Annotated in this window: 43 protein-coding genes (1 of these 43 running past the window's edge); 16 read left to right on the top strand and 27 right to left on the bottom strand. The window is 37.3% G+C overall.

Annotation, left to right across the window (positions count from 1 at the left end; all coding sequences use genetic code 11):
- The 4 genes from DRF60_RS03705 to DRF60_RS03690 form a co-directional block, all read right to left on the bottom strand.
- Positions 1-214 carry the beginning of a DEAD/DEAH box helicase gene (locus tag DRF60_RS03705; RefSeq protein WP_116010774.1) on the bottom strand. The gene continues 2,234 nt to the left of window position 1, outside the view, so 214 of the gene's 2,448 nt are visible here — the first part of the coding sequence; its start codon is at positions 212-214; the stop codon falls past the left edge of the window.
- Complete coding sequence (locus DRF60_RS03700; protein WP_116010773.1) at positions 207-977, bottom strand: hypothetical protein; 771 nt, start codon at positions 975-977, stop codon at positions 207-209. Before DRF60_RS03700 ends, DRF60_RS03705 begins: the two co-directional genes overlap by 8 nt.
- A 210-nt stretch (positions 978-1,187) precedes the next feature.
- Positions 1,188-2,036, bottom strand: coding sequence for a hypothetical protein (locus tag DRF60_RS03695; RefSeq protein WP_116010772.1), 849 nt, complete (start codon positions 2,034-2,036; stop codon positions 1,188-1,190).
- 152 nt (positions 2,037-2,188) lie between these two features.
- Positions 2,189-2,422, bottom strand: a complete 234-nt coding sequence (locus DRF60_RS03690) for a helix-turn-helix domain-containing protein (protein WP_047486272.1) — start codon at positions 2,420-2,422, stop codon at positions 2,189-2,191.
- Between the two features lie 458 nt (positions 2,423-2,880).
- On the opposite strand from DRF60_RS03690, the gene DRF60_RS03685 reads away from it, so the two are divergent.
- The 5 genes from DRF60_RS03685 (at position 2,881) to DRF60_RS03660 (ending at position 9,730) form a co-directional block, all read left to right on the top strand.
- Positions 2,881-3,414, top strand: coding sequence for a hypothetical protein (locus DRF60_RS03685; RefSeq protein WP_116010771.1), 534 nt, complete (start codon positions 2,881-2,883; stop codon positions 3,412-3,414).
- Between the two features lie 443 nt (positions 3,415-3,857).
- Positions 3,858-4,529, top strand: a complete 672-nt coding sequence (locus tag DRF60_RS03675) for a hypothetical protein (protein WP_116010769.1) — start codon at positions 3,858-3,860, stop codon at positions 4,527-4,529.
- 352 nt (positions 4,530-4,881) lie between these two features.
- Positions 4,882-7,389: a PIG-L family deacetylase gene (locus tag DRF60_RS03670; protein WP_116010768.1), complete on the top strand. Its 2,508-nt coding sequence runs from the start codon at positions 4,882-4,884 to the stop codon at positions 7,387-7,389.
- Positions 7,390-7,489: 100 nt separating this feature from the next.
- Positions 7,490-9,181 carry a sodium:solute symporter gene (locus tag DRF60_RS03665; RefSeq protein ID WP_116010767.1) on the top strand — a complete coding sequence of 564 codons (1,692 nt, stop codon included), beginning with the start codon at positions 7,490-7,492 and terminating at the stop codon, positions 9,179-9,181.
- 30 nt (positions 9,182-9,211) lie between these two features.
- On the top strand, positions 9,212-9,730 hold the full coding sequence (locus DRF60_RS03660; protein WP_116010766.1) for a DUF2911 domain-containing protein: 519 nt from the start codon (positions 9,212-9,214) through the stop codon (positions 9,728-9,730).
- 544 nt (positions 9,731-10,274) lie between these two features.
- On the opposite strand, the gene DRF60_RS03655 is transcribed toward DRF60_RS03660, so the two are convergent.
- The 6 genes from DRF60_RS03655 to DRF60_RS03630 all read right to left on the bottom strand — a co-directional run bounded on the left by DRF60_RS03655 (position 10,275) and on the right by DRF60_RS03630 (position 21,414).
- On the bottom strand, positions 10,275-10,610 hold the full coding sequence (locus DRF60_RS03655) for a helix-turn-helix domain-containing protein (RefSeq protein WP_116010765.1): 336 nt from the start codon (positions 10,608-10,610) through the stop codon (positions 10,275-10,277).
- Positions 10,611-10,850: 240 nt separating this feature from the next.
- On the bottom strand, positions 10,851-11,273 hold the full coding sequence (locus tag DRF60_RS03650) for a transposase (protein WP_116010764.1): 423 nt from the start codon (positions 11,271-11,273) through the stop codon (positions 10,851-10,853).
- A gap of 105 nt (positions 11,274-11,378) precedes the next feature.
- Positions 11,379-11,921, bottom strand: coding sequence for a hypothetical protein (locus DRF60_RS03645; protein ID WP_116010763.1), 543 nt, complete (start codon positions 11,919-11,921; stop codon positions 11,379-11,381).
- An 81-nt stretch (positions 11,922-12,002) separates the two neighbouring features.
- Positions 12,003-18,215, bottom strand: coding sequence for an RCC1 domain-containing protein (locus tag DRF60_RS03640; protein ID WP_123902624.1), 6,213 nt, complete (start codon positions 18,213-18,215; stop codon positions 12,003-12,005).
- A gap of 467 nt (positions 18,216-18,682) precedes the next feature.
- A complete protein-coding gene (locus DRF60_RS03635; RefSeq protein ID WP_116010761.1) occupies positions 18,683-19,294 on the bottom strand; it encodes a hypothetical protein in 612 nt (203 codons plus the stop codon).
- Between the two features lie 518 nt (positions 19,295-19,812).
- Positions 19,813-21,414, bottom strand: coding sequence for a helix-turn-helix domain-containing protein (locus tag DRF60_RS03630; RefSeq protein WP_116010760.1), 1,602 nt, complete (start codon positions 21,412-21,414; stop codon positions 19,813-19,815).
- A gap of 712 nt (positions 21,415-22,126) precedes the next feature.
- Here DRF60_RS03630 and DRF60_RS21850 point away from each other — a divergent pair.
- From DRF60_RS21850 to DRF60_RS03595, 7 genes are all read left to right on the top strand, one after another.
- Positions 22,127-22,237 carry an IS3 family transposase gene (locus tag DRF60_RS21850; RefSeq protein WP_116010759.1) on the top strand — a complete coding sequence of 37 codons (111 nt, stop codon included), beginning with the start codon at positions 22,127-22,129 and terminating at the stop codon, positions 22,235-22,237.
- Between the two features lie 131 nt (positions 22,238-22,368).
- Complete coding sequence (locus DRF60_RS03620) at positions 22,369-25,131, top strand: substrate-binding domain-containing protein (protein WP_238639997.1); 2,763 nt, start codon at positions 22,369-22,371, stop codon at positions 25,129-25,131.
- Between the two features lie 515 nt (positions 25,132-25,646).
- The gene (locus DRF60_RS03615) at positions 25,647-26,957 is read left to right on the top strand and encodes a sugar porter family MFS transporter (RefSeq protein ID WP_116010757.1); all 1,311 of its coding nucleotides are present in this window, start codon (positions 25,647-25,649) and stop codon (positions 26,955-26,957) included.
- A gap of 94 nt (positions 26,958-27,051) precedes the next feature.
- Positions 27,052-28,614, top strand: a complete 1,563-nt coding sequence (locus DRF60_RS03610) for a glycoside hydrolase family 32 protein (RefSeq protein WP_116010756.1) — start codon at positions 27,052-27,054, stop codon at positions 28,612-28,614.
- Between the two features lie 11 nt (positions 28,615-28,625).
- Positions 28,626-31,727, top strand: a complete 3,102-nt coding sequence (locus tag DRF60_RS03605) for a SusC/RagA family TonB-linked outer membrane protein (RefSeq protein WP_185144567.1) — start codon at positions 28,626-28,628, stop codon at positions 31,725-31,727.
- Positions 31,728-31,745: 18 nt separating this feature from the next.
- Positions 31,746-33,443, top strand: coding sequence for a RagB/SusD family nutrient uptake outer membrane protein (locus DRF60_RS03600; protein WP_116010754.1), 1,698 nt, complete (start codon positions 31,746-31,748; stop codon positions 33,441-33,443).
- Positions 33,444-33,596: 153 nt separating this feature from the next.
- Positions 33,597-34,508: a carbohydrate kinase family protein gene (locus DRF60_RS03595; protein WP_116010753.1), complete on the top strand. Its 912-nt coding sequence runs from the start codon at positions 33,597-33,599 to the stop codon at positions 34,506-34,508.
- A 580-nt stretch (positions 34,509-35,088) separates the two neighbouring features.
- Here the strand turns inward: DRF60_RS03595 and DRF60_RS03590 are convergent.
- From DRF60_RS03590 to DRF60_RS03505, 17 genes are all read right to left on the bottom strand, one after another.
- A complete protein-coding gene (locus DRF60_RS03590) occupies positions 35,089-35,616 on the bottom strand; it encodes a hypothetical protein (RefSeq protein ID WP_116010752.1) in 528 nt (175 codons plus the stop codon).
- Positions 35,617-35,686: 70 nt separating this feature from the next.
- Positions 35,687-39,166: a hypothetical protein gene (locus DRF60_RS03585; protein ID WP_116010751.1), complete on the bottom strand. Its 3,480-nt coding sequence runs from the start codon at positions 39,164-39,166 to the stop codon at positions 35,687-35,689.
- A 1,149-nt stretch (positions 39,167-40,315) separates the two neighbouring features.
- Entirely contained in the window at positions 40,316-40,897 is a 582-nt protein-coding gene (locus tag DRF60_RS03580; protein WP_116010750.1) for a YdeI/OmpD-associated family protein, read from the bottom strand.
- Positions 40,890-41,852, bottom strand: a complete 963-nt coding sequence (locus DRF60_RS03575) for an alpha/beta fold hydrolase (RefSeq protein WP_116010749.1) — start codon at positions 41,850-41,852, stop codon at positions 40,890-40,892. The genes DRF60_RS03580 and DRF60_RS03575 overlap by 8 nt, the downstream gene beginning before the upstream one ends.
- A 1,091-nt stretch (positions 41,853-42,943) precedes the next feature.
- Positions 42,944-43,765, bottom strand: coding sequence for an alpha/beta fold hydrolase (locus DRF60_RS03565; RefSeq protein WP_116010748.1), 822 nt, complete (start codon positions 43,763-43,765; stop codon positions 42,944-42,946).
- Positions 43,766-44,123: 358 nt separating this feature from the next.
- On the bottom strand, positions 44,124-44,642 hold the full coding sequence (locus DRF60_RS03560; protein ID WP_116010747.1) for a DsbA family protein: 519 nt from the start codon (positions 44,640-44,642) through the stop codon (positions 44,124-44,126).
- Positions 44,643-44,645: 3 nt separating this feature from the next.
- Positions 44,646-45,107: a redoxin domain-containing protein gene (locus DRF60_RS03555; protein ID WP_116010746.1), complete on the bottom strand. Its 462-nt coding sequence runs from the start codon at positions 45,105-45,107 to the stop codon at positions 44,646-44,648.
- A gap of 4 nt (positions 45,108-45,111) precedes the next feature.
- Complete coding sequence (locus DRF60_RS03550) at positions 45,112-45,813, bottom strand: YoaK family protein (protein WP_116010745.1); 702 nt, start codon at positions 45,811-45,813, stop codon at positions 45,112-45,114.
- A 25-nt stretch (positions 45,814-45,838) separates the two neighbouring features.
- Positions 45,839-46,885: a cupin domain-containing protein gene (locus tag DRF60_RS03545; RefSeq protein WP_116010744.1), complete on the bottom strand. Its 1,047-nt coding sequence runs from the start codon at positions 46,883-46,885 to the stop codon at positions 45,839-45,841.
- Positions 46,886-47,165: 280 nt separating this feature from the next.
- Complete coding sequence (locus DRF60_RS03540; RefSeq protein ID WP_116010743.1) at positions 47,166-47,843, bottom strand: YoaK family protein; 678 nt, start codon at positions 47,841-47,843, stop codon at positions 47,166-47,168.
- A gap of 22 nt (positions 47,844-47,865) precedes the next feature.
- Positions 47,866-48,834: an NAD(P)H-quinone oxidoreductase gene (locus DRF60_RS03535; protein ID WP_116010742.1), complete on the bottom strand. Its 969-nt coding sequence runs from the start codon at positions 48,832-48,834 to the stop codon at positions 47,866-47,868.
- A 28-nt stretch (positions 48,835-48,862) separates the two neighbouring features.
- Positions 48,863-49,306, bottom strand: a complete 444-nt coding sequence (locus DRF60_RS03530; protein WP_116010741.1) for a lipocalin-like domain-containing protein — start codon at positions 49,304-49,306, stop codon at positions 48,863-48,865.
- A 51-nt stretch (positions 49,307-49,357) separates the two neighbouring features.
- Positions 49,358-49,915: a hypothetical protein gene (locus DRF60_RS03525; RefSeq protein ID WP_116010740.1), complete on the bottom strand. Its 558-nt coding sequence runs from the start codon at positions 49,913-49,915 to the stop codon at positions 49,358-49,360.
- Between the two features lie 310 nt (positions 49,916-50,225).
- On the bottom strand, positions 50,226-50,774 hold the full coding sequence (locus DRF60_RS03520) for an antibiotic biosynthesis monooxygenase (RefSeq protein WP_167443698.1): 549 nt from the start codon (positions 50,772-50,774) through the stop codon (positions 50,226-50,228).
- Between the two features lie 22 nt (positions 50,775-50,796).
- A complete protein-coding gene (locus tag DRF60_RS03515) occupies positions 50,797-53,010 on the bottom strand; it encodes a hybrid sensor histidine kinase/response regulator (RefSeq protein ID WP_116010738.1) in 2,214 nt (737 codons plus the stop codon).
- Between the two features lie 258 nt (positions 53,011-53,268).
- Positions 53,269-53,964, bottom strand: a complete 696-nt coding sequence (locus DRF60_RS03510) for a LytR/AlgR family response regulator transcription factor (RefSeq protein ID WP_116010737.1) — start codon at positions 53,962-53,964, stop codon at positions 53,269-53,271.
- Between the two features lie 54 nt (positions 53,965-54,018).
- Positions 54,019-54,495, bottom strand: a complete 477-nt coding sequence (locus DRF60_RS03505) for a Dps family protein (protein ID WP_116010736.1) — start codon at positions 54,493-54,495, stop codon at positions 54,019-54,021.
- Between the two features lie 220 nt (positions 54,496-54,715).
- Between DRF60_RS03505 and DRF60_RS03500 the strand changes: the two genes are divergently transcribed.
- The 4 genes from DRF60_RS03500 to DRF60_RS03485 are packed head-to-tail and all read left to right on the top strand — an operon-like array spanning position 54,716 to position 57,632.
- Entirely contained in the window at positions 54,716-55,648 is a 933-nt protein-coding gene (locus DRF60_RS03500) for a ring-cleaving dioxygenase (RefSeq protein ID WP_116010735.1), read from the top strand.
- 56 nt (positions 55,649-55,704) lie between these two features.
- A complete protein-coding gene (locus DRF60_RS03495; protein ID WP_116010734.1) occupies positions 55,705-56,001 on the top strand; it encodes a GNAT family N-acetyltransferase in 297 nt (98 codons plus the stop codon).
- A 55-nt stretch (positions 56,002-56,056) separates the two neighbouring features.
- On the top strand, positions 56,057-57,010 hold the full coding sequence (locus DRF60_RS03490) for a VOC family protein (protein ID WP_116010733.1): 954 nt from the start codon (positions 56,057-56,059) through the stop codon (positions 57,008-57,010).
- 1 nt (position 57,011) lies between these two features.
- Positions 57,012-57,632 (top strand): alpha/beta hydrolase, encoded by a 621-nt coding sequence (locus DRF60_RS03485; protein WP_116010814.1) that lies wholly within the window; start codon positions 57,012-57,014, stop codon positions 57,630-57,632.
- The last annotated feature ends 39 nt before the right edge of the window (positions 57,633-57,671 follow it).

Raw genomic sequence — 57,671 nt, 5'->3', positions numbered from 1 at the left:
TTAAAACTATATAATAAGCTATATTGAAATATCCCTTTAACCTCTTGTCATTATTATAATATCTAAAGAATATTAGAGCAACAGTTAGTATATATTGAGCTTCCTCAAATGTTAATTTATTGTTGAAGATTAATTTTTTAAAACAACTAGTAAACTCAGCATTATTTTTTAGTGTAGTTAATTGCCTTTTCTCAACACTTGTAATTTTACTCATCTAAATAGTCTATAAAATTTTGAATAGTTTTTTTGTTTAAACAAAGTATATTTAAATGTTTGCAATTATAATTTTTTGTTAGATTAGCTATCTTAATAGGAAGATCATTTTTATCAATTTTATCATATCTATCACCTAAAAAAATTGTTGAACTCGGAATTATGTTATAAGTGTCAATTTTTCCAAATTTTTTGTCAACATATTCTTTTGATAACTTTTTTAAAGTTTTTGAAATGTTGTCGCTAAAATTTACAGCCCTAAGAGTAGAGTGATGATGGGCATTTTTCCAGGGGTTATTAGTTGTATTTGCGCCTTCAATTTTCTTTTTTAAATCATTATATGCTTCACTGATATTAGAATTATGAGTAGCGTCAAGAGTTGTTTCTAAAGATGATTTACTTTCATAAATATAGAATTCATTATTAATACCATATAAACCATCAAAACCTTTTTTCATTCCTTTTTCTTCTAAATTACTAAAAAGGAAATGCTGATTAAATTTATTTGCGCGCAAATACAAATGACAAATGAATTCAGATACAATACCATTTTTTTGCAAATCAGTCTTTTTCTCTAATAAATTTTTGAGTTCGGTCTTTGTAAGTTTAATATCGTTATGACTTTCAATAATTTCATTATCTCCATTCCAGATTTGGTGAATGCATTTTTCAATATAATTCTTTAATCTTGGAGAATATGACTCAATATTTATTAAGTGAAGTGTAATCTTTTCCGATAGCTTAATTTTATATCTTCCAAACATTTATATTTTTTGTAGTTTACAATATGATTTTTTAAATATACAAAACAGTAAATATTATTACCTTACGGATTTCCGTAAACACCAAAAATAAAAACCCTCTTAAAATTTTCAATCAGTATTTTTACCAGATTTTATTGATTATATAAAATCTTTACATTCTCAACTTATATTAATAGGGTTTCAACCAAAATTTTTATAATGTTTACAGTATCATTCTAAATTTAATATTTCAAAATTATATCTGTCCAATGAAAGTTGCATTTCATTTCTAATTTGAATAAGATCTTCTTTATGACATTGATTTTGAAATTGTATTTCATTGAATAACTCTGATGCTTCTTTTATATCCTCAATCAAATCAGTTATATTTGGATTTGATATTTGATTACGTAACCCTTCTTCTAAAAATCGTCTTAAATAAATATAATTGTGTTCAATAGAGTTTACCATATTTATATGGTAATCCACCAAAATTTGGCCAATATATTCTAGTTCTTCTTCGCTTATTCTATCAACAGTTATTATAGTTAATCTTGCAATTGTATTTATAGCCTTTTTACTAATTTCATTAAATGTTTTTTTTCTTTCGTAATCATGATTTTGGGCCCTTTCAACCATTTTCCATAAACTTTCAATTTGTAAATTAAAATAGTCAATTATTAGGGAAATCCGATTAAAATTGTCCACCTTATCTTTACCATAATTCTTAATAAAAGCTTGAAAATAGTTTTCATTTTTTAAATTCTGATCTAATCTTTCAAATGATTTATTAGGTGAAAATCGTAGTAGCTGAAATGAGATTAAATCATTTTCATATCTATTTATCATTTGTGATAAGTTCGAAATTGTATTTTCAGCATGATCTTTTGAGGAAACTAACAAATTCTTAAAGTTTCGTATTCTATTCTTTATTTCAGCCTTTTTTCGTTTCTTCTCCTTCCCTTTATCTTTTTTGAGGGTTAGATAAAAAACTAGTAATGCTGTTCCTGTAGCAATCAACGGACCTAATATACTCAGTAAAAATTGTTTGTTAAATATAAAATTAAATATATGACACATTATTGTAGATTTATGCTAATATCCAAATATACAAAACTATACGTATACCTTCTTAGGACTTATCTACAATGGCAAAGATAAAATCACTTTTTACATTTTATAATGCTTCATCTATCATTTATAACAACGAAAAATCCCAACTCTCGTCAGGATTATTCATTTATAAGTTTAAAGAAATCAGATAAACTAATTTTTCTTGCTTCACATATTTTAAAAAGTGTTTCAACGGGTATTCTGTAAGTTTCTTCACTTTTAATTTTTCTGATGGTACTTTCTTCTACACCATGATTTTTGGCAAAAGAATTTTGTGACTTGCCTTCTTGAAGCCAAGGTATCAACCATTTTTTTGTAATGTATAAACAAATTTTTTCGTTTATATCTGTCATAGAACAAATGAAATAATTAAATAATAAAAAATTACGGTCGATCGACCGTAATTAGATTTCTTTTCTTACATTTATAAAAAAATACAAACTCATGAAAAAATAAACCATTAAGAAAAATGAAGGTTTTAAGTAAAAAACTTGTTTAAACTTAACCACAAACGGAGGTTCGACGTAGTCAAAAGAAGCAAAAGCTATTTGCATAGATGTTATGAAATAATAAAAGCTCTCAAAAGAATAAAAATCAAAGATTTTTAAAGGCTTATGTGAACTTCTATGCGCAAAGTATTTAAACTTAAAAATCACTAAAGTGTTTAAAATAAAGCTTTTGTGACTTTTGTGGTTTAAAAAATAGCTTCAGCTATGTCCTTAATAATTCTTAACCCCTTAAAAGATCTTAATGGTTCAGAGAAAATGTCAATCAATAATTAGTTTTTGAACCCCATAAAAAAATACAAACAATGAAAAAGATACAAACAGATTTTGATACCCGGTTTCGGGCAGGCAAGAAGCGCTCCGGGTTGCAGCTAATGGAAACTTTCTTTCAGTTCAATGAGCTGGATGTTTCCAAGGAAAAACTAAGCAACATTATGAATTATGCAGTAAAGAGGAATAGCTGGATCAATGAAGATCCGGCGGTCATCTTTCAGTTTCATCAGTCGATGAGGTCGTTGATCCGGGCAGGCTATCTCATCATGCTGAAGGAAAAGAAATGGACGGTCGATACCCGGCCGGAAAAGATTTCCCCGTGGGTTCTTGGACTGCTTTCGGAGAAGGAATACCGGAATCCTCTGCTGGTTTTCAAAAAAGCATTCAGAGAATACACCCTCAAAGAATTTGATTATTTTATGTCCGGAATCGTCTATTTCTCAATGGGCGTCTATGAAAATATGCCGGAAAGGAATATCGTTATGCCTTACATTCACACGGTGAAAATGCTGGATGCTGCACACCTTATTCTTCAAAGAAGGAGGGAAAAGAAGACGGCTGATTGATCAAAGTGAGCAAAGCACTGCAGCTTCATTGGTGGCTAAACGTACTGCCAAAACGTCCGCTTCATCGAATCAACAAAGTTGGTTCTGTTCTTTGCCCTCCGAAATCAGCAGTATCAAAATAAAAGCCTTTGCGTGAATTAAAAATAATGCCCAGCAAATTTCTTGTATTATTGGTTCCCACAGATCTTGTGGATATTTTCTCTCGCGGATTGTGCAGATGACGCGGATTTTTTTAAACCTAACAGGTCTCAAAAGACCTGTTAGGTTTTCTCTTCTCATTCATAATAAAAGCTTTACGTTCGTCTTTTTAATCAAAAAATAATTTCAAATATGATCTATTGAGCAATGAGAGTAGAATTAACATTTTTATAAATACAATCAGGCACATCCGGGTATAGCATGCCATAATTTTTTCTATATTTAGAAGAAGTATATTAAAGACAATGCCAATAAACCAAATACCTCCGGACGGAGGCATGTTATATAAAGAAACAGATATGACTCAGTTTTTCCCTGAGCCATTTAATGCAGTAACTGCTCTGTTATTTTTAGCCTTAGCCATTTTTTGGACCATTAAAATGAAGGGTAACTTTAAAGAATATCCTTTTTTAACTTACTGCTTAGTTTTATTATATATTGGTGCCATAGGGGGAACTGTTTACCATTCATTCAGACAATGGCCGGTATTTATCATGATGGATTGGATGCCCATTATGTTGCTCTGTTTATCTGCCGGATTTTATTTTGTAGCTCAGAGCACCAGATGGTACTATGCTGTTGTAATGGTTCTTGTATACCTAATGCTCATGTTGGCTTTAAGAAATTGGATTTTGGCAGATAATACTTCTCTCTTTATCAACATAAATTATGCAATCATGGCTTCATTTGTCCTTTTCTCGGTAGTACGTTATTTGATTTATACCCAATGGAAAGCCGGCAAATGGGTAGGCTTTGCTTTATTGTCGTTTGCGCTCGCACTTACTTTCCGCATCATTGATAAACGGGAATGGTTGAGTTTCGGAACGCACTTTTTATGGCATACTTTCGGGGCGGCAGCCACATTTTGTATGTTTAATTATATTTATCTTACACGGAATACCATTAGAAAAACATAAGTAGTTTTTGTTTTCTTTGAAACTCTAATTTATAGATAAAGTCTGTTTAAACTTAACCACAAAAGTCACAAAAGATTTTTAAACACTTAAGCTATTTAAGTTATATACTTTGTGAATAAGAAGTACACTAAAGTTTTTTGAAAATCAAAGATTTTCATCTTATGTGAACTTAATTATGCGGTATTCCTTTAAACTTTCTAAAATGTACTAAAGTGTTTAAAAAATAAAATCTTTTGTGCCTTTTATGGTTTAATAAAAAATTAAACAGTTTTTTTGTGAAATTCACAGTCTCATTCTTTTAAGGTTGAAAGAAAGATGATTTACTTATATTTGTCCTGCAAAGCAAATTCAAATGTTCAAAAAAGTAAGCACTGTATTTATTCTTGGCTTTTATACGGTTTTTTGTTCGGCCCAGCAGGTTCGGCCCTCAAAATCATCTGAAATTTACCGTGAACTCAAAACACTTAAACACCTGCCTAAAGTTTTATACCTTGCGGCTCATCCCGATGATGAAAACACCGGATTACTCTCCTGGTTAATCAACGACCAAAATGTAGAAACGGGCTATTTGTCTTTAACCAGAGGTGATGGTGGGCAGAATTTATTAGGCACTGAGCAGGGGGCCGCATTGGGTTTAATCAGAACACATGAGCTTTTAGAAGCAAGAAAATTAGACGGCGCCCAACAGTTTTTTACCCGTGCGATTGATTTCGGGTTCTCTAAAAATACGACTGATACCTTTAAACAATGGGATGCAGATAGCATTACAGCGGATGTAGTTTGGGTCATCCGTAAATTCCGTCCTGATATTATCATTTGTCGTTTTCCTCCTACTGCTGCGGCAGGTCACGGACAACATGCGGCTTCGGCCGTGGTGGCGGAAAAAGCTTTTAAGCTGGCGGGCGATAAAACTGCTTTCCCAGATCAACTAAAATATGTTAATGTATGGCAACCAAAACGTGTATTATGGAATACTTTCCGGTTTGGCGGAGTCAATACAACAGCTGAAAATCAACTGAAAGTTACCGTTGGGCAATATGATGCGCAACTGGGAATGGGCTATGGTGAACTGGCAGGATTAAGCAGAAGTTTACATAAAAGCCAGGGTGCGGGAACACAGTCTGTAGCCGGCATCAGAACTGAATATTTTGCCCATGTTATTGGTGAGCCTGCAAAAACAACACTTTTCGATGGCGTATTTAAAACCTGGACTTCACAAGGAAGTGCTGATATTGACCAGTCATTGGATAAAATTATTTCTGCTTTCAATTTCAATAATCCGGACCTTAGCTTGCCTGCTTTGCTTGCTTTGCGAAAAAAGGTAATGGCACTCAAAGATGGAGACCTGAAAAAGGATAAACTTAAATCTCTTGATCATATCATTTTAAGCTGTGCCGGTTTTATGGGTGAGGTGGTTACCAATCAGGCTGAAGCTGTTGCCGGGGATCATTACAATTTCAGGTTAAATTTAATTTCAAGAACTGTAAATCCTGTCGTTTTAGAAAACGTTAAATGGTTAAGTCAATCAGAAAGCTTCAACAGAAAACTGTCAAAAGATTCTTTAATTACCATTCAGCATGATATTCAGATTCCTGCTGATGCAGCGCTCACAGAACCTTACTGGTTGGCAAAACCAGCCAAGGACGCAGCCACTTTTTCTGTTCCGAATGATACTTTAACCGGTTTGCCTGAGGCAGAATCACCACTGAATGTTTTGCTTGGTTTAAAAATAGGTTCGGAAAAGTTTAAGGTTAAGCTTCCTTTATCTTTCAAGAAATTAGACCCTGTGCGTGGTGATGTGGTTGAAGCCTTGCGCATTGTTCCTGCATTGGAACTGAAATTCACCCAACCGCTTTATGTGGTCAAGGAAAATGAAGATTTACATTTGAGTTTAAATGTTAAGGTTAATTCCAACAAACAGTTCAAAAATAAGGGTGTCTTAAACCTGATGTATAACGGGGAACGATTAGGGGGCGCTGATTTAAGTTCGCTCAATGGGAATGATTTTACTGTCGACTACGTTATTCCAAAAACTAAGCTTGCCACAATACATTCGGCTCGTTTGCAATTGGATGCCAATTTTGTTGCAGACGGAGTCACTTATAATAAAAAACAGGTATTAATTCAATATCCGCATTTACCTTCCTTACAATATTTTACGCCTGCATCTGTAACCGTAATGAAAGGCGATATTCAGGTGAAGGTTAAAAAAGTAGGTTACATAGAAGGCGCGGGCGATTTCATTCCTGAGTTCCTACGCATTGCAGGTATTCAGGTGGATGTTTTGAAAGACGAAGATTTTTATGGCAACTTAAATGAATCTGCTGGAAACGGCAGTCAAAACAAGCTGTCGCAATATGATGCCATTGTATTGGGTGTTCGTGCCAATAACACGGAGAAAAAGCTGGGTCGCTGGATGCCTTTTCTATGGTCTTATGTAAAAGCCGGCGGTAATCTGGTGATGCAGTATAACACCAACCAGGATACAACCGTTGACCAATTGGGAATGTACAGTTTCAGTATTGCCAATAAGCGTGTTACTGAAGAAAATGCTGCGGTTACCTTTTTAAATCCCAATCATAAATTACTTAACTTTCCGAACAAAATTACTGCGGATGATTTTAAAGACTGGGTACAGGAGCGCGGTGCCTATTTCCCTGCTCAATGGGATGCAGCGTATGAACCGCTTTTTGAAATGCACGATACAGGTGAGGAGCCTCTGCAGGGATCAACTTTATGTGCCAAATATGGGAAGGGTAATTTTATTTACACACCGTTGGCATTTTTCAGACAGCTGCCTGCAGGAAATGTCGGGGCGGCACGTTTATTTTTAAACTTTTTATCTGCACAGAAAAACTAATGAACAAACCACTCAAAAACTGGACTACCTGGTACATATTACTAGCAGCTGCATTAGTATTGCAGATCGTATTTTATTATTTGTTTACTAAATTCTGGGCATGAGTACTATAGACTGGACTGTTCTCATTTTTACACTTGTTGCAGTGGTTGTTTACGGCGTATTTATCGGCCGTGGCCAAAAAAGCAACGAATCCTACCTGAAAGCAGATAATAAAATGCCCTGGTACATTGTGCTGATAGGGATTATGGCTACACAGGCAAGTGCCATTACTTTTCTTTCGGCACCGGGACAGGCTTATACAGACGGTATGCGTTTCGTTCAGTATTACTTTGGTTTGCCTTTGGCGATGATTGTTATCTGTATCACTTTCATCCCGATTTTTCAGCGCTTAAATGTGTACACCGCCTATGAATATCTGGAAAACCGTTTTGATAAAAAAACAAGGGTACTCACTTCTCTGCTTTTTCTTTTTTCCAGAGGCTTATCCACAGGAATCAGTATTTATGCTCCGAGTATCATCTTATCAAGCGTTTTAAACTGGAATATTTATTTGACTAATGTTTTAACGGGGGGCATTCTGTTGATTTATACCTATGTTGGCGGAGCAAAAGCGATCGCTCATACCCAAAAATTACAGTTTCTCATTATTCTGGGAACCATGGCTTTTGCCGGGTATCTGCTTATTCAGAATATGCCGAATGGAATTGGTTTTAACGATGCACTGTATCTGGCAGGGAAATCCGGAAAGCTCAATGTAATCACTACAGAATTCGATTGGAAAGATAAATACAATATCTGGAGCGGGCTGATCGGCGGTTTTTTTCTGGCGCTTTCTTACTTCGGTACAGACCAGAGTCAGGTCGGGAGGTATATTACTGCGAAAGACAATACCAATGCAAAAATGGGCCTGCTGTTGAACGGATTGGTTAAAATTCCTATGCAGTTTGCTATTCTTTTGATCGGTGCTTTGCTTTTTGCATTCTTTTCTCTAAAACCGGCTCCGATTTATTTTAACGAACGCTCGTATCAGCATTTAAAGGAAATAAAACCTGAACAGGCTGCGGTTTTTGAAAAAGAGCATCAGGATTTACAACTCAAATTTAATGCAGAATCGAAAGAAATTCTAAAGCTGAAAGAAACTCATTCTCCCCAACTTAAAGAAAGAATAGAGGATTTTAAAAATACACAAACTCAGGTAAAAGAACTTCACGGCAGGGTAGAAGAGGCAATCAATCATTCAAACTACAATGCGGAGAAAACGGATACCAATTACATTTTCCTGTATTTCGTGAAAAATACCTTGCCTGTAGGAATGATCGGTTTACTGTTTGCCGTTATTTTTCTGGCCAGCTGGGGGTCAATTTCCGCAGCGCTGAATTCCCTTGCTGCCTGCTCATTAAAAGATGTTCATTTGATATTCAGCAAAGAAATTCCTGATGAAAAAACCGAATTGAAGTACAGTCGCCTGCACACCTTAGCGTGGGGTATTTTCTCAATCGGTGTTGCCATGTTTGCCACCCAGATGGGCTCCCTTATTGAAGCGGTTAATGTATTGGGTTCTCTTTTCTACGGCCCGATCTTGGGAATTTTTCTTGTCGCATTTTATTATAAAAAAGTTAACGGGGCGATTGTATTTATTTCTGCAATTTTATCAGAAATTACGGTTATTGCCGTTTATCAGTTCGATATCATTTCCTTCCTTTGGCTTAATGTTATTGGGGCAGCAGCAGTTATTATATTTTCTGCAATCGGATTACTGTTTTATAAGCCGAAAGCAGTAAATTCGTAAGCAAATAAACAATCAAACAAAAATATTATTATGAAAGCAATGATCAAAACTGCTACCGTACTTGTAGCTGCAATGACAATTTCAGTGAATGCCTTTGCGCAGGAAGCTAAAAAACCAGCAAGTCCTCCGGCTACTGCTACAGGAAAAATTAAAGATGCTACCATTACCATAGCCTATAGCAGTCCTTCTGTTAAAGGGCGTACCATCTGGGGTGGTCTGGAAGCTTATGATAAAGTCTGGCGTGCAGGTGCCAATGAAGCAACTACTTTCGAAACGGATAAAGACATTACCGTTCAGGGTAAAAAGCTTCCTGCAGGTAAATACAGCTTTTTCTTAATCCCTAAACAAAGTGGAACCTGGACTGCGATTTTTAACAAAGAGCCAAAACAATGGGGCGCTTATAAGTACGAAGAAGGAAAAGATGCTTTACGTGTTGATGTAAAAACCAAGGCTTTATCAGCAACACAGGAAACTTTAGTGTATAAAATAAACAATAACGGATTCACAATGGATTGGGATAAAATCTCAGTTCCTGTAGAGATCAAATAAATTTGAATATCAGAAATTAAAATCCCGGTTAACCCGGGATTTAGATAAAAGTTTTAATAGGCTGTATATGAGCTTGCTAATATTCGAATCATCCTCTTTAAATAGTATAGAACGTCTATTTTAATCATCTACAATTTACTGCCATGATTCAGGTTAAGTTATATTTCAAGAAATCTGAATCATAACTGTTAATGTAGCTTTTTGCCGTTTTGGCTTATTTTATGATCTGTATAATAATTGCCATTACCAAAAAAATCTTTTTAAGGTAACGTGAATGATATTGGCTGTTGAATCCTTTTCATTTAATTATTTTTTTAGAAGATATATTGTTGTTATTTAGATAGTAGGTGATTTGGTTCGAATCTTTTGACTATGAGCATTAGCTTTTAGTAACTTAGAAAAAGTTACAATTTGAATATAATAGAGTTGGCAATTTGCCAACTCTATTTTGTTTTATCCAAAATTTTGGATGATATTTTAAGATATTTATCCATAGATTTTTGACTGTTAAAGTAACCCTGGTGCCCACAAGTTAAATAGTTCGTCACACTAAAAATATTTTTTTCCATTTAGAAACTGAGTTTCTGCTTAGGTTGAAATGTATTGCTACTTGTTTATTGTTGAGCTTCTTTTTTTTCTGATAATCTAAGATTTGCAAAATATCCGATTTGCTATAGGAGCGGTATTTCTGATTTATTTTCTTAGAATCTGCGTTAAGTTGACCAAAGATTTTCTGATTAAGTGCAAGGATATCTATGGCAGCCAAATGCTTTTTCTCGATGAGTGGCAGGCATTCCTCCATTTTATGCGGAAATTTCTGATGCAGAATGTCTCTGTAGATAGCTTTGTAGTCTGGTTTGGTATTCGTATTTTGATTCATTTTAATATAAGATTAGTTGCTATTAAAGTTTGTCCGGCAGCTGTTAGAGTAAATTCAGAGTTCTAGTATTTCATATATTTTTATGAAACCTTATCTATAAGTATATAGCCTTGCTATTGTGGAAAAACAGATAAGGCTATCCGGTCACTATCTACTAGTGTATCCATTATTCTTGAGTTACCATATCGGGTTTTCTATCAAAGTACAATTTTATATGTAGTTCTTTTCCCAGCAGCTTTATCAGCTTCTATATTTGCTTATCCATTTGTGTAAAGTGGTTTTAGGGATTCTGTATTTTATCACAACCTCATCCTTTGTCATTTTGTTTGATTCTATCTGTTCTATCATAAAATCTATAACTTCTTTAGTATAAATATTTTTCCGGAATTTTGGGAGTGAAGACTTCTTAACTTTTATCTTATCATCTGCTGTTGTCTGTGGCGCATAGAAGATCAGATGTTGGGAATATAATCTGAAAAAATCATACTTCAGAAGCTTGCTCCACTTTAGCAGAATTTCAGAGTCAAGACTTTTAGCCTTATACATTTCTTCTGTTTCTTCTACGCTGCATTTCAAAAAATTGCAGATACGGGATGTTTCTACCCCGCTTTCTGCAACCCTCTCTATTAGTTTTTGTCCTATGTGAATATTTTTGAAGTTCATTTTTAAATTTTTTGCTTTGACACCTTTCTAGGTGCTCAAATTGACATTTAAAGTAAATCTATAATATAACTGCACAGACCAGTTTTCTGTACTGTTTGTAAATTATTAAGGCTTCCAGAAACTCCATACAGTACCATTATATATAGCAAGCTGTTTTTTCACAGTATCGTACGCCATCATTCCTGATGCCGGGTTGATGATATTTATATGAGGACTTGCAACCTGAGGCAGAATCATTGCTTTGTCTGCGTCAGTTAATACCAGAATACCATCTGTTGTATCAGTTGCCCCATTAACCCCGATAGCTGTTTTTGCCGTCGCTTTTTCTGTTTTATCCAATCCTTGTATAGACAGATCTGCTGCTCCGATAGTAGCTGCCGTGCTGTCGTCTTCGCTAAGGTTAACCCATACTCCTGAGCTTTTCAGGTATTTTACCTTATGATCTGTTGTGTCATAGATGATGCTTCCTTCTACCGTAATACCGGTTTTGTCGGTTATGTAGGGAAGGATAAAGCCTCTGTTTTCGGTATTGCCGAATTCTAAAGAAACCGAAGTATTAGCCACGCTCTGTTTTCCGATTGCGACTTGTGATTTTGCTGTTATACCAGCTAACATCAATGTAAATGTTGTTATTATGACTGCTTTCATTTTTGTAATGTTTTGTTTAATAGTTAGCAAACCGGCAATAGCTAATGTGAAATACTGCCGGTTGCCAACTAAAGATTAATTTTAATCCGGACAGGTCTGGGTGGAGATACAATGCCAGGCTTTAGAAGTATCACCCTCTTTCTGAGTATATATCTTCATACATTTATTGACAGTGTCATAAACCATCATACCTTCTACAAAGTTGGCAACCGGAATTCCGATAGGATTTCCTGATGCATTAAATGCTACTCTGTTTGGTACAAAACCTTTGGTTTTAGCTTCTAGTGCTAACCATCCACCTTTACGGGTCATAGGCCAATTATCACTGTCTGTCGCTCCAGCTCTGTTAAGAGCAGTGACACCTACTTTTGTATCTAATGAAGTACCAGCAGTTATTCCGGGCTTGTAGCAATGTCCCTGTAGTACCGGTGCTCCACAAAGGCTTATCTCTGGGGTGTCTGCAAAGTTATATTTATTCTCAATAGCATTTGTGCTTGTACCATCACCCATACTTCCATTAATCCTATGTCCCACATAGCCATATTTATTGCTGTTGTCCTTAAGGGTCATAGAGGTATGCCCGCCGGTTTCTACAGCAGTCACTTTGTCTGTCCAGTTCAGTTTTCCGATGTCGTAAGGAGCGGTGGCAAGAATACTGCCCGGCATCTCAGTAGGATGGATTGCAGCACCTGTTACTCCAAGCATATAACTATCATCAATTCCCCAAGCCCATAGTCTGCCGTCTGCCGTCAGCACATTGATAGAACCAAAACCATAATAGTCGTGTTCATTTGGACTTATCCAAACCACATTGGTCAGGTAATCTCCCGCCGATGCTGATTTCTGTACCTGTACCCAGACGTTGCTATTGGTCGTGTTAGTAAGATTACCGAGTTGTCTATTGCTATTTGTCCCTGTACTATAAACATTGCTATTAGTACCTAATATATAATAGGTAGTATTAGTACTACCGGTTGCCCCTATCATTTTTGGGGTCACACCCGCTGGTAAAGTCATTTGTGTTGCGAATGTTCTAGCTGCTTGAGGACTGCCATTCCCCAACCATGTGATATTCCCCCAGGTATATACCTCGCCAGTGGCAGTTAATGCCATTAACGTCTGAGAACCAGTTCCCCGTATAGTTACTACATTGTCGAGTGTAGTAGTAGCGTTAATATGTACCCGGTGCCATAGCTGTTGGTTTGCAGTGGTGCTTGGTGTACCATCAGCGTAAAGCAATGAACTTTGAGCCAATACCCAGGCTTCTCCGGAACAGGTGGTCAATGCCAATGTTTTGTAAGTACCAAACAACATTTTGACATCCCCCGGAGCCACCCCGTCAGGTAAACCGTCTGCCTTTGGTGCACCGCCATTTACTCCGTAAGTTCCTATACTTATCTTTTGAAAGGTGGTACTGCTTGTAAGGCCTGTCGAAATCAAAGTCCCTTGTTGTCCCCAAGCAAACAGACCGTCAGTGGTTAAAACGACACTTTGAGCAGTAGCCTGACTCGTGCTTCCGCTGGTAAATTTGAGGATATCGCCGGTAAGAGCCGGATAGTTGGTGCTGTTGACCTCAGTAGGAGTCAATACGTTAGCTGTACCATTGTTTGCCATTCTTTCACCCCATACCATCAGTGCTCCGGTAGATGCGTTGTGCATCATGGTGCTGTGGAAGGTGCTTACCATATTGTCATACTCAATAGTATTGGGGTTTGAAGTGTTTAAAAAGGTATTTGGATTACAATCGCCGGTAAAGCAATAATTGCCTAAAAGTCCTGCGAAGGTAAAATATTCTCCATCACTCAACGTGACGGTAGCGGTGTTGTAGTCTGTACCGTTGACGGTAACTGTACCAGTCATCGGGGTAAACGTGTCTCCGGTGTCGAAGGTTTCATTGGCAGATTGTACCAAATACAGATTGTCGATTCCTATAGGCCAAGCGACAGTAACATTATCTACCCCATTGGTATTTTGTACTTTCCAGATAGACTCAAAACGGTGGCTAACCTCACCATTAGAACCTGCTGTGTAAGCCAATGGTATTTTAAGCTTTTGCTCAAGACCATTATCTCCCGTCATCAGGTATTGCAGGTCAGTAGCTAAGCCTGTGCTGTTGGCTGCATTACTATCAGCAAAGCCTGTTGTAGAAATCACAAGCTTTTGTAGATTATTTACACTTCCTGCCTGCTTTTGGTGCAATGTTGTAAACTCGTCTTTTGCAATACCGAAGATATTGTTGTTATAGCCGGTATTAATGGTTCTGTCCCATACTACACTGCTGTTGGTCGCAAGGTAATTTTCATTTAATGTAACACCATTCTTTACAGCAAGATAAGAGTTTACTCTAGATTGCTCATTAGCTGTTAATGTACGGTTGTACCAAGCAATTTCCATAATATCACCAGGGAAAGGACCTGCAGAATCGTATGTGCCATGTCCTAATCTTAGGTTAGTACCATAAATCTGGAATTTATTCGCTGCGGCAAAACCTGAAAAAGATTCATAAGAACCATTTAGTCCTAATCTTTTTTCTCCTCCTGCTATCGTTGAAGTTCCTCCGTTTGCAGTGTTATTATTAGTTATTGCCGAATATACATTCGAAATCCCATTGTTGAAGGTCGTTGAAAAATCTGATGACGTTGTTGTCTGCCAGAATTCAAACTGTCTAGGTCTTCCTGCTGCGGTAATAGAAACCCCAGGTTCAGCACCATTGGAAGCATCGTTGTCAATTCCAATAATACGTCCTGCAGTAACAGAAGTAGGTCTTACGGCTGAGAAAATAGAAGTATTTGTATTAGGCAACTCTACATTCCCCAGCGGATTCATTGCTGAAGTATTATTATGGAAATACTTCGTGGCAGTATATCCTGTAGTGTACGGATAGAAGTTGTGGTTTCTATCTGCTGTAGACAGGGTAATTCCTCCTACATTCGGAATATTATCTGCATTAGGAGAATTATCTTTCCAAGCAGTAGAAATAGTTCCCGCATCATCTGATTTTACCCAGAAATCAGGACCTAAAACACCTCCCGGAGCCTGTGCAAAACCAGCAAACGTGAAGAATTGTCCGTTTGTTAAGGTTACATTTGCTGTGTTATACACTACACCATTTACAGTAACTTCTGTAAACATCGGTGTAAAAGTATCGGTTTCATCAAAAATAGCATCCGGTGATTGTACAAGGTATAAGTTTGTCACGCCTTTTGGCCATGCAACAGTTACAGTGCTTACACTGTTTGTATTTTGTACTTTCCAGATTGATTCGAAACGGTAGTTAGCTGTTCCGTTAGAACCGGTAGTGTAGCTCAATGGTGTTGTAAGACTTTGCTTCAAACCGTTATCTCCTGTCATTAGGAATTGTAAATCACTGGCTAAACCTGTAGTATTTGCAATATTGCTATCAGTAAATCCGGTAGTAGAAATTACAAGCTTCTGCCCGTTATTTGTACTTCCAGACTGTTTCTGGTGCAATGCTGTAATATTGTCTCTTGCAATACCAAAGATATTATTATTATAACCGGCATTATCTGTTCTGTCCCAAACTACACTGCTGGCTGTAGAAAGGTAATTTTCGTTTAATGTAGTACCATTCTTTACAGCAAGGTAAGAGTTTAGTCTTGATTGCTCGTTAGTTGTAAGTGCTCTTTTGAACCACACGACTTCCATAATGTCACCGGGAAAAGCACCTGGAGAATCCCAACCAGCATGACCTATTCTTAAGTGTTTTCCAAGAACATTAAAGGTATTTGTTGTGCTACCCAAATTAAAGACTTCATAGGTTCCGTCTAACCCAAGTCTTCTTTCTCCTCTTCCCGAATTAAGTGCTTGATCCTGAATTGCAGAGAATACTGAACTTTTATTTGCAGTAAACGCATTAGTGGCACTCATTGTGTTACTATTGGCTTGAGCTGAGCCATTTCCAAAATATTTGTATATATGAGGTCTTCCTGAATTAATAGAAATACCTGGTTCAGATGCATTCGTATCGTCATCGATTCCTGTAATACGACCTGTTCCATTCGCAGATGTTGGTCTTACTGCCGAGAAAACAGATACCGAGCTTCTCATTGACAGGTCCAAATAATTATTAGTCGTATTTAGTTCACTATTTGTATTATAAAAGAATTTTGAAGCAGAATATCCCGTCGTATAAGGATGGAAGTTGTGTGCTCTGTCTGCAGGAGCCAGTGTTATTCCTCCTACATTGGGGATATTGTCTGCATTGGCAGAATGGTCTTTCCATGCTGTGGCAATAGTTCCCGAATCATCCGATTTTACCCAGAAATCTGCTCCGGAAACTCCTCCTGCAATTGCATTTATAACATTTACCGTTAAGTCGCTTGTGTTGGTACAGGTACCCGTAGTCACTGTCCATCTGAAGATATAGGTCCCCGGAGAATTGAATCCTGTAACATTGGTATTGTATGCCGATGGTGTTGCAATAACCGGATCGGTAGCTCCCACAGGTTTTGACAATAGTGTCCATTCACCTGTAGCCACACCCGGATTGTTACCATTAAAATTTGTTTGGGAGGTTCCGATCAATGTTTGGGAAGACCCCGCATTAGCGCCTACCTGTGCTGATACGAATACTGAGAATTCACTTTCCAATTCAGCATTTGAGCAAGCATATTCTTTATCTAAGAATGCTCCTACACTTCCGGTATATGTGTCTGCTTTTATTTTAAATACATACTCACCCGGCATGTTAAGGTTGGAAATTGTTGTTGTTGCATTGGTAAATAATGTATTGTTATAAGGTTCCAATACAGGGTCTGCGGCTCCAGTAGGTTTTGATACCAATGTTATTCTGTAGCGGCCATCAAAATCCTGGAAATAGCTGCTGTTCACAATACCTTTGTACACATCAGGAAGCGGAACTGTCGCTGTTACGACACCTGATCCGGGGTAACATACTGTAGTGTTTGGTACTGTTACATCAGCACGGTTGCCATCAGATATGTGGATGTAATAAGATTGTGTAGCTGTGCATCCTCCATTACTTCTGCTTACAGTGAACCTGTATGTTCCCACTCTCCATCCACCGGAAGGTGGTGTTATGGTTGCACTTCGGGTAGCAGTTCCTGCACCTCCGTTTACTATGGAAGTAGCTCCCCCCGGTGGTAAAGTACCGATTGTAGATACATTTGTAGTTATTGTTGCAGGATTATCCGCAGGATCAATAGTATAATAAAATGTAATAGGTGTAGACAGCCCTGCGTAACCGCAATGAACTTCACCTCCTGAACCGCCACCGTCATAAATCATCATTTGCTCAGGTCTTGAAGGTGTCAGAAAACTTACCAGATTAGCCTGTGTTCCATTGAAAGTATAGGTGATTTCCGGTGTTGTGTAAGTCCCACTGGCATTCGTAACAGTCAAAGTAAATTTGTAAACTCCAACAACATTGACGCCGGTAAAATTTATATTATCATCATAAATATACAGATAATCAATATTTCCCCCTGCCGGTTGGCTGATAACGTTCATGGTAATGCTCGTGCCGAAGTTCCCCGAAGAGCCCGGCGTGAAAGAATACCCATGAGAGAACTTAGGTGATGTACTCTGAAGTGAAATAAAATGCCTTCCACCGCTGGAAACACATTTGGAAGTTGACACATTTGGAAGTATCTGTGGGTTGGGGATAAAACGTACAATAGCGGTATCTTCATACCAACAATTAGGATTGTTGACTGAAGTAATTCTTAAGGTTACCACATATGCGGGATCAATCTCGTGATTTGCTTTGTTAATAAGGCTAAAAGTTGTTGTAGCTGATGTTGTTGAGCTAAACTGAGAATTCTGATTAGTCTTTACGTTGCTTCGTTCCCATCTGTAGATATTGTAAGCACTCCATGATGCCGTATATCCATCAGGTACAACCCCGTTTAATGTAACGGTACCTGTTGTAGCATTCACATTGGTAATATCCGGTCCTGCAGTGAAAGATGAAACTTCACCGGGAGCCAAAATACTTACCTGCGATGTTACCGAACCACCCGGACTACAGTTTTGCTCTACCTGAAATACATAATTTCCAGGATATGTCATCCCTGTAACATTAGGTGTCAGGGAATTAACATTACTTATTGTGGGGTTAGGTGCACCAACCGGCTTGGAAACAAGTGTCCAAACCGGTGTTCCGTTCGTACTGCCAGATGAGCTTCCCTGCAAGGTATAGGACGTACCGCATATCGCGGTGTTCCCTCCTGCATTGACGTTGCACTGGGCGTAAATTATCATATTACCAAGAAAAAGTAATAAGAATAAAAAGAGATTTTTTGTGAGTTTCATAATTATTTTTTGCTTCTTTTTTCTCATCATACATTAGTTTTTAATTTTTGAAATGCCATCTTATATTGATTGTTTTGCCACTGGTCATTCTATGGAAAGCAAGACTCAATAATCAGTTTTTGCTCCCGAGGGACCACCCATGTGAGATATGATTACATTTTTTCATCATTTTTAATTTTTTTATTGTTATAAGATATTTCATAAACCATGATTATGGTAAATGATTCTACAGAAGCATAGTCGTTTTGGCTGTAGAATAAGAATGAACAGGGTGTTCTATCTGATTTTCGTTATTTAGAGTATAAGTGCAGTAATGGCATTATCATAATCTGAATTATTTCCTGCAAGACAGTGATATCGTTCAGTTGTTACCACGTAGTATTTTGCTATTGTAAACCAATTTTCTTAGAAATTGGTCTCATAGTAATGTACTTTTCTAATGCAACAGGTAATGCTCTAAAATTGAATTAAGCAAAAGGAGGAGGCCGAGTAAAAAATGCAGAATTGGCCAAGCCCCCTTTAAGAAAAAAAGAAATTGTATATAGGGAATTTGTGTTTAGTGAAAATACAGTCTGATAATAAGCTGTATAGCTTAGAATTGCAATTTTTAAAAGCATGTTGGTAAGGGTTGCTACTCTAAATTGTCTTTTAGACGATTTAAAACTATTTTCAGAATGATGGGAAGTCAGTTGAGCATTCACTTCAGGCAGCTTTATGTTTTGCTCAGTCTTTACTTTTTTCAGAATCTTATCAGCAACTGCTCGTTTTGTAATTTTCGTTGATACCTTTTGCTGTATATGCTCTTTATCTTCAGCATCAATTGGTTGAACATACAGAGAAATAGTTTCCATTCCATAAACAACAGTACCTTCATTTATATGAATTACTGGTACAGTTGGCGGCTCTTTCTCTTCCTGACTAATCAGTTCGGGATCTGTAGTATTTACTAAGGGGGAATTTTCAGAAGCGAAAACATTTGCGTAAAACAACAACAGTAATAATGAAATAAGAGATCCTAATTTACACATGATACAACGAGGTATCATGTTTTCCAAAATAAGGAATTTGTTTTTGATCATTATCAATGGTTTTTGTTTTTTTTTACTAAAAAAGATTGAGGATAAATCTTTTATATAGACTGGGGCAATATTACACTGACATTATTTATGAACAAAAAGAATGCTATCCGCATTTCTGTAATTTTGATAAAATTTATTATTTTACAATTTAAAATATATGAATATCAGGCAATTAGACTCAGTTAGTGAAATCACAAAATAGTGAGAAACTTACTGGTGTCTCTTAAATTAAGGGTGTAAATAATGCCAATCTATATCTTATTAAAATGAAAAGGCAATATAAAATTGTTGGTAAAATTTAAAATAGCTAAACCCATCGAATAAGGATGGGTTTAGCTATTTTAAATTTACAGCGGATATGCAAATAAATATTCCAAAGAAAAATGGTCTGCAAACTGTAAAAAATTAAGAAGGGGTTTAAGTATAAAAAACTGTTTTACTTTGATAAATTATCAATCAAATAATTCTAATCATTATTTTAATATCTATTCTATTTTTATAATTGAAAGAGGCAAAAACTAAATAGCAACTTTTTCATTCAGTTTTTGAATAAAATAAGCAGGCGTCACCTCATTTATTTTCTTAAAAGCTACAAAAAAAGCCTGTGGTGAGGCATAGCCGCAGATTTCTGCCAGATGACTGATTTTGTAATCACGATATTTCGGCTCATTATACAGCTTATGAACAATATAGTTGATCTTCAAATAATTGATATAACTGCTAAAGTTATGAGATTTCTTATTCTTTATAATTTCAGAAAGGTATTTAGAATTTGTATTCAGCTGGCTGGAGAGCAGACCAATTGTAAGATCTTTTCTAAGGAATTCTTCAGAATTTTCAAAAATCTCCAACTGATTGATAATTCTTTCTTCCGTTTCATTTGAAATCTCACCTCTTTTTGTAACATTAGTTTGTTTTTTTTGTGCAGTCGGCTCTTTTTTTAATTTTTCTATTATATGTTCATACTTTTTGAGAAGAGCTTTATTTCTTCTTTTCCATACTATTAGGGTACATCCTCCAGCAATGAGAGCTAAAACACCGGTCATTATCCATTGTTTCTTTGAGTTTTCTTTATGTTCACTATCTGTTTCAGCTACCAATTTTTTCATCGTAATATTTGCATTTGTCTTATCCGCAAGTGAAAGACTATCTTTAAGAAAGGTATATTGCTCCATATAGAATTTTGATTTCTCTTTCTCATTCACTTCTCTATAGCAATCGGCAAGAAATTCAAAGGATTCTACTCTGTGATATGGCTCTCTGAAGCGTTTTTCAAGCTCTAATGCCTGCTTTGCGTACTCTATCGATTTTTCATACTCTTTTTTCTCCATATACAACCAGCTTACCTGATTCAGCATCATCATCTTATTAACGATAGGCATATTGTATTTTTTGTCCTGATAAATTTTCAATCCGTCCATAAGGTATTTTTCAGCCAGTTCCAGACTTTCTTTGATATAATTGCTCTCATTCAGATAGAACATCCCCAAACGCATTTCTATAAAGGCAATCTGATCGTATTTCAAATCTTTCCTTACTCTCTTACTGTCATCATTGATCTGCTTTGCTAATTCAAGACTTTTTTTATAAGTATATAACAATGAGTCTCTTATGTTTTTATCCTCAAATTGCTTGAGATTGTAATGTAACCCCATGTTCAGATAACACGTCGACAACTGGTATACCCTTGTATTTCTGTCTTTGATGTCCTTTGCATAACTGAGTGCTTTTTTTAAATCTTTTAAGCATGCTTCATTCAGACCCAAATAACCTAACGCAAGTGCATTCATTCGATAGATATCTGCTATATAACCGTGGGTATCTTTTTTACCTTTCGCTACTTTTTTTAGCTGTTCCCCCAATGCAAGTCCCTCTTGATGTCTGTTACTTTCACCATATAATATCATTAAATAATCACCACTGATCAGAATGCCTAAATCATACCCCAGTTTTTCAGATTCCGCTTTTAATTGAAGTAGGCTGGCTTCCTTTTGTTTTTGGTCAATATTAGGTTTTGTCAAATCTCTTAGTTTATTCGAAATGATGGTCTCTTCTGGAGAAGTCTGAGCAATGGCTATATAATAGAAAAGGATAAAAAAGAAATAAAATGTTTTTCTCATGGGAAGTATGGTTAGTTTTTAGAGCAGGTATAATTAGTTTATATTAGGTATCGATACAGATTGAAGTAGACGGGTACAATTTGGAAAGCAATTACCATTGGATCACCGATGCCCTTTCATAAAGAGCTAATGATATATAATGTAAGGTCCTCCTTATTCCGGAACACTATGAAATCGGTTTTTCAAAATAGTTTGGACTATTATCTGTCCAAATTTAAAATATTTTTCTTTAATACAATTGCTTTCTATCACATCTATTCCAATAAATATTATAATTTAATTTGGTAAATAATAAATATACAACCAAAAGCTCGCTATAGAAATCCTTGGAGCATTTGTAAGCAGTAACAAAACTTACAGCAGTTCGCAGATTACTCGAGAACTCGGTAAAAAGAATATCAAAATATCCAGGGTGAGGTTGCCAGACTGATGAAAAAAGGCAAACTTGAGAAGTATTGTCAAAATAAAATTTAAGGTGACCACAGATTCCATCCATAAATTTTCAGTACCGGAAAATGTATTGAACCGTGATTTTTAACCGGGAACATTTGATGCAGCATTGCGTATCGGATGGACTTTAAGTGAGACCATGAATGTGGCGCACACAGTGTTTTCTTCTATTCTGACCTTGGAGTGCAGTATGTCTGTCATGAGTTCAGATCTATGCTGAAAAAAAAACATTCATCACAAGAAGGATGAGTAGAAGAGGGAATTGCTGGATAATGTAGTTGCTGAGAGTTTCTTCAAAACACTGAAGGCTGAATGTGTAAATCAGCACAAATTCGCTCACAGGGATCAGGATTCATTAGTTGTCTTTGAATAAATCGAGACCTGGCCAGTCTTCAATTGGGCTTATTTGTCTTTCATTACATATAATTAATACAGTAGATTTCATATAAAATACTATCACCAAAAATTGCCTGTCTGCAACATCTTCATTAATATTGTGTTAATATGTTAACAATACAATTTTTGAAAGTTTTCGGTTTTCCTAAGGCTTATAGAATGTTATTTCTTCTGTTTTTCCTTGTTTTTTTTTCTTGTAAAGAATCGCGGAAAACTTCAGACAAAATTACTATCGGATTTTCGCAGGGCTTGGGAAATCATCCCTGGAGATTGGCAATGAATCATTCTATGGAGATACAGGCATCACTTCATTCCGAAGTAGAGCTCAATATCCATAAAGCAGAAAGTTCTGTTAATAAGCAGGTTCAGGATATACAAAAAATGATTGATAATAAGGTGGATGTGATTATCATCTCACCCATTGATTCCGAATCCCTGGTTCCTGTGGTAGAAAAAGCGGCTGCCAAAAATATTCCCGTTATTTTGCTCGACAGGAAGATCAATTCAGAAAAATATACGACCTATATCGGCGCCGATAACTTGGAAATTGGCAAAGAAGCGGCCAATTACATTCTTTCAGATTCCAAAATTGATAAAAGAATAATCGAAATAAAAGGCGATGACCAATCTTCCCCAACCATAGAAAGAAGTCTCGGCTTTCAGGAAATCATCAGAAACAATCCCAACACAAATCTGATAAAAACGTTTAGAGGTCTCCCCGCAGAACCTTTCAGGAAAACGCTGGATTCCTTGGGAAATCAAAGTCTGTATGTTTTTGCCTTTAATGATGAGCTTGCTGCCAATGCATGGCAGGTTGCACGAAATAAAGGTTTAGAAAATCAAATCAAATTTATAGGCGTTGACGGACTGAATACAAAAGACGGCGGAATCCAGATGGTTCTGGACGGAAAACTGAACGCCACTTTATTGTATCCAACTGGCGGAGCAGAAGCCATCGAGACTGCGATTAAAATTTATAACGGTGTTGCTGTTCCCAAACGCATTAAACTCAGTACAACGATCATCGACAGAATGAATGCGGAAATTATGCGCAATCAATTTGATAAAATCATCGAACAGCAAGGTGTTATAGAAAATCAGGTACAGGCGGTTAAAAAACAGATCGAACTTTATTCTTCACAAAAAGAATTGTTCCGATGGTCTGTCATATTGTTGATATTGATGTTTTGCCTGGTTGCTTATTCTATATACCTTATTTATGCGATCAAGATAAAAAATAAACAGCTTATACTTACCAATGAGAGAATTACTATTCAAAGAAACCAGATTGAAACCATTGCCAATGAGTTGAAAGACAGCAATGAAGCAAGGGTTAATTTTTTTACGGGATTGTCTCACGAATTTAAAACACCCATTACGCTTATTCTCAGTTCATTGGAATCTATGATGGATTCCGGCAAAACCAAAGGTGTAAAACCATCCTATGAGTTGGAGCTGATCAATAAAAACTCCAACAGATTATTGCGATTGGTGGATAATCTGCTGGATTTTAGAAAAATAGAAAATCAAACTTTTAATCTGAGAGTTTCCAAGACGAATATTTACGATTTTACCTACGCAATTTTTCGTGATTTTGAAAATGAAGCTAAAAAAAGAAATATCAAATTCGAAATTCATTCACATAATAAAAACCTTGAGCTCTACATCGACAGAAACCTGATGGACAAAGTCTATTTCAACCTGTTGTCCAACGCTTTCAAATTTACGCCTGATAATGGAAAGATTGAAATCACGATTCAGGAAAAAGGAAATCAGGCGGTCATCAGCTTCAAAGATAACGGGATCGGAATCCCCGAAAAAGAAATCAGCAATGTCTTTGAAGCTTATTTCAAAGGCTCAAACAACCGAAAAAACAGTTCAGGAATCGGGTTGCATCTTAGCAAACAGTTCATTGAGCTTCATCTTGGGAAAATAGAAGTGAGTTCTTTTCAGGGAACGGAGTTTATCATCAGTCTTTATAAAGGAAACAAGCATTTCAACGAAGACCAAATGGTGAAAGAACCTAGTCTCGCAGATGCCGAAAGTCTTGTAACAGAAGTTGTTTTTACGGAAGACGAGACGATTACCCAAAATCAGGAATCTCAGGGCGAACGTTACTCGCTTCTTTTGGTGGAGGATAATTCGGATTTGTCGTTCTTTTTAAGCAAAAAGCTTCAGAATGAGTTTGAGGTGATGGCTTCTGACGGTACGGATGCGATTGATAAGGCTTTGAGTGAAATTCCGGATATTATCGTTTGTGACGTCAATCTTCCGGACAAAAATGGTTTTGAGATTTGTGAAATCCTAAAAAACGACCTTCGTACATCCCACATTCCGGTTATTCTTCTGACAGCTTTGGACAATAAAGAATCGTACCTGCAGGGACTGAAATCCGGTGTTGACCTTTATCTCACAAAACCTTTCAGTTACCCGATTCTGATCCAGTCATTGCGTGCACTGCTTTACAACCGTGAAAAACTACGTTATTACTATACAAACAATATCAGCAGGATTGTGGACAGCAAGTCGTTTGGAAGCATAGAGCAAACCTTTGTGAACAATCTGAATCACTTGATCAAAACCAATATCGACAATGCCGATTTTTCAGTAGAAAATCTTGCAGACCTGCTCAATATTTCCAGAATTCAGCTTTACAGAAAGATAAAAGCGATGTTTGATGTGAACGTGAGCGATTATATCAACAATTTCCGCCTCGAACAGGCCAAATCGATGCTGCAAAATCCCGAACTGACGATTTCAGAGATTGCATATAAAACAGGTTTTTCTTCCCCGAATTATTTCTCCACTGTTTTTAAAAATAAGTTTGGCATATCCCCGAATGCCTTTCGAAAATCTGCAGAGAAGGAATGATAAAAATACAAAATCAACTGATTATATATTTAAATACAATAGCATTGTGACAGACTCTGAAGCTTTAATTAATATTTAAAATCAATTTTCACATCTAATATTTTGCAATATTCAGCAGCAGCAGATCAAACTGCTGCTTTTTTTATTATACTTTCTCAACAATGCATCTTCATTCGGAAAAATAAACGGCTTTTCATAGAAATTGTAATTCTTAAAAGTTCTTGACCCAAAAGCGATACACCTTGACCCTTTTTTCGGTTAAAATCTTCATTACATTAATTGTTTTTAAACCTTAAAAACACTAAAATACACGTAACATTTTTATAAAACAATGTTACATTTTTGAAACCTGATGAAACTTTAATAAAATTATTTTAAATTAAATTATTGGTTTTCAGTTGATTGCAATTAATTAACAAATAATTAACCTTGCTGAAATATTTAGTTACATAATTAAACCCTCGGATTGCCGCCTCGGGATATATTAGCCACAAACAAATAAAAAATTTTAACAGATGAATAAAATTCTTATGTGGTCTATTACGGCTGCTTTGGCAGGATTTCTTTTCGGGTTTGATGTAGTAGTGATTTCCGGCGCAGACAAAAAATTGCAGACACTCTGGGGTAGCTCAGATGCATTTCACGGAGCAGTTGTAATGGGAATGGCATTATGGGGTACGGTGATAGGTGCCATTTTCGGCGGAATCCCGACCAATACATTAGGAAGGAAAAAAACGCTCTTCATCATTGGTGTTCTTTATGCGCTTTCTGCAATAGGAACTGCGCTTTCCAATGATCCTTATCTGTTTGCATTTTTCAGGTTTATGGGTGGTTTGGGTGTTGGTGCTTCTACAATTGCTGCACCCGCTTATATTTCAGAGATTGCGCCTGCAAAAGACCGTGGCAGAATGGTCTCCCTGTATCAGTTTAATATTGTTCTTGGGATTCTGATTGCATTTTTATCAAATTATTTACTAAGCGGTATCGGCGACAACGACTGGCGTTGGATGCTTGGTGTGCAGGCAATTCCCGCAGCTATTTATACATTGTGTGTATTCACCATTCCGGAAAGTCCGAGATGGCTGGTTTCCCATTCCAGAATAGAAGACGCGAAAAAAGTGATGAAAATCCTAAGCCCTGATCAGGATTCTGAAACTTTGATCATGCAGATGGAAGATGACCACGCAGAATCGCCAAAGGAAAATATCTTTATGAAAAAATACCGTTTTCCGCTGATGCTGGCTTTTCTAGTAGCCTTTTTTAATCAGATGTCGGGAATCAACGCATTCCTTTACTACGCACCAAGGATTTTTGGCGAAGCAGGTTTGGGTGAGAAAACAGCACTGCTAAGCAGTATCGGGATTGGTGTTGTGAATATGGTTTTCACTCTGGTTGGGGTCAACCTTATTGATAAAGTAGGGAGAAGAACACTGATGTATTTGGGTTCCGTAGGGTATATCATTTCTTTAGGATTGGTTTCTATGGCGTTTTATTTCCATTGGTCGGGATTGGCGATTCCAATTTTCCTGTTCCTCTTCATTGCTTCTCACGCTATTGGTCAGGGAACGGTGATTTGGGTATTCATTTCAGAAATTTTCCCGAATCATCTTCGCGCATCAGGACAGGCTTTCGGCAGTTCCACACACTGGCTTCTGGCAGCGATCATTCCATCCTTGATTCCTACGTTATTTTCCACTATCGGAGCCGGAACCGTGTTTTTAGTCTTTACCGTTGCAATGGTATTCCAATTATTATTCGTGATGTTTATGATGCCGGAAACAAAAGGTATATCGCTGGAAAAATTAAGCAAAACACTGACGAAATAGATGTACAAATCAATCTAATCATCAGAAAGAACACCTATATAAATTGATTAATGTGTCTTTAAAATAATTCAAAATCTCCTATTAAATAATCATAATGAAGAAAATCATATCAACTTTAATCATCGCTGCAACGTTTTATTCGGGGCTCAATGCACAGTCAGGCTCGAAAACGTCTGAAGAGCAGCTTTACAGACCCAATTATCACTTCACGCCTCAAAAGGGCTGGATGAATGATCCAAACGGTCTGTTTTATCTCAACGGAACTTATCACTTATTTTTCCAGTATACGCCGTTTCAGAGCGTGCCGGATTTTGGTAAGATGCATTGGGGACACGCAATCAGCAAAGATCTTATAAAATGGGAAGAACTGGCTCCTGCAATTGCTTATGATGAAAAAGGTGCCATATTCTCAGGAAGTGCAGTTGTGGACAAGGATAATACATCAGGTTTTGGCGATGGGAAAAATGTTCCCGTGGTAGCAATTTTTACCTATCACGATATGAAGAAAGAGCAAGCCGGAGAAATTGACGCACAGTCTCAGGCGATCGCTTATTCTTTGGATAATGGAAAAACCTGGACCAAATACAGTAATAATCCTGTATTGAAAAATCCCGGAATAAAAGATTTTCGTGATCCGAAAGTTTTCTGGGATGCCAAAAGAAAGCAATGGGTAATGGGATTGGCGGTACAGGACAGGCAGCATTTTTATGCCTCAAAAAACCTGAAAGACTGGACTTTTCTTTCAGAATTTGGTAAAGATTTCGGCGGACACGGCGGCGTTTGGGAATGTCCGGATCTTTTTCCGATAAAAGTAGAAGGAACCAATGAGGAAAAATGGGTTCTTATCGTCAACATCAATCCGGGTGGCCCGAACGGTGGTTCTGCTGCCCAGTATTTTGTAGGTGATTTTGACGGAAAAACCTTCAAAATGGATGATGTTTTTACAAAGCAGCTCGAAAAAGAAAAAGTAGTCTGGCTGGATTGGGGACGCGATAATTATGCGAGCGTTTCTTTTGATAATGTTCCGGATAACAAAAGAGTGATTATCGGATGGATGTCAAACTGGGATTATTCACCGGATGTGCCTACGGAAAAATGGAGAGGAAGTTCTACTATTCCCCGTGAAGTAACTTTAAAACGGGCCAAAGAAGGTTACATTTTGAAAAATAATCCTGTTTCCCAGCTCAAAAATTATGAAGGAAAAACAGTTAAAAAAGAAATTAGCCTTGTTTCTGATAAAAAGCTTATCAGCAAAGGAGAAATAGATCTTTCCAAAGCAGTTATCGATGTTAACCTTAAGAAAATGACCAAAGGAGTTTACACTTTTGCTTTGAAAAATTCATTGGGAGAACGTGTGATTTTTGGAATTGATAATAACAAGAAAGAACTTTTTATTGACCGTACCCAATCCGGGAAAACCGATTTTAAGAACAATTTTGCAGACAGGATTTCAAAAGCGCCATTATCAAAAAGCTACCAAAATGCAACACTCAAAATTGTATTGGATAAAACTTCCATCGAAATTTTCTTCAATGGTGGTGAAAAGGTAATGACCGAAATCTTCTTCCCTAATGAAATCTTCTCGGAACTAAGCTTATCCACAGATACCAAAGGAAGTACGCTCAACATCAATGCTCATCAGATTAATACCAAATAAAAAACTATAGTATGAAGAAATACAAAATAGCCATCGCCTTTTGCCTTCTGCCTTTTTCGCATGTATTTGCGCAGGAAGTCATTAAAGGTAAGGTAGTTTCCTCCAATCAGAAACCGTTGAGCGGGGTTATCGTAACCGTTTCGGAAACAGGAGCCAATACCACCACAGACAATAGCGGTACATTTCAGATCAATGACCTGCAAAAAGGAAACACTTTAATTTTCACGTATCCGGATTATTCCACCCGTGAAGTTGTGGTGGATGAAAAGACGGTTCTTAACATCGTTTTAGCTGCGGAGAAAATAAAAAGCATAGATGAGGTGATCGTAACCGGATATACCAAGCAGAAAAAAGCAGACATTACCGGTGCGGTTTCCGTGGTGGATATGAAAGATCTGAACAAGCAGACCGAACCCAATCCGATCAAATCTTTACAGGGAAGAGTAGCCGGTGTTAATATCACAGCCGACGGATCTCCTTCCGGCAGCAACACAAAAGTGCTGATTCGTGGTGTGGGAACGTTAAATAATACAGATCCACTTTATGTGATTGACGGTGTTCCCACAAAAGCCGGAATGAACGAACTCAACCCAAGCGATATCGAAACGATGCAGGTGCTGAAAGATGCATCTTCAGCAAGTATCTACGGTTCCAGGGCTGCCAATGGTGTTATCATTATCACTACCAAAAAAGGAAAAAAAGGGAAGATGAGAATCGACCTCAATTATTATACAGCGTATTCACAGTATGCTAGAAAAACTGAGGTTCTGAACGCAAAACAATTCGGACAGGTGCTTTGGCAGGCCAACATCAATGACGGACTTAACCCTAATAGCAATAATTTGAGCTATAGTTTTGACTGGGGTGTTCAGAATGGTGTTCCGACCTTATATAACAGCAACGTTCCGGAATACCTGGATGTTGCAAAAACTATTAAATCAGCCGATACCAAATGGTATGATGAGGTTTCGCAGACTGGTGTTGCCAATTCGCTGGATGTTTCTGCTTCTAGCGCTTCGGACAAAGGTTCTTACTTTTTCTCTCTGGGATATTATGACAATGATGGAATCGTGAAACTCACCAATTTCAAAAGACTGTCTGCCCGTGTCAATACCTCTTATAACTTTTTCGACGGAAAACTGAAAATCGGAGAAAATTTCACCTTCAATAAAACCAATGAGCTGATGGATCCGGGCGTTTTGGATCCCGCATTACGTGCTTTGCCCATCATTCCCGTTCATACTGTAGACGGAATCGGGTGGGGCGGTCCGGTTGGCGGAATGAATGACCGGCAAAATCCTGTCAGACTTTTGGAATATAATAAAGACAACAGTTACCAATACCAAAGATTCTTCGGAAATGTTTATGCCGAATTGCAGCCTGTGAAAAATCTGACCTTAAAATCCAGCTTTGGAATCGATCTTTCCAATTATTACAAAAGAATGCTGCAAAGAAGCTATGTTTCGGGTTATCTGCAAAACAAAACCAATGCAGTGAACATCGACCAGTCAGACACGGAGAAATGGACATGGACCAATACCGCACAATATACTGCAAAAGCAGGGAAACATCATTTTGATCTTTTGGGCGGAATGGAAATGTACAAGGATACGTTTAAAAATACCTGGCTGAGAAAAGAAGGATTCCTTATAGAAACACCCGACTATATGTATCCCGATGCAGGAACAGGAGATGCTTTCAACGGCGGAAGCTCCACCTATTACAGCCTGTTGTCCTACTTCGGAAAATTCTCTTATGATTATGACAACCGTTATCTTTTCTCTGCAACAATGCGTTATGACGGCTCTTCAAGATTTGGTAAAAACAACCGTTTCGGAACTTTCCCTGCATTCTCGGCTGGATGGAGAATCAATAAAGAACATTTTGCGGAAAATCTTATTCCGTTTTTCTCAGATTTGCGATTAAGAGCAGGTTGGGGACAGACCGGGAACCAGGAAATAAGCAATTCGGCGGTTTATTCGCTGTATATAGCGAACTATGCAGGAGGAAATCCAACGTGGGCAACATCTTACGGAACGGCTTATGATATTTCCGGTGTCGGAAGCGGATTACTACCATCAGGATTTATTGCAACTCAGACAAAAAATGACGACCTGAGATGGGAAACCACTACACAGACCAATCTTGGTTTAGATTTCGGATTTTTTAATCAAAAACTGACAGGGAGTGTCGATGTGTATAAAAAAGCAACAAAAGACATTCTCGTATTGCCACCTTATCTTGGTGTGATCGGAGAAGGAGGAGATCGATGGATTAATGGTGCATCTATGGAAAATAAAGGGATTGAAGTTGCATTGTCTTATCAGAATGAAACCGCAGGTGGTTTCCGCTACGAAGTTTCAGGGAACATTTCTATGAACCGTAATAAAATTACTGCACTTCCTCAATCCGTTATTAATAATTACGGTGGAAACGGAACAACAGATAATATTCTGGGACGCCCCATTAACTCAATGTACGGTTATGTTGCTGATGGACTTTTCAGGACTCAGGCAGAGGTGGATAATTCTGCAACACAGTCAGGCAAAGGTTTGGGAAGGATTCGCTATTCGGATTTAAATGGTGACGGAATGATTGACGACAAAGACAGAACGTGGATTGGCAATCCGAATCCGGGATTTATGTATGGTATCAATCTCAACTTTTCATATAAAAACTTTGATCTTTCAACATTCTGGCAGGGCATCGGCGATGTGGATGTCATTAATTCAAAAAAATACCAGACTGATTTCTGGAGTGTGGATGATGTAGGTTCCAATAAGGGAACAAGGCTTCTGAATGCGTGGTCTCCGCAGAATCCCAATTCGGATATTCCTGCGCTTACGACAGTGGACAGCAATGCAGAATCCAGATTCTCATCGTATTATGTGGAAAGCGGAAGTTATCTGAAGCTGAGAGTTTTACAATTGGGCTATACGTTCCCGAAATCTTTGATGGAGCAATATCACATTGTTAATTTCAGGATGTATGCAAGTGTTCAGAATCTTTGGACGATAAAATCCAAAAGCTTTACAGGAATAGATCCTGAAACGCCGGCATTCGGCTATCCGTTACCACTTACATTTAATTTTGGAGTTAATTTTTCCCTATAATTTTTAAATAATAAAAAAATGAAAAAGAATATACTTTTAACAATCGCTTTTGCCTTTTTGCTGGGAACCACTTCCTGCAATGATTTTCTGGACAATGAGCCGAGAGGTGTCCTGTCGGAAGCCGATGTGGTAACGCCTCAGAATGTGGATGGTTTTGTGGTTGCGGCCTATGCATCTCTCGGAAACGACCATTATGATACCCCTTTCAGCCTTTGGCCCTATGGAAACGTTCGTTCTGATGATGCATACAAAGGAGGAAGCGGAACCAATGATATCCAGACCTTTCACTTTTTTGAAATTTCAAATAACGTCCGTTCGGATTTTGGTGAATTAGACAGATTATGGTATCTCAATTATGTAGGGATTTCCAGATGTAACAAAGCGATTGCCGCACTTAAGCAGCTTTCAGATTCCGAATATCCGAACAAGCAAAAGAGGATTGCCGAGATGAATTTCGTAAGAGGACATTACTACTTTTTGCTGAAAACGTTATTTAAATATGTGCCTTATGTAGATGAAAATACACCGCTTGATGATTATCCGAAAATCTCAAACAGGGCAAAGACAGACCAGCAGTTATGGGAGGCTATTGCTTCTAATTTTGAATTCGCAGCCGCTAATCTTCCTGCAACACAGTCGGAAGTGGGAAGACCAAAGAAAAGCGCTGCCTATGCCTATCTTGCTAAAGTAAGGCTGTATCAGGCGTATGAGCAGGATGATAACTATACGGTAACGCAGGTAAATCCGCTCACCCTTCAGAAATCTATTGATGCTGCCAATCAGGTAATCGGAAATTACACTTTGGAGCCTGACTTCGGGTATAATTTCCTTCCGGGAACACACGAAAACGGTCCGGAGGCAGTCTTTTCCATTCAATATTCTGACAATGACGGAACGCTTTTCGGAAGGCTTAATTTCGGTGATATGCTTTCTGTACCACAAGGTTTAGGATGTTGCGATTTTCATAAGCCAAGCCAGAATCTGGTGAACGCATTCAAAACGACACCGCAGGGATTACCGATGTTCGATACTTTTAACGATGTAGATCTGAATTACAATCAGCTGAACAGTTACAAGGTAGATCCTAGATTATATCACACTGTTGCCTTGCCCGGACTGCCTTGGAAATATGAAGAGAACAAAATTTTTCAGGAAAGCTGGAGCAGAAGTCCGGGAACTTATGGATATTATTCTTCATTAAAGGAAAATGTACCTGTAGGATGTGGCTGTACCGTGAATGTAGACCCTTTTTACGGAAATTCCAAAAACAGAATCATCATAAGATATTCCGATGTTTTGCTGATGAAAGCCGAAGCCTTAATTGAACTCGGACAAATCAACGAAGCGTTGCCATTAATCAATCAGGTGAGACAGCGAGCTGCCAATAGTACGGTTTTGACTGGAAGCTACACCACCAACAATCTCATCAACCAATATGAACCAGGCGTAAACTGTACCTGGAATCAGGATTTTGCAAGAAAAGCGTTGCGATGGGAGAGAAGAATGGAGTTTGCAATGGAAGGAAGCCGTTTCTTCGACCTTGTGAGATGGGGAACTACCGCAGGAACAATGAATACTTATTATTCCAGCGAAAAAACAAAACGGTCTTACTATTCTCAGGCAGGATTTGACCACGGAATTGAGGAATATTGCCCGATTCCTTTGGCTCAGATTAATTTCAGTCAGGGACTGTACAAACAAAATAACGGATACTAAAACAAGATACGAATGAAAACGATATTCAAAAACAAAATAATGGCTTATATAATGAATTCCAATTCGAGGGATCTTATATTATTAATTAAAAATGGAGTATTTTAGTTCTTCAGAGAGTTCATTCAGTAATATCAATATCAAAAATCCCAATTAATGTTTATCAATAAGAAAATTAATGTAATAAGTTTTGGAGAAGTACTTTTCGATGTTTTTGGACAAGAGAAGAAAATTGGCGGAGCGCCTCTCAATCTGGCTCTCAGAACAGCTTCGTATGGCTTTCCTGTGACAATGATCAGTGCCGTAGGAAATGATGAAGACGGAAAGGTAATTCTGGATTACACCAAAGAAAATGCTCTTGAAACTGCCGGAATCATTGTTTCTCCGGAATATGACACAGGAATTGTTCAGGTCTCTTTAAATGAGCGTGGCTCTGCAACGTATGAGATCAAATTTCCTTCTGCCTGGGATTTTATTAGTGTTGATGAAAAAATAATAGATACCGTAAAAGAAGCTGATGTCTTTTTCTATGGAAGCCTCGCCTGCAGAAATGAGGTTTCCCAAAAGACGCTTTTCTCCCTATTAGATTCCAATGATACAATGTTTAAAGTTTTTGATGTGAATTTAAGAAGACCATTTTACAATATTCAGCTTCTGGAAAAGCTTATGAACAGGGCAGATTTTATTAAATTCAATGACGAGGAAATACTGGAGATTTCTGCCTGGATGGGATTTGAATCTGAAGACCTGGAGTCAAATATCAAGTTTATATCAGAAAAAACAAACACTAAAGCAATCTGTGTAACTTTAGGAAAACACGGTTCTATCCTACTGTGGAATGATCAATTATACAGACACGAAGGTTATCCTGTGAAAGTAGCAGATACAGTAGGAGCAGGAGATTCTTTTTTGGCAAGCCTGATTGCAAAACTGCTTTCAGATCAAAATCCGGATGAAGCCCTTAATTTTGCCAGTGCCGTCGGTGCTTTGGTAGCGAGTTACTCTGGTGCAAATCCTAAAATAGAAAGTTCTGAAATCGATGTGTTTCTGAAACAGAACGCTTATTGATTTAATAATAAATCTCCAATATTCCGATATTCAAAGAAACTCCCGTAACCAAGGGAGTTTTCTTTTAGGCGATAATATACTTTAATGTACGAGCAATTGATGTTTATGAAAGTAGAGTGAAGGTCTTTGTTTGGATTAAACCTTCGCTTGTTTTTCCATAAAAGCGATGCTGGAATTAAATGGATACATTAAAGTATCTTTTCAATAATAACTCCTCTCAGAAATAAGAGGAGTTACTGCAAAAATGAGGGAATAAAGGTATTTTTTAGTTTAAGCTTTTAAATGCTTAAGTTATTGATCATAAGGATTTAACATAAGTTAAAGAATAGGATTTATATTCTGTAATTGATTAAAAAGATCTTTGTGATTTTCACAAACACAAGAGATGAAAATTACACTACAAAAAGGTCAGAAATTTTTACCCTAAAAGTTAATTCTTTGTAGACTTTCTAATGGTTTTTTAATTGAAGCAGCGCTTAAACAAACTCATTCAAATATAATATTGAAATAAAATCCCCAATCCGGATAAATTTATTTTAAATTGGGGATAAAATTCTATGAAAATATAATTAAAATGAGTTTAAGGTTTCCAGAAAGACCATACAGTACCATTATAGACAGCCAGCTGTTTTTTGGTAGTATCATAAACCATCATCCCTGCGCTGGGATTGATGATATTCAAATGAGGACTGGCTACCTTTGGTAATATCATAGCTTTGTCCGTATCTGCAAGTACCAGTATTCCTTTAGTTGAATTATCTGGATTTCCGGTAGAAACAACAGATATTTTTGCTCCTGGTTGCTCTGCTTTATCACTCCCTTGAATATCCAGATTTGCTGTTCCGGTTGTGTCTACACTAAGATCAAACCAGATATTTGTGTCTTTTAAATATTTGATTTTAAAATCCGAGGCATCGTAAATAATGCTTCCGTTTTCGGTAATTCCGCTTTTATCTGTGACATAGGGAAGAATGATGCCTTTATTTTCATCATCTCCAAACTCCAGTGAAACAGAGCTATTGGTAACATCGCTTTTACTTATTGCCACTTGTGCTTTTAGTCCTGCAAAAGAGCCGACAAACACTGAAATATAAATGATTTTTTTCATTATAACTATTTTAAATTATTAGATTCAGGTAGTGAGCAGCAGATCATATACTGCTGCTCTTTTTCCTTATTTAATCCGGGCAGGTTTGTGTAGTGATGCAGTACCATCCGAAATTCGAACCATCTTTAATAGTATACACTTTAAGACATTTATTAGTTGTATCATATACCATCATTCCTTCAGTAAAGTGAGCAGGATTTATCCCTATCGGATTTCCCGTACCGTCAAATGCTATTCTGTTAGGAACGAAACCTTTTGTTTTGGCTTCCAATACCAGCCATGCTCCGTTACGTACTGCCGGCCAGTTATCAGCCTGTGCCTGAGATCTGTCCAGAGAAGTAATTCCAACCTTGCTTATCAGTGCAGGGTTTCCTGGAGTTGCTGTAGCTCCGGATTTGTAACAGTAAGCATCACAAGCTTTAACAGCTGCATTTTGAGAGTCTCCGATTCCCTGGCCAGTGTCTCCTCCTATATCTGCTGCACCACCGGCATTGACTACAGTAGGAACTCCCTGAGAATCCACACATGAATTGTTTGCACAAAGGTTTTGGTTGGATGCGGTAGATCCTATCCCTACTGTTACCGTACCACCGGCATTAACCAGTTGGCTGTTGGTTACATTTTCGTCTCCTTCTAAAGCATCCAGGCAACCGTCATTATCACTGTCCAAATCTAATCTGTCCCATATACCATCTCCATCGGTATCTTTATCTACACAACCGTGCATAAGGAATAAACCATTGTTGGCAGCAGAGCCTCCAACTATCTGTGTATAAACGATGCGGGAAATTTCGATGTCTCCGGTGTATGTAATTCTTACAGCGCCTGCCAGGTTTGAGAGGTTTCCGTTTTTCCCGGTTACAACAATACTTCGATCGTTTGGATAGGAAACACTTTGTAAATCACCCATATATGTTATATAATTCGAAATATTAGATCCTGTTAGAAGGTTATCATTTTTATCATATAAATAGAGTGTGGCAGTTTCATTGTTGTCTACATCATCCAGCGCTAAATCCAGGTTATAAACAGGACGGTTGAAATCTACTGTTATTGTGGGATTTCCTGAATTAGTGTTGACAGCTACCGCAGTGCCGGAATAACCAAACATATTGGTTGTGTATGTATAAGCAGCAGAACTGTTTCCTGAAACTGTATAAGTTGAAGTAAACGAAGGTATTCCTGTATTAGGATAAGTAACAATGGCCCCAGTAGAAGTCGGTTGTATAGTATTTAGATTAAGGCATGCTAATTCATTTATATCCAATATTCCGTCATTATCATCATCCTGATCATCAACATCAGGAATACCATCGCCATCGCTATCTGTACAAAGGTTTAAAGCAGGATCAATTGCTCCTCCAACACTTTGTCCCTGAACATCATCACTGTCTGCCAATCCGCCAGGGTTTACCAACACCGGAACTCCCTGAGCATCAACAGCACTATTAATACTACCATTGCTGTTAAGCTGTGTTGCAATTACCTTATCACCTCCTTCTATGGCGTCATAACATCCGTCTCCATCAGAATCCAGATCAAGAGCATTAGGTATACCGTCTCCATCTGTATCACAACCTTGAATATTCAGACTTACATCATCTATTCCTATATCATCTCCGTCTCCGCTTCCTATTGTATAAGCATCAAATTTTAATACTTGTGTAGATTCTGTGGAGGTATATGGAAATGTAATTTGTATATTCTTCCAATTACTATCACTCCAGGAAGATGATTCCGGAAATGGGGTCATATTCACAGTAGCGCCGTTTTCCGGGGTTACGGTTACATTGCCGTTTCCTGCGGAACTCACGAAAGATACATATTTGATGTTACCTAAATAAACATCCAGTTTCTCTTGGTTACCCCCGTTAAAGAAAAGAGTTGAAAAATTTAATGTAACAGATCCCGGGGTCAAGCCGTTTACCGTTTGAGTAAGAATGTTGGTATTTGGAGTGTTGCCGTCCGACGTAATATAAGCATAGGTATAACTGCTTCCTACTACCCAGTTATTTGCATACCATGCGCTCGAGTTTATAAAGGTACCGTTAGTAATAAGATCGGCAGAAGGAGGGCACTCGTTGACGTCCAGAATGCCATCATTATCATCATCCAAGTCACATGAGTCTGCAATGCCATCTCCATCTGAATCAATATCTGAACAAGGAGGCATATCTGTTACTACAAGAGTGAAATAAGTAACTCCATTGTTTGTACCCTGATTATTCAGATCCATCTGTATTTCTGCTGTGCCACCCGTAACCGTAATAGGCGTAACAGTTACGTTAGAAGTAAACGAAGGATCATCTGACTTTGCTATATAATAATTACTGTGACCGCCTGGAATGTTGTTAAATTGATAATGTAATACACCAAAGCCTTTGGTGTCCTGTGCCTGCCATATTCTGCTGTTACGTTTTCCTATTCCGGTTATTGACGGAGAGGAAAAAGGAGTGCTGTAATCTGTATAGTCTCCACCATTGTCTGCATACATAATAAATTGTAAATCATTGGAAATATCAGGATGGTTTACAGATGTATTCTGGCTTGTAAAATTATTATTGGTAGATACTGTTAGATATTGTCCTGCTGTAGTGGTTGTACCGGAATTATTAACAGAGTGTGATATTCTCTGATGTATTCCTGCGGAATTGTCATCTCTGCCCAGCCCGAAAATATTGTAACGGTAAGCTGTTGTGGCTGTTGTGGTATTCCAGAATACAGTACCATCGCTTGCAGTGTAATTTTGGGCTGCTGTTGCAGAGGTGCCTAGGGTTACTCCATATTTGAGAGCAAGATAACTGTTGACTTTATTCAGATCTGAATCGCTTAATGCTGTCTTATACCAGATTATTTCCGGTATGCTTTTACCATTTACAAAATAAGCGCCATTTCCCCATGTCCCTACTGCAAAAGAATAGGTGCCTGAATTTAGCAATGAAGCAGAACCTGTTGTGTTTGTTTTAAGTCCATTTATAAAGCTACTTCTGTTAGTATCATTTATTCGTTGTCCTGCTCCAATATTATTGATCTGTGTTGTTGGGTAGTTAGCTGATACAGAGCTGTTTCCAAATTGAACATTATTATACCTAAACCCAGAATTACAACGGTTATTTCCACATGGTGCAGCTGTTATATTAGAATAGATATTAGATATCAAGTCAAAACCTGCGACATCTGATACGCCAAAATAAGTGATTTGTGCAGTATTGCTTGTCGCTGAGCTATAAAAGGAGGTAAGCCCGTTTCCATCCAATTGATATCCGTTATTAGTAAGCTGTACTGCGGGATTAAAATTAAAATTTGCAAGTAAGGGATTAAGAATTGGTTGGGATCCGGATGGAGCATACAGTCCAATGCTAGTAAATGCATTGCTTCCCGTGGGTGTCGCCGGTGCTTGATTTGTCCAGGAAGAAGGTGTCCATCCGGTTTCAGCCCGAAGCCAAACAGTCATATTTGAGGGAGATACTCCACCTGGGTATGTTTGTGCAACAACGTGTACTGTGAAGCACAGGAAAAATACCCAAAAAAAAGTGATTTTTTTTTGCATAATCTGGTTTTTTAAAATTTTTAGTGCTATAGCAACCAATACCTACGAGGGCTTTTTGAGAGCTATAATTTTACTTTTATTAGATGAGTTGAAAATATAGATTACCTCATTATAAAATTTGATGTTCTCAAAAGCTTTGTTCAAAGCTCCGTGTGGGGGTTATTAGGATTTTATGTTTTGACGGTATTGCAACTACTACTTCCTGTACTCAATTTATTGGGGTATAATATTCAAGTACAGAACCTGTATTTTGCAATTGGGTTGAATGGGATTCTATTAATGAAATTAATAACTGTATAATTCATAAAGGCTTGACATCTTTGATTCTTATCCACAATAGGGTTATTATTTATAGATTGTAGATAAGGCTTATATGTGAAGTCTGTCAATTTACTCCATGTTGCTGGTATTGAGTATTTTACGGCAATATTTGTTATATTTTTTTCCTCATGGGAAAAATGCCGGTTCTTGAAATTTAAAAAAGGCATCTTGATGTGTTTTGTTTTTAATAAATTTTCAATATTCCACTCCTGAAGAAGGTATGTCAGTTTGTTTTAAAAATGGTATTAAACTGACTATTTTTTATCAGATTCTGAAATTTTAAAGAAGTTTGAAAAAACATCATTGTTTTTTAGAATTCTGAGGCAAAACTATATAAATAAAAGCATTAAAGGGAGAGGATGTGGTGGTAATTTCAGAATGTATTACATGTATATCCGAAAAAATTGCATTTTGAAAAGGTGTACTTTGTAGAATTAAAAGTTTAGATATATTGTACCAAAATAAAGTATATTCTCAAGAGTTGTTTAATGTTCTTTTAGAGAAAAGATATCTGAAAATGATGAAAGTCTTTATTAGCAGGCTTTGAGAATGTAAGTTATTTACTCAGTCTGTACGAGTATTGGTACAGACTGATATAATAAAAAAGAAGGGTAATGATATATTTGAATGTAATATGTCATATTTTCAAGCAATTACTGTTCATTAATCATAAGCAGAATTAAGAACAGTATAACATTTTACTCTTTGTTGTTATTTGGTACATTTAAATATATCATCACCTTTATAATTTGAATCAAATAAAACAAAAAAATCAACTTTTCTCAATTTCATCTAGTCTTTATTAATAGTTACCCGTTTGAGCCTTTTCTATCGTAAATGTTTTGGTTTAAGATTCAGTGCTGCACTTTCTACAACTTCCTCTATGCGCTTTTGCCTGGTTTCCTGTTTTTTGACGAGGATAATCCAGCTCAATATTATTTTTCTTGTTGATTTGCTCAAACCTAGAAAATAGTCTTTCGAACCATTATATTTTTCGAATGCAATTTCTAAGTCGTTCGGAATTATCACTTCTTCTATTTCATCCAAGATTGTCCAATATCCGTTTTGTTTCGCAATCTCAACACTTTCGTAACCCGCTTTTGTCATCCTTTTGTTGCTAATGAGCTGCTGGACTTTTTCTTTGTTGATTTTTGACCAGTTGCTTTTCGGTTTACGTTTGCTAAAAAACTGCATAAACGAAATGTCGTTAATCTTTTTCCTTGTGCTGTCAATCCAACCGAAGCAAAGAGCTTCATCAACGGCTTCACTCCAACTTAATGAAGGGATATTTGACTTTTTTGTATAAAAGACAAGCCAAACAGATTGTTTGGACTGATGGTTTTTTTCCAACCATTGTCTCCAATCTGTTTGGCTTTGTGGGCTATATGTTCCAATTTCCTTATTATGCATTCTGTTGTGCTAACCAATTTAAAATTGAAAGGTTTGTTTCCTCCGGTTTTTCCTGCTGAATCCAATGACCACAATCTAAACTGACAATGTCCAGATTAGGAACGATGTTTTTCAGGTTTTCAGACTTTGGAATCGTATCCTGTTCTCCATATATCATCAGAGTTGGCTGATGAATGATTGGCTTTATGTTCGCCATCAGGTGCCAGTTTCTATCAAGGTTTCTGTACCAATTTATAGCTCCGGTAAATCCAGATAATTCAAAGGCAGAAACGAATACAGACAGTTCATTGTTTTCCATTAGGGGCTTCCCAAAAGGTTTTTCTGCTCTTGCAAGATTTATCATTAGCATTCCCGAAGCAGGTGGAGCGGGAGGTACATCTTTGCGAAATATGTTATGCAGGAATTGAGGTGTGTTTTCATTCATTATAGAATCTGCAACTCCCACTTTCTTGTTGAAATGAACAAAATAGAAGTCTTCTCCAAATATGGTTTCCATAAATTCAATCCATGGTTGTTCTCCGCGCTCCTGATAGGGCAGAGCTAAATTTATTATCTTATTGACCCGTTTAGGATACAATAGTGCCAGATTCCAGACAACATTTGCACCCCAGTCATGACCGACGAATGTGGCATCCTTGTATCCGTAGTAGTCGAGTAGAGCAATAAGGTCACCAGTCAGGTGCTTTATATCATAATCAGTTACTTCGGTTGGGCAAGATGAGTTACCATAGCCACGTTGATTTGGGACAATGACATGATAACCTGTTGCAACAAGAGCTGGTATCTGATAACGCCAAGAAAATGCGTGTTCTGGAAAACCGTGACAGAGAACAATCGGTTTGTCTGAATTTTGTTTTCCTGCTTCAAATACTTCTAATACCACATTGTTAACTGAAATCATAGTAGGCTTTGGAAATTCGGTTTGATTGGATGCTGTACTGTGTATGTCTCTCATGCTTTTATTGTTTAATAAATAATTATGAAACAAATTTAAGTCTGGTTTATGACAACATGATGTCAGTAGTCAAAAGTCCTTTAGTGATAACTATCAAAAAATTTCTGTAAACTTGTGTTGCGGTTCAAGTTTTACGAACAGAAAGAAAATACTATACGTGAATGATAGGAGCAGCATCCTTTTGCTCGGTAAAAGATATAGGCATAGACACGTCCAAAATATTAACTTTTTCTTATAAAGTCGTAATCTAATAACAGTCTTGGAAAGATTGTACCAATGTATATATTGCTTGTTATAATTATTTTTTAATTTTTTAAGGCTATTTTACTTTTCAGTCGTCCTATATAGATACAATTAAATTAATCATCAGTAGACACTATTTAATGACGATGAACAAGCAATTATTCTTTTAGCTAAGAATGGAGTTCAGGTAAATGAGAAGGAAGCTAAAATTATATTGGAATTACTATATTTAATAGCAAAAACGACAATAAGCCAAAAGAGAGAAAAAGCTTTAACCTTAAGGAGATTTCGATCACGTAATGATTGTAGATTACAAGCCTACTGTAGTACTTTCAGGATGTTTATTTCAAGCAGGCTGAGCATTTTACATTTAAAATATCGAACACAAAAAGTCAGATTGTAAAAGTTTGACAAATAGATATTTATGGGTAAAAAAAAGAGACAACTATTTAATAGTTGTCTCCTTCAGTGACAAGACGAGTGTATCTTCAAACACTTTTATAGAGGATTTGGTTCTTTTAAGCCAGATTAAACAAGAATTGCAAAACTCATTTTTACCAAATAACTTCCTTTAATTTAGGTTTATTGCGAATTAGAATAGTAAATCCTTAGTTGGCTTTATTATTCTTGTAAGCATATTTGGTTGAAGATTTAGGGAAAATTCCTCAAATTTAATTTTAGTTTTAAAAGATTATTATTAACTTGAAAGGTATATAAACCCTTTGTTTCCTGATATGATAGTATTTTAAAGTATTATAGATTAGAAGAGTAAGACCAACTTATGTGACGATTAAATAAAAAAAGGGAATCAATTTTGATTCCCTTTTCATTTGTATATATTTCTGATATTAAGCCTCAATAAACTCCAAAAGATCTTTATTAATAGTAGCTGCTTCCGTAGTTGGCATTCCGTGAGGGAAACCAGGATATGTAATTAACTTTCCGTTTTTTAACAGTTTTGCAGATTTTATCGCAGAATTTTCGATAGGAACAATCTGGTCATCTTCACCATGAAGAACTAAAACTGGAATATCCACTGACTTCAAATCCTCAGTGAAATCAGTTTCAGAAAACGCTTTGATTCCGTCATAATGAGCCACGATTCCACCCATCATTCCCTGTCTCCACCAGTTTCTCTGAACGCCTTCTTTCACATCTGCACCTTCTCTGTTGTATCCGTAGAAAGGAAAAGTCAAATCGATGTAAAACTGCTGTCTGTTGTTCAAAGTCTGGTCTCTGATACCATCAAAAACCGACATCGGAACACCATCAGGATTGCTGTCACTCGCTACCATAATTGGCGGAACTGCACTGATTAAAACTGCTTTTTTCGCTCTTCCGTTTGCATATTTATTCACATAACGGATTACTTCGCCACCACCAGTTGAGTGACCAATGTGAACTACATCTTTCAAATCTAAAAATTCAACCAATTCAGCTGCATCAGAAGCATATTGTTCAATCGTGTGATTATAAATATCCTGACTGGAACGGCCGTGACCTCTTCTGTCGTGCGTCACTACTCTGTAACCTCTTTGTAAGAAGAAAATTACCTGAGCGTCCCAATCGTCTGATGACAATGGCCATCCGTGGTGAAACATCAAAGTTGGTCCTTCGCCTTGGTCTTTGTAAAAAATCTCTGTTCCGTCTTTTAATTTTAGTGTGCTCATAATTTAATTTTTTTAATGTTGTGATTAATTTATTTTAATATTTTGTTGTCTTAATTCTTTAGCAAATGTAGGATGGTTCAATTCGTTTCTCGTTAATCTAGTTTAATATCGTACATTTTTGATAATTTTTATTTTGGGCAGCTATTTCCGCCTTCCACTCCCGCTATTTTTTTCCAAGCTAAATCCCCAGCAAAAAATGAGCTCCGTTCAAGTCGGGCTGCAGATTCGGTGTAAAACACAATTTGATTTCAGAAATTAGCTTAAGTGTTCTTATTTACGTTATAAAAGGAACTTACATTTACTTAAGTGTTTAAAATCTTTTGTGCCTTTTGACTCCGTCGAATCTTCGATTTGTGGTTTAGTTTTCAGTATTTTCCCTCAAAAGCTCAAACAAATCTTCCGCGCCACCATCGAATTTCTTCCCATTCACAAAAAAAGAAGGTGTTCCGTTCACGCCGCTCATAATACCGCTTTCAAAATCTGAATCAACTTTATCTGCCAATTCTGTACTTTCCAAATCCTTTTGAAATTGCGGAATGTTCAGTTTTAATTGTTCCGCAAGCTTCATCAGTAAGTTCTCATTCAAATCTCTTTGATTTTCATAAATCGCATCGTGCATTTCCCAGAATTTCCCCTGAAGATTGGCTGCTTCCGCTGCGATGGCTGCTGGTCTAGCATATTGATGCATTTCAGACAATGGGAAGTTTCTGAAAACAAATTTGATTTGACTTCCATATTCCTTCATCAATTCTTTCAGAACCGGATAAGCAGCACCACAATATGGACATTGATAATCTCCGTATTCTACAATCACAAGGTCGGCTTCTAAGTTGCCTTGTGTGTGGTCAGCTTGGCTGACGTTCGGTTTTAGTGACATAATTTATTTTGTGTTAAGGGTTTCTAAAGCGTCTAAAATTCCGTCTGCTCCTGGATTGATGGCCGTTGGTGACAGATAACTCCATTCGATGATTCCGTCTTTATTGATTACGAATAACGCGCGTTTACATTCACCTTCTTCATCATCATAAACGCCATACTGTTTTGCGATTTCGCCTTTAGCTTCAAAATCTGCCAACAAAGGGAAATGTAAATTTCTGGATTGGGAAAATGCCAGATGGCACCATTTGCTGTCGACGGAAATGCCGAAAATCTCTGCATCATATTTCTTGAAAAACTTCAAAGTTTCATTATACAAAGCTATCTGATCGCTGCAAACAGGACTCCAGTCTGCTGGATAAAAAGCGAGGATGACATTTTTGCCTTTAAATTCCGAGAGTGTAATTTTCTGGTCTGGCGTTGCGTACAAAGTAAAATCTGGGGCAACATCATTTTTTTGTAACATAGTATTAGTTTTTAAAGTTAATTTTTGAAATCAGTAATCCGCAAATCATTAGTGATAAGGCAGGAATCATCAAAGTCCATTTTCCAAAATAATCGAGTAGGAAAGGAGCGATAAACGCACCGGACAAAAAACCTATCCACAACAGTAAAAGATGGATGGCGTTAGATTTATACTCTTCTTTTTCCGTTTTATCATCTGTCATCGTCAGCATTGCAGTGTTCTTTGCGAGACTGTTCAGAGTTCCTGTCACAAAATCGGTATTTACCTTTTGGTTTCCTACTGAAGTCACAATCGTATTCATCATTCCCATCGAAAATCCGATAACTGAAATGGATGACAAATTATTAATATCATAAAAATAAGCAATTATCGTATAGAAAATGAGAATTCCGGAAACTATATAAAATGTTAATATTTGGTTCTTAATCCTCTTCCATAATGAAAGGCAGGTTCCGGCGTAAATTCCTAATAAAAAACAACTTATGACTGTAACTGATGTAATAATGATTTCAGATTTACCTGTTGAAATGCCGGCTCCCAGTGAAGTAGTATTTCCACTCATAAAAGAGACATACGTTTTCCATTGAATCAATCCTGTTGCATCAATATATCCTGCAATCAAAGCTAAAAATATCGCCAATCTCTCTTGCATCTTAATCGAATCAGATGAAACGGAACTGTTTGTTTTGATGACAGAATTATCCATTATTTAGAGAGATTTAATTCTAATCTTATTTCTCAGGCTGAATGAAAACTTTCTCAGTCGGAAATTTTTCAATTTCACCTTCTTTCAAGCCAAAGTTCGTTACCACAACATCTTTAGGATTTCCGGCCAGCCATTCGCTCAAATCAATCGATTCATATTTTCCACTGTTGAAGCCAATCAAAATTCTGCAAACGGTATCGCCTGTATTTTTGATGTAATGTCCGGCTCCCATTGGAACGTAACCAACATCGCCTGCTCTGAACTGCTCTGTAATACAAGTAGATTCTGCCAAGAAAACCGACATTTCTGCCTGTCCAGAAATAAAATATTGCCATTCGTCAGCATTCGGATGCCAGTGCATTTCTCTCAAAGCTCCCGGTTGCAATTCCAAAATAGAACCAGACATCGTGCTGCTGATAGGAAATTCTTTACTTGTTACTAATCTCTGTAAACCACCACCCGGAACAATTCTCGGCTGTTGAGAATGCAAAGGATAACGGTGAAAACTAGTTAATTCGATGTCAGATTCATTCGGACGAGCTTCAGCGACGAAAGACATCTCGTCCGGAACAATGCCTGCAGCGAAATACGCTTCTTTTTGAGGCAAAGCCGCCACTTCTTCTAAAGTTAAACCTAAATTTTGAGCAACAATTTCAGGCGGTACAGATGAAACAAAATCCGTCACGCTGAATGTATGGTCTTCAGAAAAATTACCGTTATCAAAAATCAAAATGAAATGACATTCTTCTGTTCCTGTCGCCTGAATCGAGTGACCGTACCCTTTTGGAAAATACCAAACATCACCCGGTTCAAAATTATCAGTATAACTTTTTCCGTCAGGATGAATGATTGTCGTTCGAACTGTTCCCGAAATCACGTAAGCCCATTCAGCAGCGTTAGCGTGCCAATGCAGTTCGCGCATACTTCCCGGTTGCAGTCTCATCGAAACTCCTGCAATGCCTATAGAAGCAGGGAAATCTTTTACAGAAGCACCTCTAGTCGTTCCACCGTCGTTGGTTCTAGGTTCTTTTTTTTCTAATTCGTATTTGAAACTTAATGATGCAGTATTCATAATGATAAATTTTTGTGATGAATGATAATTTGTCTTTATTTCTACTGTAAAGCTACTCCGGAAGCAAAGGATTTTGAAGTGGTTTTCGGTGAATGGGCAAAATGAGTCGGTGGGAATTTGAAAGGAGTAGTTGGTTCTTTAGAGTAAAGAAAATAGGCGATAGATAAAAGACTTTCGATTTGATTTTACTGATTACTAAAATCGATTTCCGTTGATTTTAATAATACAAATCCTTCCCAATTTGACTTGAGAAGGACGATTATTTAAACTAAACAAAAATTTATGGTAAGGATAAAGATGTTTTTCTTGAAGATACCGTGAAGAAAACGGAAATCAAAACACCTGGAATCAACATAGAAACCAAGCCGAAACGAGCAGAAATCAAAGCGCCAAAGATGCATCCAACCAAAAAACCTGTCAGAAGTACCAATGATTTCTTTAGTTCTACTAATTTTTCAAGGGTATGTTGCGTAGAAATATAAGAGAAAAAATCAAGGATGGCTTTGGTCACATTGCCCGTCATTACCGTCATAGGACCAAAAGCAGAATTGGCGTACAAACGGGTCACCGTATTTTGGATTCCCATCGAAAATACAATCAGCATCAGCATAGAATGATACACAAAACCTGTTTCAATATGATTTTGTTTTAATAAAAAAGCGATACAACCTGCAACAATCAAAAATATACCGATGGATGCAAATATGCCTTTTTCATTTTTATAAAGGCTATTCATTTTTCTGGTTAATATGACCGCCAGTATGAAAACGGGAAAGCTGATGAGATTGATAAAATCACGCAATTGCGGATGGTTCGATAATTTATACGCAAAAACCACAAAATTCCCTGTAATATGGGCAGAGAATAATCCATCTGCGACGGTGAAAGTGCTTGTGTCCACAAAACCTGCACTGAAAACCATAATCAACGACGAATAGAAGACCGCATCTCTTTTCATTGGTTGTCAGTTTAAATTTTTGCTATCTCACAAGAATAATCTTTCCTGTATGCGAACTGTCTTCAAGCAATCGGTGTGCTTCCGCAGCTTCTGAGAAAGGAAATGTTTTGAAAATAACAGGTCTGAACTTCTTTGATTCAATCAATGGCCAGACATTTTTCTGAATCTCTTTGGCTAACTGTTTTTTGAATTCATATTCCCGGCTTCTCAAAGTACTACCTGTGACAGTCAAACGCTTTGTCATTACTTTCCAAATGTCTAAATCTACGTGACTGCCACTTACCGCATTGATGTGAACCAATCTGCCTTCAGGTTTTAGAATGTTGATGTTTTTGGCCAGATAATCACCGCCAATCATATCCAGAATGACGTCGACACCTTCATCTTGAAGTTCAGTTTCAAAATTTTGGGTTTTATAATTAATGTAAGAATCTGCACCAAGTTCAAGACATTTTTGACCTTTTTCATCGGAACCAACTGTTACAATCACTTTTGAACCCAATGCGTGAGCAATCTGGATTCCTGTGATTCCAATTCCGCTGTTTCCACCGTGGAGCAAAAGGGTTTCCCCAGGTTGAAGATTTCCTCTCTGAAAAACATTAGACCAAACCGTAAAAACAGTTTCCGGTAAACTCGCCGCCTCAGCAAAACTTAAATCTGCAGGAATTGGCAAACATTGGCCTTCTCTCACAGCGACATATTCTGCATAACCTCCACCTGCGAGAAGTGCACAAACTCTGTCTCCAACGGTAAAATCTACGACATCGGGTCCGCATTTTACGATAGTTCCGGCAACTTCCAAACCTGGGATTTCAGCAGAAGCACCTTCTGGTGCAGGATAATTGCCTTCACGCTGAAAAACATCGGAACGGTTGAGCCCGGCAGCTTTCACTTCGATTAAAACTTCGTCTCCGGATATTTCGGGAGTAGGGTATTCCTGCAATTTCAATACTTCAGGACCTCCAGGTTTTTTAATAACGATTGCTTTCATTTTTTTAAATTTTAATATCAGATTAATTTCAAACTCTCTTCCAAGTCAGTTTGTGAGTCACCAACCTCGAATTGCTGGTGAACGGTTTCTCGCTTTCAAGATGCAGAAAACCATCTTTAAAGATAACGATTCTATTCTGCGTTTGCCCCGTCCAGTTGGGAAAGAGTGAGAGGTACATCGTGTGGCTCACCAGCTGTTTGTCATCATCCGTTTTGAACGGTCCCGAATACGCAAGATAGGTCGAGCCTTCCTGTGTATATTCTTCAGGCGTGGCATTGGTCCAGTGTTCCTGATGAAAGTTTTCACGGTGCGTATCCATAATTTGTGCCGACATATAACCATCAGGATTGTAAATAATCAGTCCTTTCGGATTTTCGCCCATCGGATGCGTGATTTCTCCACCGTTGACAGGAACTTCAATAAGTTCTACCAAAGTCCAGGTTCCTATAAGTTTTTCAAAAAGTGTTTCCATAACTTTAAAATAAAATGAGCGTACCGAAATACGCTCATTATGTTTTTTGAATTAGAAAGGTTGATTGTATTTTCCGGTCAACGCTTTGTTTTCGATGCTTTTTGCAAAGTTGGGCGTTTCTTCGTGGTTGTGGGCATCAGAAGCGGCTTGTCTGGAAGCAGCGGCATCAGCAAGATTTACGTTGTGTTCTTTCAGGTATTTGAACATTTCGGGAGTGGCTGTTGCGTGGATTTCGTTGGTGTACAAAGTCGTGCTGTCATCAATTTTTGTGGCTTTCAGTTCCCATAAAACCTGAACTTTTGTTCTTCCGCCTTTGGTGATAGAATCTGAAATAGATAACATTCTGCAGTAATCAGGACGATAAACATCCGCAACATAATGCTGAACCATCAAAGCATCGCCAATCGTTTCAACGTTTAAAGAAACCGGTTCACCATCATAAGTAGTAGAAATGGCCGCTCCGATATGCTGCGTTGAGCATCTTTGATATTCAGCATCGGGAAGATTAAGTAACCAATCTGCGATGTTTACTTTTTCGATTGGGGCATTGATAATCGCTGTAACTGTAGAGTGAGACAATGCGTTTTCTGGTGTTTGAATAATTTCCATAATGTTTAAAGTTTAATTGTTTGTATATGTTAATTTGATGTTGTAAAGCTACAAGCAACCTAGCGCAAAATCAATTGGTGTTCGATGAACAGGCGGAAACTGTCGTTGAGTAAGTGTTATGATTTATTGAATAAAGACAATGAAGTAATTAAACTCAAAGTTTGTTTTTCCGTAGGAATCTCAGCAAAATATTTAAAATAATAATTTAGATTCCTGCGGAATGACAAAAGTGAAAAGTACCTTTATTCTAAACAGAAGAATCACTGTAATGCACAGTGATTCTTAGGTATTAAATTGATGTTGATTGATATTATTTAAAAAGCCATCTTCTAATCAGTTTTGTATAATTCGGCATTACAGCAAAAACCATCAGAAAAACAATACAGCCTGAAATCAAAAGTCCGTCTGAATAATGATTCGCAGGGATTTTTAAGAGTCTTAAAAAGGGTAGAACTACGAACGGAACCAATAATGACAGAGGATAAATAGCTGACCAGGTTACTAAAAATTGTTTCCATCGGACGGGAACTTTGGTTTGATTTTCAGTTTCAAAAAGGAAATCAAGACCGGATTTTATTTTATAATTATCATTTTTTCGGAACAATGAATTAGCTTTTTCGATGTGTTTTTTTCTGGTGTCAGATTCCATCCATTTTTTTAGATTTTCAATGGTATCAAATCTGATAATAACCGTGTAAACAAACGTCAAATCGGGAATAGGTCTTATAATTTGCCAATCGATAAAACCTTTTGAATGCTTGGTCAAAGGAACGATTTCAGTTAACCAATTTTCATATTCCTCTTGTTTTCCATCTAGAATATGATGTGAAATAACAACAGATGCCCCTTGATTTTCCATAATAAAATTGGTTTTAATTAATTTAGTTACCGATGGATTTCATAAATAATTTAGCTTCAAAAAAAGATTTCAGTAAAACATCTTTTACCTCTTCCAAAGCCAGTTGCGATGCTGGATTTTCTTCGGTTGTTAATTCTAAAATATCTAATTTTTCCTCTAACAAAGGAAGCAAACCCATTATTGCCACACTTGATTTTAAATCGTGCGCTCTCAATTTCAGCAATTTAAAATCCTTGTTTTCATAAGCTAATTTCAGTTGCTGTAAATGAGTGGGAACTTTATCTAAAAACTGTTGTGTCACGGTTCTTTCAAAATCCTTGTCGCCATTGCTGATAGACTTCAAATAAGTAAGGTCGATGAACTCGTAATTAGAAACGATTTCTTCAGCTTTTGTTCCCGTTTTTTCGTTTTCTTTTAATCCGAAATTGGAGATTAATTTGAATAATTCATCTTCTTTTATCGGTTTGGAAATGTATTCGTTCATTCCACGACTCATACATCTTTCGCGTTCGCCTGCCAAAGCGTGTGCGGTCATTGCGATGATGGGCGTGTTCAGTTTCAGTTCTTCACGGATGGTTTGCGTGGCAACGTAACCGTCCATTTGTGGCATTTGGATATCCATCAGAACCAAATCACAGTCGTTATTTCTGAGAAATTCTACCGCTTCCAGACCGTTGTTTGCAGTTTCAAAATCAATGTTCCATTGTGAAAGGAGATGTTTCATCAGACTTTGATTGATAGCGTTATCATCAACGATTAGAACCTTCAAAGGCGCGTTTGTTTTATCTTTAAAATAATCGGTATCAACTTTCGGAACTACATTCAGCTGTTCTTCTGCAATTGTGTAAGGAATATAAAAATGGAAAGTCGTGCCTTTTCCCTGTTCGCTGATGACTTCGATATCACCGTTCTGCAACTGAATCAGACTTTTCACAATTGATAAACCAAGACCGGTTCCGCCGTAATTTCGGGTCGTAGAATCTTCACCCTGATTAAATCTTTCAAAGACTTCAAGAAGTTTTTCTTTATCAATTCCGATTCCGGTGTCAGAAACTTTAAAGCCGACAACGACTTCATTTTCGGTCTGTTGTTTATTGTAAATTTCGATATTGATAGTTCCCTGATGCGTAAATTTAATGGCATTTCCGATGAGGTTGACCAGAATTTGAGTCAGTCTCGTGGCATCACCATTCAAAGTGTCAGGAATCGAAGTGTCAATTTTGCTGGAAATCGTCAATCCTTTTTCTTTGGCTCTTTCTACGAAAAATGTTTCAACCGAATTTACCAATCCATTAATGCTGAATATGCCTTTGGTAATGCGCATCATTCCGGCTTCGATTTTTGATAAGTCTAAAATATCATTGATAATCGCCATCAGATTTTCTCCCGAACGTTGAATGGATGAGACAAATTCTTTCGAAGTTTCATCTAAAGGTCTTTTCTGCAAAAGGTTGGTAAAGCCCAAAATTCCGCTCAAAGGCGTTCTGATTTCGTGACTCATATTGGCAAGGAAGTTTTCTTTGGTTTGTGCGGCAACCGATGCTTTTTTCTCCGCAACATCCAATTCCTGAATCAATAATCGCTGACGTTTAAATTGGCGAAGAATATGATAACCAACAATGGAACCGCTTAAAATCAAAAGAATCAATAGAGAAATATCATACAATCTCGCTTTTTGTCCCATCGCTTCAGTTTCTTTGCTGAGGTCAACCATATGGAGTTTTCGACTTTCGTAAATTTTAGCAGTGATGGACGTGATTTCGTTTGAAATTTTTCTGGCTCTCGGATTGGCAATGGAAGTGTTGTCATTCATATTTCCAAGGGTGTGATAACGGAGCAGCAATTTATCCTTCGTCGTTTTCTTTTCCATTGCGAGAACGCTCAATCTGTGAATCAGCTTTTCTTCAACATCGTCTGAATTGTCTTTGGAAAGTGAGTCTAGAAAGTTTTCTATCTGATTTATTTTTTGGTCGATTCCTTCGAGATGAGTCGTGTCGTTGGTCGCAATAGAAGCTCGGATTCTGCTTTCAACCCCCAGAATATCCCGGTCGATTTCACGCAAATGATTGCTGGAACGCAATTCGTTGAGAAGTCGGTTGTTATTTTTGATGAGTTCTTTGGTATTTTTAGCTGAATTGATTTGAACCGCTATCAATAGGAGAGAACCCGCAATGAATGTGAGGATGATGAAATAACTGAACCGTCTGTTTCCCATTACTGAGGATATTTTTTTCATAAGTGTCTGTACTTATTTTGAATTGTTGAAAACCACTTTAGAATTGTTAAAAACCACCCCGTCAAAAATTCTTTGAATTTTCGCCACCCCTCCAAGGGAGGGGAATTTTACATTCGAATTGGAACATCGAATTGTCGCAGCCCGACTTGAGCGGAAATCCTTTTTTGCTTGTTCTCAAGTTCTATTTAGACTGAAATCGTCTGCAAAAAATATTGGGAGCGGAAGGCGGATTAAGCTGCTCAAATCATTATTTATACATTAAAAAACATTCATTCTCGTATTGAGTGCCTTTCGATAAGCATCAGCAACGGGAATGAATTTTCCGTTGATCATAATTCCGCCGTCCTGAAGCGTGTCTATCTTGCCAACAGAAACGATGTAAGACCTATGAACACGGATAAAATCATCTTTTGGCAAACGTTCTTCGGCCGTTTTCATCTTGCCGTGGATGGCGAACATTTTTTCTCTTGTGTAGAATTTTACATAATCGCCCATTGCCTCCGCATAAAAAATATCGTCGAGCTTCAAACGCCTTGTGATATTGGAATCTCTCACGAAAAGAAACTCATCTTTGGTGACTTCTACATCTTCTTTTCTGCTTTCCAAAATCGATTGCGCTTTGCTGACGGCTTGTAAAAATCTCGCAGGCATCACGGGTTTCAGGATGTAATCTGCGATATTCAGTTCGAAAGCTTCAAGTGCGTAATCTTTATTGGATGAGGTGAAAATAATGATAATGTCTTTCCCAGAAAGGTTTTTGGTGAGTTCGATTCCGGTCATTTCCGGCATTTCGATATCCAAAAATATCAAGTCTACCTGATTGTTCTGCAAATGATTGTAAGCTTCAATCGCGTTGGAATATTCACTGACAATTGTAAGATTGGGAATCTGCTTTGCCAAGTGTGCGAGCGTGGTTCTTGCGATATCGTTGTCATCAACAATCAAGGCTTTCATAGGGATAGTTTATTATGGTTGACACAAATATAATTATTCCTTTTCTTATTTTGTTTAATTTCTAAAGTAAGAACGAATCATCCAGGCCATTTCTTCGTGTGTTTCTATCAGGCTTGTGATGAAGTCGCTGGAACCGTAATCTTTGTATTTTTCGGCAAAAGGCGTCACGTTTCCTCTTAGAAAATCGATAATACTTTCGTGGTCTTTCAGTAAATCCTTCATAAAGCCCAATCCGTCGTTTGTTCTGTCGCTGTATTCGGTAAGATGCGTTAATTCCAGATAAGCTTTCATAGTTGCTGGTGCGTAATGTCCGATTTTTCTTAGACGTTCTGCGACGCTGTCAATCAACTCATCAATCTGTTTGTAGTGCTCTTCGAAGAAAATATGGTTGGCGTGAAAGTTATCGCCGGTCACGTTCCAGTGGGCGTTTCTGGTTTTGATGTAAAGTACTGTTTCGTCGGCTAAAAGTTTTGCCAATTGTTCTGCAACAGCTTCTGTGTTTTGCTCTGTAAGTCCGATGTTTGCTTTCATAATTTTAAGATTTAAGTTGTTCTTTTTTGATGATGTAAAGTTCAGTCGGAATGTCTTGGAATTAAGAGGTTTTTCGTTGAATAGGCAAAATGAGTCGTTGAGTGGGCTAAACTAAGTTTCATTAATATTTTAAACAAAAAATGAATTTATTAAACTAGTTAAATGTGCAGGATTTCTAACTGCCATAAATTTGTCATATCAAAATTAAACAATCAACAAAATGGAAAATAGAATATTAGGACTGCACCACATTACAGCAATTGCAGACAACGCAAAAAGAAATTTAGATTTTTATACTCAAGTTTTAGGCGTAAGATTGGTAAAGAAAACCGTCAACTTTGACGACCCGGGAACGTATCATTTTTATTTCGGAAATGAAGAAGGAACTCCCGGAACAATTTTAACATTCTTTCCTTGGGAAGGAATTGGTAAAGGAACAAATGGTTCTGGCTTGGCAACACACATCGGTTATTCAGTTCCAAAAGGAAGTTTGGAATTCTGGAAAAACAGATTTCAGCAGTTTAATGTAAACTTTGAAGAAGGCGAAATTTTTGGTGAAAAACTGATTTCATTCAAAGATCCTGACGGTTTACAATTACAGTTCATCGAATCTTCAAGACCTGATGACAGAAAAGTATGGACAACCGATGATATTAAAGATGAAAATGCTTTGAAAGGTTTTCATAATATCACTTTGACTTTGAAAAAAGCTGATCCGACAATCAAAGTTTTAACCGATATTTTTGGTTACGACTTACAAAAACAGGAAGATGAAAGATATCGTTTTGCAACTGATGCGATTGAAACGGCAAACCTTGTTGACATTATTGAAAACGATAAGATTTTAGCAGGAAGAAATGCGGCAGGAACCAACCACCACGTTGCTTTTCGAGTGAAAGATGATAATGTTTTAATGGAATTCCGTGAAAAAGTTTTGTCTGCAGGATTGAATATCACGCCAAAAATAGACAGAGATTATTTCTATTCATTGTATTTCCGTGAACCGGGCGGTGTTTTGTTTGAAATCGCAACAGATAATCCTGGCTTCACGGTTGATGAACCTTTGAATGAATTAGGAACCAATTTAAAACTTCCAAAACAACACGAACCTTTACGTGCAAGAATCGAAGAGGTATTGCCGAAGTTATCATAAGTCATCACTTTTTTCTATTTAACAACCTAATTTAGCAAAAAGAAAAAAATATTACAATGGAAAGAACAGAAGTAGTTTTAGGAAATGTGAGAGGCGAAATTCAGCTTTTCTCAGACGATAAAAAAGCAGGGAAAATGGATATTTCGGTCATCAAAGATAAATTAACGGTTTATCATACAGAAGTTGATGAAGAATATGCCGGAAAAGGTTTTGCCAAATTATTATTAAATCAATTGGTTTCTTACGCCAGAGAAAACGATTTGAAAATTGTACCGCTGTGTCCGTATGTTCACGCACAATTCAAACGCAATCCCGAAGAATACAATGATGTTTGGTTTAAAGAAGAAGCATAAAATCTGAAGACCAAACACCAAACCATCAACAATCAACCAAATACCATCAACTACAATGTCACTTATCACAGGACTTCACCACGTCACCGCTATCACAGGCGATGCACAGGAAAATATAGACTTTTACACCGGAGTTTTGGGACTTCGATTAATCAAGAAAACCGTCAACTTCGATAATTCTGAAGTGTATCATTTTTATTTCGGGGACGAATTCGGAACACCGGGGACGATTATGACGACTTTCCCTTACGGAAAAGGTTTGGCGAACGGAAGACACGGCAAAGGAATGTTAAACACAACGGCTTTTTCCATTTCGATGGAGGGTTTTGATTATTGGCTGGAACGTCTGGATAAATTCAATATTCCTTACAAACAGGCTCAGCAAAGGTTTTCGGGTGAAGTATTTATTTATCTGGAAGATTTTGACGGACTCGGTTTGGAATTGGTTTTTAATGAGAAAGATGACAGAAAAGGGTATGATAACGGATTGATACCGCAAGATTTTGCCATCAAAGGTTTCCATCACGTTGAGATTTGGGTAGATGCTTACGAAAAAACTGCTGCACTTTTGATCACACAAATGGACCATCAACTGATTGCTGAAAGCTCTGACAGATTCAGATTTGGAACGGAAGATAAACCCGGAAAATATGTCGATTTGCTTTGCGCTCCCAATTCTCTGAAAGGTTTGGCGGGAAGAGGAACCGTGCATCACGTTGCTTTTTCGACTCCCGATGCGCAGTCACAATTGGAGATGATTGAAAGACTGAATAAATTCGGTTTGCAGCATACGGAAGTTAAAGATAGAAAATATTTCACTTCCATTTATTTCAAAGAACCCGGCGGTGTTTTGTTTGAAATCGCTACTTCGGGACCCGGTTTTGACATTGATGAAGAATTGGCTTCATTAGGCGAAGATTTGATGTTGCCCGAGCAGTTTGAAGAAAACAGAGGACATTTGATAGATGTTCTTCCAAAAATTAATTATCCAACAGAAAAATTTAGATAAAATGAGTCACACTTTAGATATAAAAACAGGCGGAAAATCATTGAATGAAGCAGAAAAAGTTTTAATAATGATTCACGGAAGAGGAGGAAATGCACAGGATGTTCTGAGCTTAGCCCAACATTTGAATGTAGAAGATTATGCTTTGTTGGCGCCTCAAGCAACCAATGGAAGTTGGTATCCGTTATCCTTCATCGCTCCGGTTGAGCAAAACGAACCTTGGTTGTCATCTGCCATTGAAACTATTGGAAAAACTGTGAAAATGGCTTTGGATGCGGGGATTGAAGCTGAGAATATTTACTTTTTCGGATTTTCTCAGGGCGCGTGTCTTAGTTTGGAATTTTTGGCAAGAAATGCACAGAAATATGGTGGAGCAGTGGCAATTATCGGTGGCGTGATTGGCGATAAAATCAACCGTGAAAATTACAAAGGCGATTTTGCTCAAACCCCGATTTTTCTGGGAACAAGCAATCCGGATTTCCACGTTCCTGTGGAAAGAGTGTATGCAACAGCGAATATTCTGAAGGAAATGAATGCTGATGTGACAGAAAAAGTTTACGCTAATTTCGGACATTCTATCAATCAAGAGGAAATTGAATTGGCGAATTCTATTGTTTTTAAATAGAATTAAAATCGACATAGGAAACTGAAGCGTTAAGAAAAT

Source organism: Chryseobacterium elymi (assembly GCF_003385495.1).
Classification (GTDB): Bacteria; Bacteroidota; Bacteroidia; order Flavobacteriales; family Weeksellaceae; genus Chryseobacterium; species Chryseobacterium elymi.
The sequence above is the reverse complement of the archived record's forward strand: the minus strand, read 5'-3'. Positions and strand labels throughout refer to the sequence as shown.

Bases quoted from the DNA above. Each gene is read 5' to 3' on its own strand.
- DRF60_RS03610 (WP_116010756.1), top strand. From the start codon at position 27,052: ATGAAGAAAATCATATCAACTTTAATCATCGCTGCAACGTTTTATTCG.
- DRF60_RS03655 (WP_116010765.1), bottom strand. From the start codon at position 10,610: ATGAATCAAAATACGAATACCAAACCAGACTACAAAGCTATCTACAGA.
- DRF60_RS03620 (WP_238639997.1), top strand. From the start codon at position 22,369: ATGTTAACAATACAATTTTTGAAAGTTTTCGGTTTTCCTAAGGCTTAT.
- DRF60_RS03485 (WP_116010814.1), top strand. From the start codon at position 57,012: ATGAGTCACACTTTAGATATAAAAACAGGCGGAAAATCATTGAATGAA.
- DRF60_RS03695 (WP_116010772.1), bottom strand. From the start codon at position 2,036: ATGTGTCATATATTTAATTTTATATTTAACAAACAATTTTTACTGAGT.
- DRF60_RS03580 (WP_116010750.1), bottom strand. From the start codon at position 40,897: ATGCATAATAAGGAAATTGGAACATATAGCCCACAAAGCCAAACAGAT.
- DRF60_RS03670 (WP_116010768.1), top strand. From the start codon at position 4,882: ATGTTCAAAAAAGTAAGCACTGTATTTATTCTTGGCTTTTATACGGTT.
- DRF60_RS03630 (WP_116010760.1), bottom strand. From the start codon at position 21,414: ATGAGAAAAACATTTTATTTCTTTTTTATCCTTTTCTATTATATAGCC.
- DRF60_RS03640 (WP_123902624.1), bottom strand. From the start codon at position 18,215: ATGAAACTCACAAAAAATCTCTTTTTATTCTTATTACTTTTTCTTGGT.
- DRF60_RS03690 (WP_047486272.1), bottom strand. From the start codon at position 2,422: ATGACAGATATAAACGAAAAAATTTGTTTATACATTACAAAAAAATGG.
- DRF60_RS03645 (WP_116010763.1), bottom strand. From the start codon at position 11,921: ATGAAAGCAGTCATAATAACAACATTTACATTGATGTTAGCTGGTATA.
- DRF60_RS03665 (WP_116010767.1), top strand. From the start codon at position 7,490: ATGAGTACTATAGACTGGACTGTTCTCATTTTTACACTTGTTGCAGTG.
- DRF60_RS03675 (WP_116010769.1), top strand. From the start codon at position 3,858: ATGCCAATAAACCAAATACCTCCGGACGGAGGCATGTTATATAAAGAA.
- DRF60_RS03540 (WP_116010743.1), bottom strand. From the start codon at position 47,843: ATGAAAAGAGATGCGGTCTTCTATTCGTCGTTGATTATGGTTTTCAGT.
- DRF60_RS03500 (WP_116010735.1), top strand. From the start codon at position 54,716: ATGGAAAATAGAATATTAGGACTGCACCACATTACAGCAATTGCAGAC.
- DRF60_RS03635 (WP_116010761.1), bottom strand. From the start codon at position 19,294: ATGATCAAAAACAAATTCCTTATTTTGGAAAACATGATACCTCGTTGT.
- DRF60_RS03685 (WP_116010771.1), top strand. From the start codon at position 2,881: ATGAAAAAGATACAAACAGATTTTGATACCCGGTTTCGGGCAGGCAAG.
- DRF60_RS03520 (WP_167443698.1), bottom strand. From the start codon at position 50,774: ATGGAAAATCAAGGGGCATCTGTTGTTATTTCACATCATATTCTAGAT.
- DRF60_RS03700 (WP_116010773.1), bottom strand. From the start codon at position 977: ATGTTTGGAAGATATAAAATTAAGCTATCGGAAAAGATTACACTTCAC.
- DRF60_RS03505 (WP_116010736.1), bottom strand. From the start codon at position 54,495: ATGAAAGCAAACATCGGACTTACAGAGCAAAACACAGAAGCTGTTGCA.
- DRF60_RS03565 (WP_116010748.1), bottom strand. From the start codon at position 43,765: ATGAGCACACTAAAATTAAAAGACGGAACAGAGATTTTTTACAAAGAC.
- DRF60_RS03600 (WP_116010754.1), top strand. From the start codon at position 31,746: ATGAAAAAGAATATACTTTTAACAATCGCTTTTGCCTTTTTGCTGGGA.
- DRF60_RS03605 (WP_185144567.1), top strand. From the start codon at position 28,626: ATGAAGAAATACAAAATAGCCATCGCCTTTTGCCTTCTGCCTTTTTCG.
- DRF60_RS03490 (WP_116010733.1), top strand. From the start codon at position 56,057: ATGTCACTTATCACAGGACTTCACCACGTCACCGCTATCACAGGCGAT.
- DRF60_RS03595 (WP_116010753.1), top strand. From the start codon at position 33,597: ATGTTTATCAATAAGAAAATTAATGTAATAAGTTTTGGAGAAGTACTT.
- DRF60_RS03615 (WP_116010757.1), top strand. From the start codon at position 25,647: ATGAATAAAATTCTTATGTGGTCTATTACGGCTGCTTTGGCAGGATTT.
- DRF60_RS03545 (WP_116010744.1), bottom strand. From the start codon at position 46,885: ATGAATACTGCATCATTAAGTTTCAAATACGAATTAGAAAAAAAAGAA.
- DRF60_RS03650 (WP_116010764.1), bottom strand. From the start codon at position 11,273: ATGAACTTCAAAAATATTCACATAGGACAAAAACTAATAGAGAGGGTT.
- DRF60_RS03510 (WP_116010737.1), bottom strand. From the start codon at position 53,964: ATGAAAGCCTTGATTGTTGATGACAACGATATCGCAAGAACCACGCTC.
- DRF60_RS03530 (WP_116010741.1), bottom strand. From the start codon at position 49,306: ATGGAAACACTTTTTGAAAAACTTATAGGAACCTGGACTTTGGTAGAA.
- DRF60_RS03555 (WP_116010746.1), bottom strand. From the start codon at position 45,107: ATGTTACAAAAAAATGATGTTGCCCCAGATTTTACTTTGTACGCAACG.
- DRF60_RS03550 (WP_116010745.1), bottom strand. From the start codon at position 45,813: ATGGATAATTCTGTCATCAAAACAAACAGTTCCGTTTCATCTGATTCG.
- DRF60_RS03590 (WP_116010752.1), bottom strand. From the start codon at position 35,616: ATGAAAAAAATCATTTATATTTCAGTGTTTGTCGGCTCTTTTGCAGGA.
- DRF60_RS03515 (WP_116010738.1), bottom strand. From the start codon at position 53,010: ATGAAAAAAATATCCTCAGTAATGGGAAACAGACGGTTCAGTTATTTC.
- DRF60_RS03535 (WP_116010742.1), bottom strand. From the start codon at position 48,834: ATGAAAGCAATCGTTATTAAAAAACCTGGAGGTCCTGAAGTATTGAAA.
- DRF60_RS03495 (WP_116010734.1), top strand. From the start codon at position 55,705: ATGGAAAGAACAGAAGTAGTTTTAGGAAATGTGAGAGGCGAAATTCAG.
- DRF60_RS03585 (WP_116010751.1), bottom strand. From the start codon at position 39,166: ATGCAAAAAAAAATCACTTTTTTTTGGGTATTTTTCCTGTGCTTCACA.
- DRF60_RS03660 (WP_116010766.1), top strand. From the start codon at position 9,212: ATGAAAGCAATGATCAAAACTGCTACCGTACTTGTAGCTGCAATGACA.
- DRF60_RS03560 (WP_116010747.1), bottom strand. From the start codon at position 44,642: ATGTCACTAAAACCGAACGTCAGCCAAGCTGACCACACACAAGGCAAC.
- DRF60_RS03525 (WP_116010740.1), bottom strand. From the start codon at position 49,915: ATGGAAATTATTCAAACACCAGAAAACGCATTGTCTCACTCTACAGTT.
- DRF60_RS03575 (WP_116010749.1), bottom strand. From the start codon at position 41,852: ATGAGAGACATACACAGTACAGCATCCAATCAAACCGAATTTCCAAAG.